The sequence below is a fragment of the Methylobacterium frigidaeris genome (assembly GCF_022179185.1).
Taxonomy (GTDB): Bacteria; Pseudomonadota; Alphaproteobacteria; order Rhizobiales; family Beijerinckiaceae; genus Methylobacterium; species Methylobacterium frigidaeris.
Window position 1 is genome coordinate 257,573 of record NZ_BPQJ01000003.1, and the last position, 55,205, is coordinate 312,777.

A 55,205-nucleotide genomic window follows, 5' to 3' on the forward strand; every position below is an offset into this window, starting at 1 on the left:
ATGGCCCGCCTCGGTGCCTTCGTCTTCACCCGTACCCTTGACGCAATGATCGAGCCCAGCGCCGACAAGCTGACTGCCCTGATCCGCATCAACCGCGAGCTGGCGAGCGGCCTGCGCGGCAATCCTTGATCGCTGGATCGAGAGTTCGCGGGTGCAGGAGCAGAATCCCATCCCTCCGAAGCAATTCGGGGCCGCGCGGTGGAGCGCGGAATCCAGGACCGCCGATGATGCAGGACAAAGCGGACGCGGTGCCGCCTTGTTCCCATCAGCCTGAGGTTCTGGATTCCGGGCTCTGCTGCGCGGCCCCGAAATGACGCGAAGGGTGTTGATCCGGTCGCTGCACGCCGATGCGGACCGCACGGATCCACCGACGAGAGCCCTCATCCTGATGCAGTGAAGGCTCTCGCCGACTGGAGCCCGGGGTTACTTGTGCTGCCGACGAGCGAGCGCGCTGTCGTCGCCCGAGGTCGTGGTCATCGGCGCTTCCAGGCCGCTGGTGTTCTGCTCGGCTCGGTCGGGCAGGGTCTGGTCGAAGTTGCGCCGGTTGGCGGCGTGGTCATGGTACTGCTCGGTCTGCACGAACTTGCTGTCGAGGCCCCGCGCCGCCCCGTGCTGGGCCTTGTCGCGGTTGCTGAGCACCATGTTCTCCTCGAGGATGCCCTCCGGCAGCTCGGTCATCGCGCCCGTTCCGGAGCCCTTGCCCTGCGCCCCGGGACCCATGTTGTGCCTGTCGGCCTTGGCCATGTTCATCCTCCGATCGAGCGGGTCATGGGAGAGGATCCTGCTGGTTGCAGCGCCTCGTCCCGCCTACTCACTAAGAGTATGGAGCGCATCGGCCGGAGCAAGCGGGGCCGCAGAAAATATTGCCGGGAACCTTCTAGCATCGAAAGTAATACCGCCGGACCGATCCTATCCGTCTGATCATTCCCGACGAGCGACCTGATCCTGCGCCGCAACCCGGAACCTTCGCCGGAACGAGAGCGTCGCCGCCCCCTAATCTTTCCGGCACGGAAACGCGTCGCGCAGGGCCAGCAGGGCCAGGACGCCGGCCTTCTCGCGCAGGGCTGGCGGGTGGGCAGCGCCGTAAGCCACCACCGCCCGGACGAGCTGGAGCCGGTTGCCGTCGAGCGGCAGGCAGGCTCCGAGGATCGGCGGCTGGTTGGCGGTGTCGGCAACCCCGGCGAGGTCCTGCACCGCGCCCATGAAGGCCCAGCAGCCGACGGTCTCCGGATCCTGGCGGAATTCGACGTCGTTGCCCCGCACCTTGGCACCGCGCAGCAGGCTCTTGCACTGCGCCACCAGCACGGCGCCTTCGGCGGCGCGCGCCGGCGCGGCCCATGCTCCGGCAGTCAGGATCGCCACCAAGACGAGGGCAGGGAGGATAACCGGGTGGAGGAGACCTGGACACCGCAGGTTCTCGCCGGAAGACGGCGCGCGGTTCGGGAACCTGCTCGGAATCGACATTCGGACACAGCTCGACGCGGGAGGCCGCCTGCCTGCGGCCCGGCGCATCCTAGCAAGCGCAGCTGCACCTTGCGCCGCGCCGCTCGCAGTGAGTCACACCCTCGTTGCCGCAGGGCCGGACCGGAAAGCCCGGGGCGATCAGCGCACCGGGTAGACCACCCGGGCCAGGGCCGCCTCGACGCGAGGCGTCGGCACCGTCGTCGCGGACGCCTTCTGGTATTGCGCCATCATCCGGCGAGCCGCATCGGCCGGCAGCGCGCCGATCGGCGCCGTCATCGCCAGCAGCTCCTTGCGGGTCTTGGCCGCCACTACTCCGGGACGGTTCACGTCCTGGAAGTCGCTCATCTTGTGCTTGTCCGAGTCGGGATCGCCGTGAAACACCCGCGGGCCCTCGGGCATGATGACGATGTCGCCCGGCCGCAGGGTCGGGTCGCGCAGGAGCGCGGTGCGGGCGTCGAGTGACTTGAGCGGCGATACCGCGATCGCGAGGGGCTTGACCTCCTTCTGCGGCTTTGCCTCGGCCTTCGGCAGGGCGACGTAGCGGGTGCGACCGCGCAAAGCCTTGGCCTGTGCCGCGAGGCGGTTGCGCCGGCTCGCCCGCTGGCGGATCGGCGCGTCGTAGGGCTGGACCGCGTAGGGCTGTGCCACAGGCGCCGGGGCGGCGGCAGGGCCGGAAAAGATCTGGCGGAGGAAATCGAGGCCGTCATTCTCGGCCCGTGCGCCTGCGCTCGAGGCGATCAGCAGGCATCCCGACGACATCGCCAGGAGCAGGGCGCGCATCCGGGCAGCAGGCATGATCTGGTGCAGCGGCATCGAGCCTCTCCAGTTGGCGTGACGGCGAATCTTAGGAAATCTGTACTGGTACCCGGCCGATTAACCTCGACGGCAGCCTGCCAGTTCCGAGCTTTCGGCCAAAGATGAACAATTTATGATCGTCCCGTCCGGTCCCCTCCCCGATCGGATGAGGCGGCGCCGCGCGGACGCGGCGCGGGGACGGGCTATGGCCCGGATCTCGCCATCTCCGGCCCTTGTCTTGGGTGTCGACGCCTGAACACTGGTCTCGATCCAGGGCCGGGCATGAGGAATCGATGACGTTACGGGAACCGATGCCGCAGTTGGGGCGCCATTCGCGTCGATCTGCCTACGCCCTCGCCCTGGCGCTCGGATGCGCCGCCCCTGCCAGAGCGCAGGCTCCGGACAAGCGCGTGCCGCTGGAGCCGACGGCCTGGCCGTTCACGGCGATCGGGCGGGTGAACGTGGTGCAGGGGCCGGCGCATCGCAGCCACTGCACTGGCACCCTCGTCGGGCCGCGTCACGTGCTGACCGCCGCCCATTGCCTGTTCGACGTCCGCCTCGATGACTGGGTCAAGCCGCATCAGGTCCACTTCGTCGCCGGCCAGGCCCGCGACCTGAATACCGGCACCGCCGAGGTCGAGGCGTTCCGCCTCGCCCCCGGCATCGACCTGCGTGCGGCGGCGCGGCCGGCCCAGGGCGCGATCGCCCCGGAGATGATCGGGCGGGACTGGGTGATCCTCACCCTGCGCCAGACCCTCAGCCTCAAACCGGTGCCGTGGCGCGTGCTGCCCAATGCCGATCTGCCCGGGAGCCGGCCCGGCGCGGTCGTGGCGCTCGCTGGCTACGCCGCCGACCGTCCCTACCTGCCGGTGATCCATCGCGGCTGCTCGGCCCGGATCGACGCGCCCGCCGCAGGCATGCTGAGCGACCTGTGCGAATCGATGTCGGGCGAGTCCGGCGCGCCGGTGCTGGTGCTCGACGCGGATGGTGGCGCGGCCCTGGTCGGGATCCACACCGCGGTGACGCGAGGCACGCGGGTGGGGAGCGCTTACCGCTCGGCGAGCGGCGTCGGGGTCGCCGCCGGCAGCTTCGCCGACGTGCTCGCCGAGATGATCAGGAAGTGAGGCGCCAGAATGCCACCTGAGTATCACCGTAGGTCCGACGCTCCAGCTCTGAAAAACCCTCCGGCGCGGCGAGGGTGGCGGAGGCCGCCTCCTCCACCACCGCGAGGGCGTCGTTGGTGAGCCAGCCGCCCTCCCGGGCCGCACTCAGCGCCTTCGGGGCGAGATCGCGGCCGTAGGGAGGATCGCAGAAGACGAGACCGAACGGTTCGCCAGGCGGTGCCGCGCCGAGGCGGGTGGCATCGCGGCGAAACAGCCGCGTCACCCCGCCGAGCCCGAGAGTATCGAGGTTGGTGCGGATCACGCCGCGGGCCTCCGCCCCCTCATCGACGAGGAGCGCGAAGGCCGCACCGCGGGAGATCGCCTCGCAGGCAAGCGCCCCGGTGCCGGCGAACAGGTCGAGAACGCGGGCGCCCGGGACCGGATCGTCATAGACGTGGGCCAGCACGTTGAACAACGCCTCACGCAGCCGGTCCGAGGTTGGCCGGATCGCGTCGCTGCGCGGCCCGGCGAGGCCGCGGCCGCGCAAGTCCCCTCCGACGATCCGCATCGATCAGGCTCAGCCGCGCGGCGGCCGGCCGCCGCCGGGCCGCGCGCCGCGCCCGCCGGGCTTCGGCCCGCCCGCACCGCCTCCGGAGCGGAAGCCACCTCCGGGCTTGCCGAACGGCTTGCCCCCCGGCCGGCTCCCGCCACCGGGACGGCCCTCGCCCTTGCCGGCGAAGGACTTGCCGGCAAAGGGCTTGCCGCTAAAGGACTTTCCGCCCCCGGGCTTGCCGCCGAACGGTTTGCCGCCGGGCTTGCCGCCGAACGAGCGGCCTTCGCTTCCGGAGCGACCCTCGAACGAGCGACCAGCGCCGGGACCGCGGCCCTCACCGCCGAAGGAACGACCTTCGCCGCCCGGACGGCCCTCGCCCTTACCGCCGAAGCCGCGGTTTCCGCCGCCGAACGAACGGCCTTCGCCGCCGGAACGACCCTCGAACGAGCGACCAGCGCCGGGACCGCGGCCCTCACCACCGAAGGAACGACCCTCGCCGCCGGAGCGGCCCTCGAACGAACGGCCTTCGGCGCCTCGGCCCCCAAAGCTTCTGCCCCCCGAGGTCTTGCCTCCCGAGCTCTTGCCGCCAAAGCCTTTGCTGCCGCCGAATCCACGGCCCTCGCCGCCTTCCGGGCGTCCGCCCGACCGGCCGAAGCCGCGGCCGCGGCCGCCGTCATCGGCGAGGCCGGCCTTGGCGCCGCCCCGCGGGGCAGCACCGTCGCGGTCCCGGCGCATCGGGCGGTCGTCGCCGCCCGGACCCCGGTTCGCTGCGCCGTCCCGGTCGTCGGTTCGGAACTTGGTACGACGGTGCGGGACCGCCTCCTCCTGCGGCTGGGCCACCAGGCGCTCGACCAGCACCCTGCGATCGCCCGAGGCGATGGCGCCGACGCGCTTGCGCGGGGCATCGGCCGTGGCGGCACGGATCTCCTGCGGGCTGTCGCCGCGCCGGTGCATCCGGCCGCGATTGGGCAGGTCGCCGGCGGCCTCGGCCTCGGGGTCGCGCCAGACCGTGCGCGCCGGGGCCCGGCGGGTCGCCGGTGCGGCGGGCGGCTTGCCGAATTGCGGCCGGGCCGGGTCGCGCCCGCGGGGCCCCCCCTCCTGCGACGCCTTGCGGGCGGCGGCCTTCGGCGAGCCGAACGGCGCGATCGGCTCGCGCACCGGGCTGGTGAAATCGACGCCGGCCTGCTCGGCGAGCGTGGTGCCGAGCTGGTCCTTCAGGACCCGGGTGCGGATCTCCTCGACCAGCCCGACCTCGAGGTCGCCGAGCTGGAACGGTCCGAAGGAGAGCCGGATCAGCCGGTTCACCGACAGGCCGAGATGCTCGAGGATCCGCTTGACCTCGCGGTTCTTGCCCTCGCGCAGGCCGAGCGTCAGCCAGACGTTGTCGCCCTGGGCTCGGTCGATCGTCGCCTCGACGGGGCCGTACTCCATCCCGTCGATGGTCACGCCCTTGCGCAGGGCATCGAGCTGGGCCTGGTCGACGTCGCCGAAGGCGCGCACGCGATAGCGGCGAAGCCAGCCGGTCTCCGGATGGGCGATGACCTTGGCGAGGCCACCGTCGTTGGTGAGGAGCAGGAGCCCCTCGGTGTTGATGTCGAGCCGGCCGACCGCCACCACCCGGGGCAGGTCCTCGGGCAGCACGTCGAACACCGTCTGGCGCCCCTCCGGGTCGCGGGCGGTCGTGACGACGCCGCGGGGTTTGTGGAACAGCCACAGCCGGGTGCGCTCGCGGGTCGGCAGCGGCTCGCCGTCGATCGTGATGCGGTCGCTCGGGGTCACGTTCACCGCCGGCGAGTCGAGGCGCGCGCCGTTCAGCGTCACGCGGCCGTCGAGGATCATCGCCTCGGCGTCGCGCCGCGAGGCCACGCCCGCCCGGGCGATCGCCTTGGCAATGCGCTCCGGCTCCGGCTCGGCCGGTGCCTCTGCCTTGGCTGCCCCACGCTTGGCCGAAGCCTGCCCCTCCGGGGAACCCGCGGATGCCTCGTCCCGTCCGCGACGCCGCTGCGGCGCCCCGGTCTCGTCGTCGTTGATGTCGTTCATGCGCGCCTGATACCAGACGGGGTGTGGCGACGCGAGTGGAACCGATGCGCGATTTTGCAAGGGGTGGGGCGCGTCCGGATCCCCTCGGCCTGGCCTTCGACGCGGCTCGCGGGGCCGCGGTGCGGGGCGAGGTGCCGGTCGGCGCCGTCGTGATGCGGGACGGCGTCGTGCTGGCGGTCGCCGGCAACCGCCCCCGGACCGACCGCGATCCGACCGCCCACGCGGAGATCCTTGCGATCCGCGCTGCCTGCGCCGCCCTCGACGACGAGCGCCTGACCGGCTGCGACCTCTACGTGACCCTGGAGCCCTGCGCGATGTGCGCCGGCGCGATCAGCTTCGCGCGCATCCGCCGGCTCTACTTCGCCGCGTCCGACCCGAAGGGCGGCGCCGTCGAGAACGGGCCGCGGTTCTTCAACCAGCCGACCTGCCACCACGCTCCTGAGGTCTATGGCGGCTTGCGCGAGAGCGAGGCCGCCGCGCTTCTGCGCGACTTCTTCCGCGACCGGCGGCCCTGACGCGTCGGCCGGAGCCGCTCGCCCCTGGAATTCAGCCTTCTCAAATCAATATAGCAGTGGCTATATAAGCCGGCCCGAAGCCGGGCAGGAGCGACGGAGCACGGGGTGATGCGGGACGGATGGGCGTGGCGCGCCGGCGACGGGGCGGCGGAGCCGAGCCTCGGGGCGATGAATGCGAGCGTGCCGGTGCGGGCCACCGGCTCGTGGCCGCGGCGCCTGCTCGCCTTCCTGGGCCCCGGCTACATGGTCTCGGTCGGCTACATGGACCCGGGCAACTGGGCCACCGACATCGCCGGCGGGGCGCAGTTCGGCTACACGCTGCTCGCCGTCATCCTGCTCTCGAACCTGATGGCGGTGGTGCTCCAGGCGCTCGCCGCGCGGCTCGGCATCGCCACCGGCCGCGACCTCGCCCAGGCCTGCCGCGACGCCTATTCGCGCCCGGTCGGGATCGCGCTCTGGCTCGCCTGCGAGGCGGCGATCATCGCCTGCGACCTCGCCGAGGTGATCGGCACCGCCATCGCGCTCAAGCTTCTGTTCGGCCTGCCGCTCCTGGCCGGCGCGGTGCTGACCGGCCTCGACGTGCTGCTGATCCTGCTGCTGATGCGGCGGGGCTTCCGGGCGCTTGAGGCCTTCGTGATCGCGCTCTTGACGATCATCTTCGCCTGTTTCGCGATTCAGATCGCCATGGCCGCGCCGCCGGTCCGCGACGTGCTCGGCGGCTTCGTGCCGTCCACGACAATCGTCACCGATCCGGCGGCGCTCTACCTCGCCATCGGCATCCTCGGTGCCACGGTGATGCCGCACAACCTCTACCTGCATTCCTCGATCGTGCAGACCCGCGCCTATCCGCGCGACGAGGCGGGCAAGGCGAGCGCCCTGCGCTTCGCGATCGCCGATTCGACCATCGCCCTGACGCTCGCGCTCTTCGTCAACGCCGCGATCCTCATCATGGCGGCCAAGGTCTTCCACGGTTCGGGTCATACCGGCGTGCAGGAGATCGAGGAGGCCCACGCCCTGCTCTCGCCGCTGCTCGGCGTCGGCCTCGCCTCGACCCTGTTCGCCCTCGCGCTCCTCGCCTCCGGCCTCAATTCCACAGTCACCGCGACGCTCGCCGGCCAGATCGTGATGGAGGGCTTCCTCCGCCTGCGCCTGCCCGATTGGGCGCGCCGGCTCGTCACCCGCGGCATCGCCATCGTGCCGGTGGTGATCGTCACCGGCCTCTACGGCGACGAGGGCACCGCCCGACTCCTGGTGCTGAGCCAGGTCGTGCTGTCGATGCAGTTGCCCTTCGCGGTGATCCCGCTGGTGCGCTTCGTCTCCGACAAGGGCAAGATGGGCGTCTTCGTCATCCCGGCCTGGCTGAAGATCCTGTCCTGGGCCATCGCCGCGGTGATCGTGGCCCTGAACCTGAAGCTTCTCGTCGATACTCTCACCGGCGGCTGACGCCGGTGTCGGCGAGTGTCGGGAAGCAGACGCAAGCGCACAGGCCGGGCGCCTGCACAACATTTGGGCGAAACCGGAGGGACTAACTGCGCGAGAACTCGGAACAACGGCGGTCCTCGCGGCATTATGCACCACGTTTTTGACTGACGTGGACGCCACGATGAAGATCCGCACCGGCTATTCGATCGCCTTCGAAACGCCCGGCCCAACCTCCATGGTCCTGATGCTCAACGTGCATCCGGACAGGGCCGGCGACCTGATCACACCCGACACCATGACCATCGACCCGCCAGTGCCCGCGCACCAATTCGTCGATTCCTTCGGCAACATCTGCACCCGCGTGACCGCCCCGGGGGGCCGCATCACCTTCTCGGCCGATGTCCTGGTCCAGGACAGCGGGCAGGTCGACGATTACGCGCCGGACGCGGTGCAGCACCCGGTGCAGGACCTGCCCGACGACGTGCTGCCTTTCCTGCTCGCGAGCCGCTACTGCGACACCGACAAGCTGTCGAACACCGCCTGGCAGCTCTTCGGCAACACACCGGCAGGCTGGGCCCGGGTGCAGGCCATCGTCGACTACGTCCACAACCACATCCGCTTCGACTACCAGCGCGCCGATTCGACCCGCAGCGCCCTCGACGGCTTCAACCAGCGCGAGGGCGTCTGCCGCGACTTCGCGCACCTGGCCGTCACCTTTTGCCGCTGCATGAACATCCCGGCGCGCTACTGCACCGGCTATCTCGGCGACATCGGCGTGCCGGCAGTGCCCGATCCGATGGACTTCTCGGCCTGGTTCGAGGTGTATCTGGGCGGACGCTGGTACACGTTCGACGCGCGCCACAACAAGCCGCGGATCGGCCGCATCGTCATGGCCCGCGGCCGTGACGCCACCGACGTGGCGATCTCGACGAGCTTCGGCCCGTCCTGGCTCACCAAGTTCGAGGTCCATACTGACGAGGTGGTGGAGCCGGAGCCGCAGGCGGTGCAGCACACGGAATGGCTCCAGGCTGCCGAGTAAGATCCGGGGCGCGAGACCTCCCTCTCCCATGCCGCAGAGGGGAAGGCTGCCACGGTTAATGATCGACGCTCCAACCGTCTCGCTGCCAGCGCGACGGTTGGAGCTCTTGCCTGACACCTACTCCCCTCGCCCGTACGACTCTCCCACACGGGAGAGGCGGCCCGGCCCTACGCTCGTCATGGTCGGTTCTCTGATTCGCTCACGACGCAGAGAAATGGCCCTCCCACTGCACGCCGCTGTCAAGCCTGGATGAGGGATCGTTCTCCGGCTATGGCGGCCCGATGCTGCTTCGTCCCTACCAGCGCGCGAGCCTCGACGCGCTCCAGGCCGATTGGGCGCGCGGTGGCCGCAACGGCCTGATCGTGCTGCCGACCGGGGCCGGCAAGAGCCTCGTCATCGCCACCCTGGTGCGGGAGACCATGGCCCGCGACCCAGGCGCCCGGATCGCCGTCGTCACTCATACCCGCGAGCTGATCGCGCAGAACCACGCCGAGCTCCTGAACCTCTGGCCAGAGGCGCCGGCCGGCATCGTCTCGGCCGGGCTCGGGCGAAGAGAGGAGACCCGGCCGATCCTGTTCTGCGGCATCCAGTCGGTGTGGAACCGGGTCGAGGCGACAGGCGGCTTCGACCTGGTGATCGTCGACGAGGCCCACCTGATCCCCCGCGACGCGGAGACCCGCTACGGCCGCTTCCTCGACGCGGTGCGGGCACTCTCGGCCGGCATGCGCCTCGTCGGCCTGACTGCCACGCCCTACCGCCTCGACAGCGGCCGCCTCGATGAGGGCGCGGGCCGCGTCTTCGACCGCATCGTCTACGAGGCGCAGGTCGGCGATCTGATCCGGGAAGGCTACCTCGCGCTCCTGGTCTCGAAGGCGACCGCCACCATCCTCGACGTCAGCGGCGTGCCCCTGCGCGCCGGCGACTACGTGCCGGGTGCCCTCGAGGCGGCGGTGAACCGCGACGTCATCACCAAGGCCGCGGTGGCCGAGATGGTCGCTTACGGCGCCGAGCGCCGGGCCTGGCTCGCCTTCTGCGCCGGGGTGAAGCACGCCGATGCGGTGCGCGACGCGATCCGGGCCGAAGGATTCTCCTGCGAGGCGATCTCGGGCGAGACCCCGAAGCGCGAGCGCGACCGCATCGTGCGCGACTTCCGGGCCGGGCGCCTGCGCTGCCTCACCTCGGTCGGGGTGCTGGCGACCGGCTTCAACGTGCCGGAAGTCGACCTGATCGCGCTGCTGCGCCCGACCCAGAGCACCGGTCTCTACGTGCAGCAGGTCGGCCGTGGCCTGCGCCGGGCCAAGGGCAAGACCGATGCCCTGGTGCTCGACTATGCCGGCCTGGTGCGCCGCCACGGGCCGATCGACGTGCTGTCGGCCAATGCCGTCGCGCGGGCGCGCCTGCTCGGCGAGAGCGGCGGTCCCCGGGCCAAGCCCTGCCCAGGCTGCGGGGCGCTGATCGCGCTCAATGCCAGCACCTGCGAGGCGTGCTGGATCGAGCCGGAGGACGAGGACGCCGAGATGCCGCACGAGGCGGTGGCCGACGACGAGAGCGCGGTCCTCTCCGCCGGCACCGTCGCGGTGGTGCGCGAGGCGCATGCGCGCTGGTGGCCGGTGGCCGGCTGGCGCTTCCGGCGCGAGGCGCGGCCGCGCGGTCCCGACGTGCTGGCGGTGGCGTTGGAGGGCGACGAGGAGGCGATGACCGTGCGCCTCGACCTCGAAGCCTCCGGATTCGCCCGCGAGAAGGCGGTGCAGTGGTGGCGCCGCCTCGGCGGCGAGATGCCTCCTCCCCTCGACATCGACGAGGCGCTCGCGCGCTGCGACGAGCTGTCCCGGCCGGAGGCGGTGCGGGTGGTGCCGACCGGCCGGCTGTCGGAGAGCGTCGATTATCGCCTCGCCGACGGCGCGACCTGGACCGATACGCGGCGGGTGGCCTGACGAGATCAGCCCGCCGCGAGCAGGCGGGTGACCTCGGACTCGGCGAAAGCCTTCTCGGCGGCGACGTCGGCGGCGAGCGCGCGGATCGCCTCGAGGTCGCCATCCTGGCACGCGGTCTCGAGGGCGGCGCAGAGGCGCGACAGCCGGGTGAAGCCGATCAGCCCCGACGAGGCGATCACCCCGTGCGCCGCGGCGGCGAGCGCCGCCGGCTCGCCCCTCACCGACCAGTCGCGCAGCTGGGCCTGGAAGCGCCCGAGCAGCACCGGCAGCGCCTCGTCGCCGACCGCCTGGCGCAGGTCGGCATACGTTGCGGCGTCGAGGGAGGGGGGCGTCGTCGTCGCCATGGCGTCCGGCTCCAGATGCGCCTCATCGAGCGCGTTGGCTCTCGGAACGCGACCCTACAGGATATGAAGCGGCCGCGATGCTCGGCCATCAGGCCGATCCATTCTGAATCGGGGCCCGTCCAGAATGGATCGGGGCTCATGGGATAACCCTAAGCCGACCGCGCCACCGATGTACCGATCTCCACCGACCGGGCGGCTTCCGCCTCGCGGGCATAGGTCCGTGCGCGCAGGACGGCCTCCGAGGGCAATTGCTCGACGACCGCACCGTCTGGGCCGACGACCTGGAACACGATCTGCTTGCTTTCGACGTCGCGCCGGTAAAGCGCCCGGTCGACCTTGGTGTCGGGGGCGTCAGACGACGAGGCGGTGTCGCGCGCGATCGTCCGCCGGGCATCCGGACTCAGGTCGAGGGTGACGGCCGGGTCCAGGGGCGGGTCGAGGCCGGCCTGCGGCGCCTGAGAGAAGCTGTTCCGCATTATCGGCTCGACCGCGGCCGGCGGAAGCGCCGCGGCAAGGCTGCTGGTCTCGATCACGGCGAAATCCTTTCGGGCGATCCGTTCCCGCTCAGCTAGCCGTGATGAGCCCTACCTGGATGTTAACGCCGCCCGTGCGCTTAAAGATTGTCTTAAGAGAGGGTTTTGATGGTTCGAACAATTGTCTGGAGTTTCGTCGGCCGGGCCGGCGGAAGCGGGACTGACGTCGGCGAAGGTTGCGAAGACACCCCTTCGCACGAATGCCGGCAAGGCGCCGCGAGGGCGCGACTGTCACTGACATCACCCAGATGGCACAAATAACGGGATCTCGCGCGCATGCTTCCTAGACACCACCTCGATCGCCCGGCACGGATGGTATCGGCATCTCTCGCAGTCTGTCTGACCCAGCCGACGGTCCTGACGTCCTCCCGGTCAGTCCGGGCTCCGCGGCGCGGCCCCGGAGCGACGATGGAGCGTGCGAGATCCTGGAGATCATCTCGAACAGGGCCTCACAAAACCGATGACGTCCTCACGGCTCCCCGGCCGGCGCCGTCGGCGCCTCGCTGTCCGCGCGGGGCTCGGCGGTGGCGACGGCCTTGGTGGTCAGCAGCGGCTCGAGGCGCCGGGCCAGTTCCTGGCCGAGATGGCGAGTATACGGACCGGTGAAGTAGCGGCCACCGGCGCCGCGGCCGTCGAGGTGGTCGCGGGCCCTGGTCATCGCGTCGACCTCGGGTCGGCACAGGAAACCGATCACCCCCGCCGCCTCGTACCAGCGCCCGGCCCGGGCATGCGTCAGCGCGGCCGGGTTGTTGCCGATAGTCTCGGCGAAGCAATCCGTCGCGGCCTGCTCGAGGGGGGCGAGCACCGCGCGCCGGTGCTCGGCGCGGGACGCGGGGGCGGCCGCGGCCGGGTGGGTCGCAGCCACCAGCTTCATCGCCGCCAGGGTGCAGATCGCGCCGTACAGCAGAACTCTCATATCCGGGCCTCGGCCGAATCAACCGCCTCACTCCCGGCAAGCGTCGTGCCGATCATGGGCGGATCTTGGGCGGAACCCGGAGAAAAAGCAGGTTTTCGGATCAAGACAGGCCGCCGCCAGCAAGCTTAGCGGCAGCTTTTACCCAGTCGGCCTCGGCGCTTGCCTGTTAGCCGCAGCACTCGCCCGATCAGCCGCGGCGCATCCCCGATCAGCCGCGGCGCTCGGCGTTCCAGCGGCCCTTGCAGGAGGTGGAGCCGGAGGTGGTCCAGTTGCCGTTGCCGGTGCCCTCGCCGAGGCGGCCGACCACTTGGGCGGCGGCGTCGCCCCGGCTGATCGTCGCCCGCACGGCGCCGCTCGGCTGCACGCGGCCCGAAACGGTGAAGTCGCCACCCCCGGCGTAGCGGGCCTGGCCGTTCTCGATGATGACGCCGTAGCGGTAGGCGCGGTCGCAGGATCCGCTCTCGGTGATGACCTCGACGCTCCAGGTGCCGTCGAAGCGGTTCGGTGCCTTGGCGCTGGTTCTGGCGATGGCCGGCGCCACGGCACCGGCCAGACAAGCTCCCGCCGCGAGGGCGGACACGATCAGCCTCATGGTCCTCGTTTCCCGATTCGGTCTGGCGACAAACTCGGCAGCAGGCGGTTGGTTGCCGCGGTGCAACGTTTCCCGGGCGTTAACCCGCCATGCCGACGCGGGACGCCGGATCCGCCGCCAAGGTGGCCGCCCGCCGCAGGTCCTCGACGAAACCCGCATAGGCCTCGCCCCGCGCCTCGTCGGGCAGGCGCAGGAGGTAGGAGGGGTGAACGGTGACGAAGCCGGGATAGGGCTTCCCCTCGAACGCTGCCGGCCCGCGGGCGCGGGTGATCGGCACCTGCCGGCCGGTGAGCGCCAGGACGGCGGTGGCGCCGAGCGCCACCACCAGGCGTGGCGCCACGAAGGCCAGCTCGCGGTCGAGCCACCAGCGGTAATGCGCCACCTCGCCGGCGGTCGGCTTCTGGTGGATGCGCCGCTTGCCCCGCACCTCGAACTTGAAGTGCTTGACCGCATTGGTGAGGTAAGCTTGGCTGCGGTCGATCCCCGCCTCGCGCAGCGCCCGCGCCAGGAGCTGACCCGCCGGGCCGACGAAAGGCCGGCCCTGAAGGTCCTCCTGATCGCCCGGCTGCTCACCCACGAGGGCGATCGCCGCCCCGAGCGGGCCCTCGCCGAGCACGGCCTGCGTCGCGCCCGGCACCAGCGGTTCGGAGGCGCGGATCACCGCGTTCAATGCCTCGAGGGAGGCAGGCTCCTGCGCCGCCATCGCGGCGAGCGCCCGGGCGGGCACGCGCTTGACCGGCGCCTCCGGCGCGCGCGCGATCATCTCTCCGACCCGCCGGCCGGCCTCCCGCACCAGGCCGGGGATGGCTGCCGTCTCGGGCATGTTGTGCCAGTACTTCTTCGGCATCTCGGCCCGCATCGCCGCCAGGTTGGTGCGGGCGGGGTTGAAGGTGCTGGAGTAGTAGTCGGTCCAGCCGGCCTCGAACGCGTCGTGCTCCGGCACGTCCTCGCGCCGGCCGGGCGGCCCGACATGCAGGGCTCGGCCGTCCCAATGGGCGGAGCCGTCCGGCGTGAGGATCGACCAGTCGAAGGAGGGGAAGCGCGCCGCAAAGAACGGCGCGGCCTCCGCCAGGATGTGGTGCTCGGGCTCGAACCAGGCCGCGAACCGCTCCCGTCCGCCCTCCCCCGCCCCGGATCGGCGGAAGCGCAGGAAGGCGTGCATCTTGTGCAGGTCGCGCGCCACCGCCTTGCGCATCAGGGTCAGGCGATGGACCAGCGGGTCGCTTGCGACCTCGGCCAGATGCCGCTCGCCGCGCGCCACACGCCAGATCAGACGGTGGAGCAGGCCGTAGCGCTCCGGATCCCGGTGCATGACGACCGGAGGCACGAGCTCCGCCACCGCCCGCGGCAGGACCAGGGCCGAACCGGGCTCGGCCGGCGCATCCTCGGCAAACAGCGAGGCGGCGTCGCCCTCGACCCAGGTCACCGCCTCCGGCGGCACGCCTGCCGGGACGAGGTGGCGGATCGCGGCGCGGAATCCATCGAGGTCGGCGCCGGACGTCAGACGGATCGTGCGGGTCTGCATCTAGAACAGGCTCAGCTGGCGCGGGGGCTCGGCAAGGCGCGCGCGCAGGTCGAGCCGGTCGGTCAGGCGCGTCGGCGCGTAATCGGCCGCGACCAGGAACGGCCGGGCGCGCTTGAGGCCGGAGGTCAGGCGGGCCACGTCGTCGAGCCGCAGGGTGGCGTGGCGGCGCGCCGCCACGATCTTGTCCACCGCCCGGACGCCGAGGCCCGGCACCCGCAGGAGCATCTCCCGGTCGGCCCGGTTGACGTCGACGGGAAAGCGGTCGCGGTTGCGCAGGGCCCAGGCGAGTTTGGGATCGACGTCGAGGGCGAGCATCCCGGACTCGGTCGCCCCCGCGACATCGTCGGGCGAGAACGCGTAGTACCGCATCAGCCAGTCGGCCTGGTAGAGCCGGTGCTCGCGCTGGAGCGGCGGCGATTTGCTCGGCAGGATCGAGGCGGCGTCGGGGATCGGGCTGAAGGCCGAGTAGTAGATCCGCTTCAATCCGTAATGGTCGTAAAGGCGGGCGCTGGTGCGGATCAGCGATTCGTCGGTGCTGGCATCGGCCCCGACGATCACCTGCGTCGACTGCCCGGCGGGGGCGAAGCGGCGCTTTTCTTCCCGAGCCTGCAGGATGCGCTCGCCCATCTGTCCCATCGCAGTCTGGATCGCGGCGCCGTCCTTCTCCGGCGCCAGTCGCTCCAGGCTCGCCTCGGTCGGCAGCTCCAGGTTGATCGAGAGCCGGTCGGCGTAGAGGCCGGCCTGCTCGATCAGCCACGGGCTCGCCTCGGGGATGGTTTTCAGGTGGATGTAGCCGCGAAAGCCGTGCCGCTGGCGCAAGGTCTTCGCTACCCGGATCAGCTGCTCCATCGTGTGGTCGGGCGAGCGGATGATGCCGGAAGAGAGAAAGAGCCCCTCGATGTAGTTGCGCTTGTAGAACTCGACCGTCAGCGTCACCACCTCGTCGACCGAGAACTTGGCCCGGCGGACATTCGAGGAGCGCCGGTTGACGCAGTAGGCGCAGTCGAACAGGCAGTAATTGGTGAGCAGGATCTTCAGCAGCGAGACGCAGCGCCCGTCCGGCGTGTAGGCGTGGCAGATGCCCGCTCCCGTCGTGGAGCCGAGCCCGCCGGCCTCCGCCTTGCGCCGCGGCGCCCCGGACGAGGCGCAGGAGGCATCGTATTTCGCTGCGTCGGCGAGGATGGTGAGCTTCTTCTTCAGGGCGTCGTCCATGCTCGCAACCTGGCGGTCGTTCCCGATTTGTTCAAGGCAGAAGGTGCGGCTGTCCCGTGGTCGAAAGCCGCATCGGGGCTCCTTGGAACTCGCCGCCCGGCCCCTCGTTGTCTGCCCGATTGGAGTTCTTCTAATTCGCAAGGAGACGCCCGATGGCCACGAACCCGTCCGCGAACTGCCGCAGCTGCCGCTACTACGACGACCACAAGCTGAACGGCGCCGCCGCCCAGGGTGAGGAAGGCCTGTGCCGCTTCAACCCGCCGGTGAGCCAGCCCGAGCCGCAGGGTCACGGCCTGTGGCCGGTGGTCTCGGCCCAGGATTGGTGCGGGCATTTCTCGCCGGAGATGATGGCAGGCGAGTAAGCTTTCCTCTTCGTTGGAGCGTTGGAAGAGCCGGTCCTGCGGGGCCGGCTTTTTTATCGCGCGACTGTCGCGCGAGGCGAAAGCTGGAATCTTGCGGCGTGGCGGCGCCCCTCCTGGGCGGAACCCCACCATTCCCGGCACGTTGCGCAGGCTCTTAGCCCCAACGGATGGTTGCTCGATGCCGGACGATGTCACCGCCCTCTCGCGCCGGAGCCTGATGATGGCCGGCGGCGCCACCCTGGTCGGCCTCGGCAGCGCGGCGGCGCAAGGAGCGGCGGCGCAAGGCGTGCCCGGACCCGAGCGGCCGGTGGATACCGGCAAGGTCGAGAACGGCAAGGTGACGTTTCCGAACTGGCGCGGCCCCTCGGACCGGCCCTCCGCACCGCCGCCGGCGCCGCTGCCGCCCGGCGAGCGGGTCGGCTTCGCGATCGTGGGTCTCGGCCGGCTGTCGCTGGAGGAGATCCTTCCGGCCTTCGGCGAGTGCCGCAGGGCGAAGCCTGTCGCCCTGATGTCGGGCTCGCCCGACAAGGCCAAGGCAGTGGCGGCGCAGCACGGCATCAAGCCCGAGGCGGTCTACGGCTACGATGGCTGGGACGCGCTCGCCCGCAACCCGGAGGTGAAGGCGGTCTACATCGTCACCCCGAACGCGCTCCACCGCGATCAGGTGATCGCCGCGGCCGGCGCCGGCAAGCACGTGCTGTGCGAGAAGCCGATGGCGGCGTCGGCCGCGGAAGCGCGGGCGATGATCGATGCCTGCGCCAAGGCCAACGTGAAGCTGATGATCGCCTATCGCTGCCAGTACGAGCCTTATAACCGCGAGGTCGTGCGCCTGGTGCGTGGCGCCAAGTACGGCAAGGTCAAGCTGATCGAGGCGACCAACACCCAGACCATGAGCCTGCCCGAGCAGTGGCGGATGCGGAAGGCGCTGGCCGGCGGCGGCGCGCTCCCGGATATCGGGCTCTACTGCCTCAACGGGGTGCGGGCGCTCATAGGCGAGGAGCCGGTCTCGGTCCAGGCGCAGATCCATTCCTCGGACGACCCCCTGTATCGCGAGGTCGAGGAGACGGTGGCCTTCACCCTGCGCTTCCCCTCCGGCGCGCTGGCGCTCTGCTCCACCAGCTACGGCGCGCATGAGACCCGCTCCCTCACCGTCCAGGCCGAGGGCGGCGCGATCCAGCTCCAGAACGCCTTCGCCTACGAGGGCCAGCGCCTCTTCCTGAACCATCGCGAGGGCAAGGCCGAGGCGAAGGAGGAGCGGGTGCTGGGCGCCAAGAACCAGTTCGCCCTCGAGATCGACCACATGGCGACCTGCATCCTGGAGAACCGCACGCCCCGCACCCCGGGCGAGGAGGGGCTGCAGGACCAGATCCTGATGGAGGCGATCTACGAGGCCGCCCGCACCGGCAATGCGGTGGCGCTCAAGGGCCCTGAGCGAACGGTGGGCAAGGGCGAGGAAAAGGCCCAGGACCAGGCGGGCAAGGCCCTCGACCTGACCCGCGGGCCGGAGCCGGAAGAGGCTGGCTAACGCGTCCCCGATCGCGTTGCCTGCGGGGCAACCGCCCTCACCCGCCCCGCACGGCGACCGCCTCGACCTCCACCAGGTAGCCGTGATGCAGCTCCGGCACCGGCACCACCGTGCGGGCCGGCTTCGCCTCTCCCAGCATCTCGGCGTAGACCCGGTTGAAGTCCGGCCAGTTCTCGACGCCGACGATGTAGGCCGTCACCCGCAGGATGCGCTCCGGCCCGCTCCCCGCCTCCGCCAGGATGGCGAGGAGGCTCGCGAGCGCCTGGCGCGCCTGCACCTCGAACGGCTGGTCCGCCGTGTGGCTGCCGTCGGGCCGGGCGGCGAGCTGGCCGGAGACGAAGACGAGGTCGCGCCAGGCGGTGGCCTGCGCGTAATGCCCGGCCGGCTTCGGCGCAGCGGCGGTGGCGATGCGGGAAACCTGATCGGGAGTAGCCGGGTCGGACATGGGGGCGGCGCTCCTACCAGCCGTTGATGCGGGGCCAGACGGCCGCGACGCGGCCCTCCTCATCGAGGATGTGATAGCGGTCGTGCTGGGCGCCCGTTGCGCAGGCGTGGTTGGGCAGGATGCGGACCTGCGCGCCGACGGCGAGGTCCGGCAGGGCCGCGCCCGAGCCCGACCGCAGGGCCAGGATGCCGTGCTCCTGGTTGGCGTCGCGGACGATGAGGTCGGGATAGGGCCGGCCCGCCATGTCGCAGACTAAGCCGTAGCCCTGGTCGACCGCCTGGCGCGCCGTGCCGCGGTCGCGCGAGAGCGCCATCCAGCCGGCATCGACGACGATCCAGCCCTTCGTCCGCTGGTGGCCGATCACGGTGGCGAGCACCGACAGGGCGATGTCCTCGACCGCGACCGATCCGACGCCGGCCTGGAACAGGTCGCCGAGCATGAACACCCCGGCCCGGACCTCGGTGATGCCGGTGAGGTCGCGGGCGAAGCGCGCGGTCGGGGTCGAGCCGACGCTGACCACCGGGCAGGGCAGGCCCGCCGCGCGCAAGGCATCGGCCGCCGTCACCGCAGCGACCCGCTCGGCCTCCGCCGCAGCCGTGAGCGCCGCGGGGTCGCTCAAGGCGTAGCTGTCGCCGGCATGGAGCAGCACGCCGCGCAACGCCGCGCCTCCTGCGGCGAGACGTCGGCCGATCGCCGCGAGGGTGTCGCGATCGCCCGGCGCGACGCCGGAGCGGTGGCCGTCGGCATCGACCTCGATCAGCACCGGCACGGCATCGCCGCTCGCCCGGGCGTGCTCGGCCACGGCGTCGGCCTGCTCGAGGCTGTCGAGGATGACCGCGAGGTCCGCGCCGCCGGCCCGGATCGCCGCGACCCGGGGCAGCTTCGCCGGCGCGATGCCGACGGCGTAGATCATGTCGCGCACCCCGCCCGCGGCGAAGTACTCGGCCTCCAGCAGGGTCGAGACCGTCGCGGGGCCTGACGGCGAGGCCATGGCGATGCGCGCGACGTCGAGGGATTTCGCGGTCTTGAGATGCGGCCGGAGCGTGACGCCGAGGCCTTCGAGATGCGCGCGCATCCCCGCGACGTTGGCGTGCAGGCGGGCCTCGTCGAGGAGCAGGCAGGGGGTTGGCAGGCGGTCCAGTGGAATCCGGCTCGGCTCGGCCATGGTCGTAGCGCTCGTCGTGATCGCGTCGTCTCGCGCCACGAAGACCACGGGCGGGTCCGGAACGCCATTAACACTGGCTGCCTCCTGCATTAATTTGAGACTTAATGCTCGGCACCGACGATCTCCGCTTCTTCCTCGCCATCGCCGAGGCGCCTTCCCTCGCCGCCGCGTCGCGAGCCCTCGACGTGTCGCCGCCGGCGGTCACGCAGCGCCTGCGCGCCCTTGAGGAGCGGCTGGGGATGCTCCTCGTCGACCGGGCCGGGCGCCACCTCGCGCTGACCGACGAGGGCGAGCTGATCGCCGAGCGCGGTCGGCAGATCCTCGATTCCCTCGGCGAACTCGACGAGGCGCTGGGCGCCAGGCGCGGGCAGGTGGTCGGGCACCTGCGGATCGTGGCGCCGTTCGGCTTCGGCCGCCGCCACGTCGCCCCCGTCGCGGCGGCGTTCCAGGCGGCGCACCCGCAGGTCGCGATCGACCTCCGGCTCTCCGACCGCCTCGGCAGCGTGCCGGCCGGGACCTTCGACCTCGCGATCCATGTCGGCGAGATCGCGCAGGCGGCGCCCGGCCTGATCGTCCGGCGCCTCGCCCCGAACGACCGGGTGGCCTGCGCCGCGCCGGCCTATCTCGCCGCCCACGGCACGCCCGCAATCCCGGCGGACCTCCGCCTGCACGCCTGCATCGCGCTCCGCGAGAACGACGAGGACGTGACCCTGTGGCGCTTCCGGCGTGACGGGCAGGATGAACGGGTCCGGATCGAGCCGCGGCTGGCCAGTAACGACGGCGAGGTGGTGCGCGGCTGGGCGCTCACCGGGTGCGGCATCATCCTGCGCTCGGAATGGGACGTCGCCGCCGACCTGCGGGCGGGACGGCTGGTCCGGCTGCTGCCGGGCTATGCCCTGCCCGACGCTCCGGTGGTGGCGCTGCTCGGCGCACCCCGCCGCGCCCGGGCCGCCCGCACCGGCCGGTTCCTCGACGTGCTCGCCGCCGCCCTCGACCCGGCCCCGTGGCGCGATCCGACGGCCTGACGGTCACGCCTCGCGCCGTGCCTTCACGCGAACGCGATCCGCCCGGTCTCGCCAGCGCCGCAGAGTCCGGGTAACCCGGGCCCATGCCGCCCCGCCGCCTCGCCCTCCTCCTCGCCCTTCTGGCCTCCTGGCTGACCCTCGGCGCCGCCGAGGCGCAGGTGCCGCGGCCGTCGAAATACGCCGACCTCGTCCGGGCCGAGCTGGTGACCGAGGAGAGCGCCGTCGCGCCGGGCGCCACGCTCACCGCAGGCGTGCGACTCACGATGAAGCCGGGCTGGCACGTCTACTGGCGCAATCCCGGCGATTCCGGCCTGCCGCCGGAGATCGCCTGGACGCTGCCGGCGGGCTTCTCCGCGGGCGGCGTCGCTTGGCCGGCGCCGGAGCGGATCCCGGTCGGCGACCTGATGAATTTCGGCTACGAGGGCGAGGTGCTGCTGACGGTGCCGATCACGGCACCCGAAACCCTCGGGTCCGGGCCCGTCCCGCTCAAGGCCAAGGTCTCCTATCTCGTCTGCGAGCGCGAATGCGTGCCGGGCGAGGCGACCCTGTCGACGAGCCTGCCCGTCGCGCCCGCCGGCACCAGCCCGCGGCCCGATCCGCGCACCGCCGCCCTGTTCGCGCAAGGGCGCGAGCGGCTGCCGGTACCGGCCCCCTGGCCCGTCCGGCTGGTCCAGGACGGCGGCACGCCAGTACTGACGATCGATGCGCCCGGCCTCAAGGCGCGTGACGTCGCGTTCTTCCCCTATGCCGAAACGGCCCTGGAGCACGCCGCCGAGCAGGTCGCGACGAGCGACGCCACCGGCCTGCACCTGCGGCTCCAGCGCAGCAGCCAGACCGCCGCCGATGCGCCGGCGCCCCGGGCGGACGGGGTGCTGACCCTCACGGAAGAGACCGGATCCGGCCCGGTCCGCCGCGCCTACGCGCTCGGCACGGCGATGCCCGCGCCGGCCGCCCTCGCGGCGCCCGTGCCGGCTCCCGCTCCGGCTGCACCGGCGATCGGTCCGGCCGAGGCCGAGGGCCTGTGGCAAGCGGCGTTCCTCGCCTTCCTGGGCGGGCTCCTCCTCAACCTGATGCCCTGCGTCTTCCCGGTCCTGTCGATCAAGGTCCTGAGCCTGGTGCGCCATTCGGGCGAGAGCCCGGGTCGGGTGCGGCTGCACGGCCTCGCCTACGCGGCCGGCGTGCTGGCGGCTTTCGTGAGCCTCGCGGGCCTGCTGATCGCGCTCCGGGCCGGCGGGGCGCAGATCGGCTGGGGCTTCCAGCTGCAATCGCCCCTGGTGGTGGCCGGCCTCGCCTACGGGCTCTTCGCCATGGGCCTCAGCCTGTCGGGGGTCTGGCATCTCGGCGGCCGGGCGGCGTCGCTCGGCGATGGCCTGACGCGGCGGGCCGGGTTGGAGGGCTCTTTCTTCACCGGGGTGCTGGCGACGGTGGTCGCCACCCCCTGCACCGCACCGTTCATGGGCGCGGCGGTCGGCTACGGCCTGACGCAGGGAGCCGTCGTGGCCCTCACGGTCTTCACGGCGCTCGGCCTCGGTCTCGCGCTTCCCTTCGCCCTGCTGGCGGCTTGGCCGGCGCTCCTGCGGCGCCTGCCGCGGCCCGGCGCCTGGATGGAGACCCTGAAGGGTCTCCTCGCCTTCCCGCTCTACCTCACGGTGGCGTGGCTCGTCTGGGTCCTGAGCCAGCAGGTCGGCTCCGCCGGGCTCATGGCCGGCCTCGCCGGCCTGGTGCTGGTGGCGTTCTGCGCCTGGGTGACCGAGCGCGGCCGGATGGCCGGCGCCGGCGCCGTCGCCCGGCGCGGGGCGCAAGGGGCCGCACTCCTCGGCCTCCTCGCCCTGGCCGGGATCCTCGCCGTGCTCGACCGGGACCGCGCCGGGCCGGTGGCGGTCGCGGCCGCGGACGGGATCGAGCCGTTCAGCCAGGCCCGGCTCGACGCGCTGCTCGCCGAGCGCCGGCCGGTCTTCGTCAACATGACGGCGGCCTGGTGCATCACCTGCCAGGTCAACGACCGCGCCACCCTGCGGGCAGCCTCGGTGCGCGCCGCCTTCAAGGCCCACGACGTCGCCCAGCTCAAGGGCGACTGGACCAACCAGAACCCGGAGATCACCCGGGTGCTGGAGGCCAACGGCCGCTCGGGCGTGCCACTCTACCTGCTCTACGACGGGCGCGGCGGCGTGACGGCACTGCCGCAGATCCTCACCGAGGCGACGGTCCGCGACGCCCTCGCGGCGCTGCCGGCCGGGACGGGACCCCGGGCCGGCCTGCCCTGATCCTGCCGCGCTGCAGGTCTGCCATGCGGCCGCAGCCCTGAACCGTCAGCGCCGTCCCGACCTATGCTGCAATGCAGCAGTGAGGACGGCGATGCAGCACACCCTTCACGAAACCGCCGGCGGCGTCGCGACAGGACGGCCTGCCGCCCTGGCGCTGCTGGCGCTGGCAGCGGCCTCCTTCGGCATCGGCACCACCGAGTTCGTCATCATGGGACTTCTCCCCGAGATGGCGTCGGATCTCGGCGTCGGCATCCCGACAGCGGGCCTGCTGGTGTCCGGCTACGCGCTCAGCGTCACCTTCGGCTCGCCTCTGGTGGCGGTGGCACTGGCTCGCCTCGACCGGCGCCGGGCGCTCCTGGTGCTGATCGGCCTGTTCATCCTCGGCAACGCGCTCTGCGCGCTCGCTCCCAATTACCGCCTCCTGATGCTCGCCCGCATCGTCACGGCACTCTGCCACGGCGCCTTCTTCGGCCTCGGCTCGGTGGTAGCGGCCGATCTCGTGCCACCCCACCGCAAGGCCAGCGCCATCGCGATCATGTTCACCGGGCTCACGCTGGCCAACGTGCTGGGCGTGCCCTTCGGTACCGCGCTCGGCCACGCCCTCGGCTGGCGGGCGACGTTCTGGGCCGTGGTCGGCATCGGCCTCGTGGCGGCGGCGGCCCTCCTCGCCTGGCTGCCGCGTCACCTGGCCCAGGAATCCGGCAGCCTGCTCTCCGAGATGCGGGTCCTGCGCCGGACGCAGGTGGTGCTCGCCATGCTGCTCAGCGTCCTCGCCTCGGCGAGCCTGTTCAGCGTCTTCACCTACGTGGCGCCGCTCCTCGCCGCCACCGCCGGCGCGACCCCGTCGGCGATCACCGGCGTTCTGCTGCTGTTCGGCGTCGGGTTGACGGTCGGGAACGTCCTCGGCGGCCGGCTCGGCGATTGGCGGCAGATGCCCTCCGTGATCGGCCTCGCCCTCGCTCTCGTCGTCGTGCTCGTGGCCCTGGTACCGGCGAGTGCCGCGCTGATGCCTGCCACGGCCCTGATCGGCCTGTGGGGCATCCTCGCCTTCGCCCTGGTGGCGCCGCTGCAACTGCGGGTTCTCACCGCGGCCGACGGCGCCCGCAACCTCGCCTCGACGGTGAACCAGGGCGCGTTCAACCTCGGCAACGCGCTCGGCGCCTGGCTCGGCGGCGTGGCGATCACGGCCGGCATTCCTTACGGTCACCTGCCGGTGATCGGGGCGGTGCTGGCGCTCGCGGTGGCCGGGGTGGGAGTGGTGGCGCACCGGCTGGATCGCTGAGGAGAGGACCCGAGCCAGTCGCGGACCGTTGGCCGCGGGCCTTCCTCACGCAAGGAGAGATCCCGTGGCCCACACCTCCCCGGAGATGCAGGACTGCATCGACGCCTGCCTGCGCTGCTACCAGACCTGCCTCGGCATGGCCTCGAACCATTGCCTGCCGGCCGGCGGCAAGCACGTCGAGCCGGAGCACGTCCGCCTGATGCTGGCCTGCGCCGAGATCTGCCGCACCTCGGCGCATCTCATGCTGCTCGGGCTGCCGGAGCACCGGCACACCTGCCGGGCCTGCGCCGAGGTCTGCGAGGCCTGCGCGACGAGCTGCGCGGCGGTCGGCGACATGCAGGACTGCGTCACGGAATGTCGCGCCTGCGCCGCCCATTGCCGCAGCATGGCGGCTTGATCGGGAAGCGCCCGGACGGAGCCGGGCGCCCTTTCCTCACCGTCCGCTCCGCCTCGCCGCCGCCAGCGCGGAGCCCCCGATCAGCCCCGCCGCCGCGAGTATCCCGAGATGCAGCCACATCGGGTCGGCGGCGACGACGCGGTCCTTCGCCCGCGCGTCGAACCGGCCGTGGGCGCCGTGGTCGCGCCGGGCATCGACCGGCTCGAACAGGTTGTCGGGCCGGCCGCTCTCCGCCGCCTGCGCGGTCATCTCGCCCCGGTAGCCGTGGCGGGCGAGGTAGTGATCGCTGAAGGCGGGTGCGGCCTGCGCGCCGAAGATCGCGAGCCAGGACGGGGTACCGATCCAGAGCTCGCGGGGCGCATCGTGGGCGGCGCGCACGATCTCCTCGGCGATCGTCTCGGGCTGGAAGATCGGCGGCACCGGCTCGAGCTTGCGTGGCAGGCGCGAGCGGGCCCAGTCGAATTGCGGCGTGTTCACCGCCGGCAGCTGCACCATGGTGAGCCGGATGCCGCTGCGATGATGCAGCAATTCCGTGCGCAGGCTGTCGACGAAGCCGCGCACCGCCGACTTCGCCGCGCAATAGGCCGCCTGGAGCGGGATCGACCGGTAGGCGAGCGCCGAGCCGACATGCACGATGGTGCCGCGATCCGACGCCTTCATGTGGCGCAGGGCCGCGAGCGTGCCGTGGACCTGGCCGAGATAGGTGACGTCGGTGACGCGCCGGAACTCGTCCGGGGTCGTGTGCGCGACCTCGGCGTAGACCGTCACCATCGCGTTGTTGACCCAGACGTCGATCCCGCCGAACTCCTGCGCGAAGGCGTCGGCGGCGCGATCGACCGCCTTCGGGTCGGCGACGTCGGCGCGGTAGCCGAGCGCCTGCCCGCCGGCCGCACGCACCTCCTCGACCGCCGCCTCGATCCCGGCCCGGCCCCGCGCCACGATCCCGACATTCCAGCCCCGGCGCCCGAAAGCGACCGCGACCGCCCGCCCGACTCCGGCGCTGCCACCGGTCACCACGACGGTGGGGCGTGTTGTTCCGCTCATCCGATTGCTCCCGGTGACATTGCGTCAGCCCCGACAACGCGCCCGGGGCGTTTCGGGTGCAGCGCCGCGCGTCTGAGCGCGGAAGTGCCGGATCCGCGGGCAGGCTGCCCGCTATTATGTCTATACACAAAGGCCCCGTGCCGGTACGACAGGCGAGGCTTGGCAGGGAGGGAACGATGAAGGCGGTTGCCGCAGGGTTGGTCGGGGCGCTCGCGCTGGCGCTGCCGGCGCACGCGCAGGAGACGAAGGTCACGGTCGCCCTGTCGGGCTGGACCGGCTTCGCCCCCCTGACGCTGGCTAAGGAGGCCGGCATCTTCAAGAAGAACGGCCTCGACGTCTCGCTCAAGAAGATCCCGCAGGCGAGCCGCCACCTCGCCATCCGCTCCGGCGACGTGCAATGCGCCGCCACCACGGTCGAGACCTGGGTGGTGTGGAACGCCAACGGCGTGCCGACGAAGCAGATCTTCCAGCTCGACAAGTCCTACGGCGCCGACGGCCTCGCCGTGCGCAACGACGTCGCGTCGATCAAGGACCTGAAGGGCAAGACGGTCGCCGCCTCGGTTCCCGGCACCGCGCCCTATTTCGGCCTCGCCTGGATCCTCAAGGCCAACGGCCTGTCGCTCAAGGACGTGAAGGTCGTCAACCTCGAGCCTGGCCCGGCCGCGCAGGCCTTCATCGCCGGCCAGAACGACGCTGCGATGACCTACGAGCCCTATCTCTCCTCGGTGCGCGCCGCGCCGCAGGCCGGCAAGATCATCGCCACCACCCTCGACTACCCGATGGTGATGGATACCTTCGGCTGCACGCCAGAATTCCTCGACCAGAACCCGAAGGCCGCGAAGGCGCTCGCCGACAGCTACTTCGAGGCGCTGGAGATGATCGCCAAGGACCCGCAGAAGTCCTACGAGATCATGGGTGCCGACGTGAAGCAGACCGGCGAGGCCTTTGGCAACTCCGCGAAGTTCCTGCGCTGGCAGGACCGCGCCGCCAACAAGGCGTTCTTCAACGGCGAGATCCAGAAGTTCTCGGAGCAGGCGGCGGACCTGCTGCTCGAGATCGGGGTGATCCGGCAGAAGCCCGACATCGCCGGGCTCGTCGACGGCCGCTTCGTGCAGTGAGGCACCTTCGTCCGCTGCAGCCGGTCGGCGGCCCGGCGAAGGCCGTCCTGGGGATCGGCTTCTTCGTGCTGTTCGTGGCGGCCTGGGCCGCCGCGACCCTCGGAGGGTTGGTCCCGAAGACCTTCCTGGCCGATCCGATCACGATGGTGCAGGACGGCTGGCTGCTCCTCACCCGGTTCGATTTCCTGTCGGATATCGGCGTCACGGTGTGGCGGGTGGTCGGCGGCTTCCTGCTCGCCTGCCTGGTGGCGGTGCCGCTCGGCGTGATGATGGGCGCCTACAAACCGGTCGAGGCGTTCTTCGAGCCGTTCGTGTCCTTCGCCCGCTACCTGCCGGCCTCGGCCTTCGTGCCGCTTCTGATCCTGTGGGCCGGCATCGGCGAGACGCAGAAGCTCCTCGTCATCTTCATCGGCTCGGTGTTCCAGCTCATCCTGATGATCGCCGTCGCGGTCGGCAACGTCCGGCGCGACCTCGTCGAGGCGGCCTACACCTTGGGCGCCAGCGATACAGGCATCATCCGCCGGGTACTGATCCCGGCGACGGCGCCCGAGATCGCCGAGATCCTGCGCCTCGTGCTCGGCTGGGCCTGGACCTACGTCATCGTCGCCGAGCTGATCGGCTCCTCGTCCGGCATCGGCCACATGATCATCGAGAGCCAGGCCCTGCTCGCCACCGGGCAGATCATCTTCGGCATCATCGTCATCGGGCTGATCGGCCTCGTCTCGGACTTCCTGTTCAAGGCGGCCAACCGGCTCCTGTTTCCCTGGAAGCTCGCCTGATGCGGGACACCATCGAGGTCGCGGTCGAGGGCGTGGCGCGGGTCTTCCCCGGCCATCGCGGCGCCAAGCCCGTGCAGGCCCTCAGCCCCACCGACCTCACCGTCGCCAAGAACGATTTCATCACGATTCTCGGCCCCTCCGGCTGCGGGAAGTCGACGCTGCTGCGCATCGTCGCCGGGCTCGACCGGCCGAGCGCCGGCCGCGTGCTGATCGAGGGGCGCGAGGTTCGCGGGCCCGGCCCCGACCGGGGCATGGTGTTCCAGTCCTACACCCTGTTCCCGTGGCTCACCGTGGCCGAGAATATCGGCTTCGGCCTGCGCGAGCGCGGCGTGCCGGCGGCGCAGCGCCGCGAGATCGTCGCGGCCTATCTCGACAAGGTGGGCCTGCGCGGCTTCGAGGGGCATTACCCCAAGCAGCTCTCCGGCGGCATGCAGCAGCGCACCGCCATCGCCCGGGCGCTCGCCAACGATCCAGCCATCCTGCTCCTCGACGAGCCGTTCGGGGCGCTCGACAACCAGACCCGCGGGCTGATGCAGGAACTCCTGCTCGGCATCTGGGAGCGGGAGCGCAAGACCGTGATCTTCGTCACACACGACATCGAGGAGGCGATCTTCATGGCCTCGCGGGTGATCGTGATGACGGCCCGGCCCGGACGGATCAAGGCCGACGTGCCGGTCGATCTCGGCCATCCGCGCCACTACACGGTGAAGACCAGCCCCGAATTCTCGCGGCTGAAGGCGCAGCTCACCGAGGAGATCCGGGCGGAGGCGGTGCTGGCGGCGCAGGAGCATTGAGGACCAAAACGCCGTCCGCCTCATCGTGGCCCTCAGGCGTCCAGCCGAGACTGCGCGAAATTGCTCCCCGCGTCGCGCAGGCTGTCCCGGCCTTCTATGATGAACGGATCGCTGCCGCGGCGCACAGAGTTTCCCGTGCAGCCTAGCTCCGAGGCTGTTCACCGCGACTGTGCGATCGATCCGCGCTTCGATCTGCGGCGCTGCCGCTGGTATCGAACAGACAGGAAGATGGGCAGCATCATCGCGAGCACGTAGATCATGAGCGCGTAGTCAGCGGGGACATAGCAGACCATGCAAACTGCGATGAGAGCGATCCCAATAAATATTATTTTCAAAGACCGTACTATTGCGATCTGAAGTGTCGGAATGTCAAGAAATAACTCTTCCAAAAAATAATATAAACTTATCATCGCAAATGCCGCGCCAGCGATCCCAGGATCATATTTGAGATATATGAATAATCATGTAAACATCCGATGGATTTTTATCGTCAACTGGCCTTCCTTGAGGTTGGTGAGAAAGTCGGTTCGTCGTGCTCCAGGACGATCCATCGCGCCGTGACGATCATTGCGCTGCCGGTCAGGCGGATGCTGCGCGACAGCCCCAAAATCCACGTCCCCCCGCTCGAATCCCCGGGTCCATGTTCTAACTGCGTCCCCCTCACCCGAACCCCGTCGCCCGCCCCGCGGCGGCGACCGGTCAGGAGGACACATGAAGGCCTTCGTCGTACGTAAGCCCGGCGGCCTCGACCGACTGGAGATCGCCGAGCGGCCCGATCCCGGCGCGCCGGGTCGTGGCGAGATCCGGGTGGCGATCCACGCGACCTCGCTCAATTTCCACGACCTCCTGGTGGCGAGCGGCCGCTCGCCCGCCGAGGACGGCCGCGTGCTGATGTCGGACGGCGCCGGCCTCGTCGAGGCGGTCGGCGAGGGCGTGACCGAGTTCGCCCCCGGCGATGCGGTCGTCTCCTGCTTCTTTCCGCATTGGGCGGACGGGCTGCCGCAGGCGCCGGTCGGCAACTTCGCGCAGGTGCCCGGCGACGGCGTCGACGGCTTCGCCCTCACGTGCGCCGTCCGATCTGCGGGTGCCTTCACCCACGCGCCACGCGGCTGGAGCCATGCCGAGGCCGCCACCATCACCACGGCGGGCCTCACGGCATGGCGGGCGCTCGTCGGCGATGGCGGTCTCAAGGCCGGCGACATGGTGCTGGCGCTCGGCACCGGCGGAGTCTCCATCGCGGCCTTGCAGATCGCGAAGGCGATGGGCGCGGCGGTGATCGTTACCTCCTCCTCCGAGGAGAAGCTCGAGCGGGTGCGGGCGCTCGGCGCCGACCACACCGTCAATTACCGCACTCATTCCGATTGGGGCCGGCAGGTGCGCGACTGGACCGGGGGCATCGGCGTCGACCACGTCGTCGAGGTCGGCGGGCCCGGCACCCTGGCGCAATCGATCGAGGCGGTCCGCGTCGGCGGCCACATCGCGCTGATCGGCGTGCTCACCGGTCGGGCCGGCGAGGTGCCGACCTCGGCGCTGATGGCCAAGCAGGCCCGCCTCCAGGGTTTGATCGTCGGCAGCCGGCGCCAGCAGCAGGATTACGTCGCGGCCCTGGACCGGACCGGGATCCGCCCGGTGATCGATCGGACTTACGCCTTCGCCGAGCTGCCCGAGGCGTTCCGCCACCAGGAGAGCGGGGGCCATTTCGGCAAGCTCTGCGTCGCCTGGTAGGCGCCCGCTCGACGGCGTCGCTTCTTCCGGGCTATGTCCTGCCGATGAACGGAATCGTGGTGGTCGGTACCGGCCAGGCCGGCTTTCAGCTCGGGGCTTCCCTACGGGAGAGCGGCTATGCCGGACCGGTGACCCTCGTCGGCGAGGAGCCCGGCCTGCCCTATGGCCGGCCGCCGCTGTCGAAGGCCTACATGCTCGGCAAGACCGATGCGGCGGGTCTCGCCCTGCGGCCGGAGGCGTACTTCGCCGAGCATCGGCTGACCGTGCGCGGGGGCGAGCGGGCGGTCGCGATCGACCGGGCGGCCCACCGCCTCCACCTCGCCTCGGGGGAGGCGCTGGCCTACGACCACCTCGTCCTGGCGACCGGCTCGCGCAACCGCCCGCTGCCGGTGCCCGGCGCCGACTTGGCCGGAATTCACCAGCTGCGGACATTGGCCGAGGCCGACGGCCTGAAGGCGGCGCTCGCCGAGGCGCGCTCGGTCGCGGTGGTGGGGGCGGGGTTCATCGGGCTCGAATTCGCGGCGATCTGCGCCCAGAAGGGCCTGCCCGTCACGGTGATCGAGGGGCTGGAGCGGCCCCTCGCCCGCTCGGTCTCCGCCGGTATGGCCGCCCGGATCGAGGCCTCCCACGCGAGGGCCGGGACGCGGTTCCTGTTCGGCAGCGCCGTCTCCGGCATCGTCGGGACGGACCGCGCCCGGGCCGTGGCCCTCGCGGACGGGCGCGAGGTCGCGGCCGACCTCGTCCTCGTCGGCATCGGCGTGCTGCCGAACGACGATCTCGCCCTGTCAGCGGGGTTGCGGGTCGAGAACGGGATCGCGGTCGACGCGATGCTCGCCACCGAGGATCCGGCGATCTCGGCGATCGGCGATTGCACCAGCGTCCCCTCGCCCCACGCCGCGGGCGCGCGAGTGCGGATCGAATCGGTGCAGAACGCCGTCGATGGCGCCCGCTGCGTCGCGGCCCGCCTCACCGGCCGGCCTTCGGCGTTCACGGCGGTGCCGTGGTTCTGGAGCGACCAGGGCCCGCTCAAGCTGCAGATCGCCGGCCTATGCCAGCCGCACGACCGCGCCGTGTCCCGGGGCGATCCGGAATCCGGCGCCGTCTCGGTGTTCTGCTACCGCGGGGAACGCCTCGCCGGGGTCGAATCCCTCAACCGCCCGGCCGACCATATGATCGCCCGGCGGCTGCTCCAGTCGGGCCGGAGCCCGACGCCCGATGAGGCCCAGGATCCTGGCTTCGACCTCAAGGCACTGGCTCTGGGTTGACGACGGCGGCGCCGGGCGATCCTTCGGTCGGAGGTCCCGGGCCGGCCTGTCAGCGATCGTTCTCGGTGGTGAGCTCGCTCGGATGGATGCCCTTGTCCGGCGCGTCGTCCGGGCGCAAGCGGGCATCCGGATAGGCGCCGTCAGTCAGCTCCACTCCCGCCGCGACGAGGGCGCCGCGGATCGCGCCGCGTTGCTCGGGGGATGGTGGATAGCGGCCCGCCTCGAACTGGCGGATGCTCTCCGCGTCGACGTTGGCGCGCAGGGCCAGCTCGTCCTCCGACCAGCCCAGCAGGTCCCGCGCCCGGCGCAGCTGCGCCGCCGTGATGTCGTCTGCGCCGTTCACTGAAACCCGTCCCCTGTACGTCTCGTGCCTCGTCCGCGCCGCCCGCTGACGCGGCGACGCCCTGGCTAACGGCGGGGCTCCGCTTTCGTTGCCACACCGACAAGCTTTCGCGAGTCCTGCCACATTACGGCCAAGCTTGCCGCATAATTGCAACAGTCGTCGGCAAGATGCCGCCACGGGGCATCCGCGCCGGCAGCCAGGGTTGCGGGCGCGGGGTGCCCTCTCTACGGTTCGCCACCAACACGACAAGTCAAATGGGGAATGCGATGAAGGCGATGCAGGTTGCGCTGGCCGCCGGTGCCGTCGCGCTGTTGGCGTCGGCCACGCAGGCTTCGGCGCAGAACATGATGGGCTACGGCCAGAAGAACCGGGACAAGGCCAACGCGCCGCAATACATCCCGCCGATGAAGGCGCAGGAGAAGATCTTCCCGCTCGATTCGACCTGGACGGCGGTGAGCCTCAACGGCAAGCCTTTCGCCGGGGCCGAGCGGCCGAGCTTCATCATCGACAAGCAGTACCGCGCCCGCGGCTTCGGCGGCTGCAACACCTTCGCGGCGACCGCCTTCCCGCTCAAGGAGCAGCACCTCGCGGTCGGTCCGCTGGCGCTGACCAAGCGCAGCTGCGACAAGGCGGTCGGCGCCTCCGAGATGCAGTTCCTCACCGCGCTCCGCACCTCGGGCCAGTGGGACCTCGTCGGCTCGCAGCTCGTGATCAAGAGCCAGGCCGGCGAGCTGCGCTTCGACCGCGCACTCTGAAAATCATCCTTTCGCAGCATGTCAGGACGGCTCCGCCCACCGGCGGGGCCGTTCGCGCATGAACTCGCTGCCGGAATCGATTTACCTCCCCGCTCCAGTGCTTTAAGGCGCTGTCTCGTCCAGCGCGACGGTCCGGGTTTCGTCCTCGCGCCGGCACGCGGCCCAACGAGAACGGCGGATGCGAGGAGGAACCGGGATGCGGTCGATGTCGAGGAGAGTGCTGCTCGCGGCGGCACTGCTGGGGAGCAGCCTGGCCGGCGCGCAGGCGCAGGACAAGGCGCCGGTGAAACTCGGCGCGATCGAGATCCTGACCGGGCCGAACAGCCGCTACGGAATCGCGATCCAGCGCGGCTTCGACCTCGCGCTCGCCGACATCAACAAGGCCGGCGGCGTGCTCGGCGGCCGTCCGCTGGCCATCGCCTACGAGGATTCGGCCGGCGCCAAGGAGCAGGCGCTCAACGCCGCCCGCAAGCTCATCGGCCGCGACAAGGTCCCGCTGATCCTCGGCCCCACCCTGTCGAACGAGATGTTCGCCGCCGGCCCCGTCGCCAACGAGCGCAAGGTGCCGATCGTCGGCACCTCGACGACGGCGAACGGCATCACGGCGATCGGCCCCTACGTCTTCCGAACCTCGCTGCCGGAGGCCGACGTCATCCCGGTCACACTCAAGACGGCCAAGGACAAGTTCGGCATCAAGCGCGTCGCCGTGATGTACGGCAACGACGACGCCTTCACCAAGTCGGCCTACGACGTGATGAAGACCTCGCTGGAGAAGCTCGGCATCGAGACCCTGACGACCGAGACCTTCGGCTCGAAGGATTCGGACTTCTCGGCCCAGCTCACCAAGATCAAGGCGCTGAACCCCGACGCGATCGTGCTGTCGGCGCTGGTCGAGGCGGCCTCCGGCATCGAGCTGCAGGCGCGCCAGCTCGGCATCCCCGAGAAGGTGTTCTTCATCGGCGGCAACGGCCTGAACTCGCCCAAGCTCGGCGACATCGCCGGCAAGGCGGCGGACGGCACCCTCGTCGGCAGCCCGTGGTTCATCGGCAAGCCGGACGCCGCCAACCAGGCCTTCGTCAACGCCTTCAAGGACAAGTACGGCGGCGACCTGCCCGACCAGTTCGCGGCCCAGGCCTACGACACCCTGTTCATCGTCGCCAAGGCGATCGACGCGGCCGGCGCCCCGGATTCCGAGAAGATCAAGGACGCGCTCATCAAGGTGAAGCACACCGGCGTGATGGGCCCGTTCTCCTTCTCGGACAGCCGCGACCCGGCGGACACGTCCGGCGTGGTGGTGCTGGTGATGAAGGGCGGCAAGTTCCAGCTGCTGCAGTAAGCGGGCGCCGTTCGAAGACGCCCCGAGTCAAAGCGCGGTTCCCCTCTGCCATGTGGGAGAGGGGAACCGCGCTTCACCTTTCGGTGCTGTGCTGCGTCTCCGATCACCACCGATTGACCCGCCGCGCGATATCGGCCACGTCGCGCCATCGTCATCCTGTTCGGCCCTGAGGCCGGGCCGCAGCGGGCGCCGGGCGCCCACCGAAATTCCAACCTCATGCTTGAGCAGCAGCTCGTCAACGGCGTCGTGCTCGGCGCGACCTACGCCCTCTTCGCCATCGGCTTCACGCTGATGTTCGGCGTGATGGGCGTCATCAATCTCACCTACGGGGTTTACTTCGCCCTCGGGGCCTTCGCGGCGCTCTGGAGCACGCAAGGCTTGGGCCTGCCGATCTGGGCCGCGCTGCCGGTCGGCGCGCTGATCGCCGGGCTGATCGCGGTCCTCCTCGACACGCTGCTCCTCACCCGCCTGCGCAAGGCGAAGGCGCCCGAGCTCGCCTCGCTGATGGTGACGCTCGGCGCGACGCTCTTCCTCTATGCCGGCATGGCGGCGGCGCTCGGCACCGAGATCCGGCGCTTCCCGGCCGAGGTGTTCTCGGGCGGCGCCTACAGCCTCGGCGACGTGCGGGTCGGCACGACCCAGATCCTGATCCTCGCCGCCGCGATCGTCCTGATGCTGGCGCTGCTGGCGCTGGTGCGCGGCTCGCGGATCGGGCTCGCCATCCGGGCGGTGGCCGAGAACCCCGACGCCGCGGCCCTGATGGGCATCAACGGCGCCCTGATGCTGCGGGTGGTGTCGTTCCTGTCCGGCGCCATCGGGGGCGCGGCGGGCGTGCTCGTCGGGCTCAACTTCAACGCCATCCAGCCCTTCATGGGCGAGCACATGATGCTGCGCGGCTTCGCGGTCATCATCGTGGGCGGGCTCGGCGACCTGCGCGGCGCCCTTCTCGCCGGCCTGCTCCTCGGTCTCGCTGAGGTGCTCACCGCCGCCTACCTCTCCTCGACCCTCAAGGACATGATCGCCTTCGCGCTCCTCGTCGCCACCCTGTGGTTCCGTCCGCTCGGCCTGTTCGGCCGCGCCGCCGCCAAGCGGGCCTGACTGCCATGTGGGAAGCCCTCGACGACTTCTACTGGACCTACCAGAGCCTGATCCATGGGATCGGGGTGAACGGCATCCTGGCCCTGTCGGTCTACGTGGTGCTGGCGGTGGGCCAGCTCTCGCTCGGCCAAGCCGCCTTCATGGGCGTCGGCGCCTATACGGGCGCCCTGCTCTCGGTGAAGTTCGGCGCGCCCTTCGCCGTGTCGATGGTCGCCGCCGCCCTGGTGCCGGCCGTGCTGGCGCTCATCGTCGGCGGGCCGACGCTGCGGCTCACCGGCGTCTACCTCGCCATCGCGACGATCGGGCTCGGCGAGATCACCCGCATCGTCTTCCTCAACTGGGACTATGCCGGCGGCGCGCTCGGCCTCTCCAACATCCCGGAGCGCGGCGGCGTGCCGGCGATCTACGGCACGCTGGCGGTGCTGCTCGTCGGCCTCACCCTCGTGGCGCGCTCCCGCGTCGGCCGCGCCATGGAGGCGATGCGCGAGGACGAGGCCGCGGCCGGCGTGATGGGCGTGAACCTGCCGCGCTACCGGCTCGTCGCCCTGGTCGTCTCCTCGGCCATGGCCGGGGTCGCCGGCTGCCTCTCGGCCCACGTCTCCTCGTTCATCGGCCCCAACGAGTACGGCTTCGAGGCGGCGGTCACGATCCTGAGCTACGCGCTCCTCGGCGGCATCGGCTCGCCGCTGGCGCCGGTTCTCGGCTCGACCATCCTGACCCTGCTGCCGGAGGTGCTGCGCCCGCTCGCCGACTTCCGCCTGATGGTGAACGGCCTGATCATCGTGCTCGCCGTCCTCTTCATGCCGCGGGGCATCCTGCCCTGGCGCATCGCCCGCACGGGCTGACGGCCATGGCACTGCTGACTGTCCAGGGCCTCACCCGCCGCTTCCAGGGTCTCGTCGCGGTCGACTCGGTCGACTTCACGGTCCAGCCCGGCACCGTCCACGGGCTGATCGGCCCGAACGGCGCCGGCAAGACCACTCTGTTCAACCTCGTCTCCGGGGTGCTGGCCCCCAGCGCCGGCAGCGTGCGCCTCGGCGACCAGCCCCTCGACGGGCTGCCGCCGTACCGCCGCACGGCGCTGGGACTGGCCCGCACGTTCCAGAACATCCGCATCTTCTCCGAGATGACGGTGCTCGAGAACGTGATGACCGGCCTGCACACGCGCCTGTCCTCGACCTGGGGCATCCTCCTGCGCGGTCCGGGCTTCCGGGCCGAGGAGCGCCAGGCCAAGGCCAAGGCGCGCGATCTCCTGGCCTTCGTGGGCCTGCTGGACGCCGCCGATACCCGCGCCGGCGACCTGCCCTACGGGGACCAGCGCCGGCTCGAGATCGCCCGGGCGCTCGCCTGCGAGCCGCGGCTCGTGCTGCTCGACGAGCCCGCCGCCGGCATGAACCCGGCCGAGACCCACGCCCTCCTCGGCCTCCTGCGCCGCCTGCGCGACGAGCGCGGCCTGACCCTGCTGCTCGTCGAGCACGACATGCCCCTGGTGATGAGCCTGTGCGACCGGCTGACGGTCCTGAATTTCGGTCGCCGCATCGCCGACGGCACGCCCGCGGAGGTGCGCGCCCACCCGGCGGTGATCGAGGCCTATCTTGGCACCGGCAGCCATGAGGTCAGCGTGAGCCGGGGAGCCGTGTCGTGAGCGAGCGAGGTTCCGCCGAGCTTTTGACCGTCGAGGGACTTCGTCTCGGCTACGGCCGGGCCGACGTGGTCCACGGCATCGGCCTCTCGGTGCGGCGCGGCACCATCGTGTCGCTGATCGGCTCGAACGGCGCCGGCAAGACCACGATCCTGCGCAGCCTCTCGGGCCTGATGAAGCCCCGGGCGGGCAAGGTGCTGTTCGGCGACGACGCCCCGGTCGACATCGCCGGCGAGGCGGCGCACCGCATCGCGCGGCGGGGCATCGTACAGGTGCCGGAGGGCCGCCAGGTCTTCGCCAACATGACGGTGGCCGAGAACCTCCGGCTCGGCGCCTACCACGTGCCGGGGACGGAGGCCGCGCGGCGGCAAGCGGCGGTCGAAGCACGGTTTCCGCGGCTGGCCGAGCGTCTGCGCCAGCAGGCGGGCTACCTCTCGGGCGGCGAGCAGCAGATGCTGGCGATGGGCCGTGCGCTCATGGCGGAGCCGGTGCTGCTCCTCCTCGACGAACCCTCGATGGGCCTCGCGCCCCTCATCGTCGAGGAGATCTTCTCGATCATCGCGTCGCTTCGGGCGGAGGGCCGGACCATCCTGCTCGTCGAGCAGAATGCCAGCGCGGCGCTTGCCATCGCCGATTACGCCTACGTGCTGGAGACCGGCCGGATCCGCCTCCAGGGCCAAGCGGCGGAGATCGCCCGCAACCCGGAGGTGACGGCGGCGTATCTCGGGGTGTGAGGGCCGCAGGCCCTCACTGCCACAGACCGGCCTTCCGCCCCTTCGCGCTCGCCTCCGCCGCTTGCAGCTCCGGCGGAGCCCCCGGCGCGGCCCGCCCGGCACCGTTGAACAGCACCACCTCGGACAAATCCTGGTCGCCGGCACGGCAGCGGTAGAGATCCGCGCTTCCGGCCGGCTGACACGTCACCTCGCGCCGGCGCAGGTACTGGCGGAACTCGCGGGCGAGCGCGCCGCCCTGACCCTCGACGCCAGCGAGGCGCACGCTCTGCCCGTCGAGGCGCAGGCGGCCGGTATCGATCACCCGCGGCACGCCGCGCAAGGTCGGGGTCGCGGTCGGGCGCTCGCCGGGATTCTGCCAGGCCGGACGGGAGGCGCCGCGGGCCGTGCTGCCGGTCTCGCGGGCGGCCTCGCGCGCCTCGGCGACCTGCGGCGCCGGGCGGACCTTCGCTACCTGCGCCGCCAGGTCCTGGAACAGCGCCTCAGGCCCGTCGCCAGCCCCGTTGTCGGCCGCCGTGCCGGAGAGGTAGGTGCCGACCAGGAGGTCGCCGACCGGGCCGACGAACAGCCCGTCCCGGCTCGCTGGATCGTCGGCAGCCTCCGGCGGGCGGGCGAGGTCGGCGAGCAGCGTGAGGAGCGCCGTGCGCCGCTCCGCCGTCGGCATCGGTGCGGCGACGAGCCGGTCGTAGACCGGGCGCCCGTCGCGCCCGAGATGGCGGAGGCTGGCAGCGGCGGCGCGGCGGGCCTCCGGCGTGTGGCTGAGCGGTGCGCCGCCGGCGACGACGGCATGCACGCTGCCATCGGGGCCGAGGACCAGGAGGCCGGACCGGGTGCCCCCGCGGCCGGCGGCGTCGAGGCGGCGCTCGACCGCCGTCTCGGCCATGGCCTGAAGGTCGCGGTCGAGGGTGGTGCGCAAAACCGCCTCGCGCGGCGGCTCAGGACCGAGACGGGCGCCCGCCTCGGCCAGGGCGAGGTCGGGAAAGCCGCTGCGGGTCACCGGCGTGGTGCCGACGGGACCGAGACCATCGAGAGCCCGCCCAGCCTCCCCGGCCTCGCCGGCGGTGAGCTTGCCGCGCATCATCATGCCGTCGAGCACCGCGTGGCCGAGCGCCCGGATCTCCGTCACATCCCGGTCGGGCTGCATGTCGGGGGAGAGGGTCAGGCCGGCGAGATAGGCCGCCTCGGCTGGGCCGAGGGACGCGGCGTTCTTGTCGAACAGGGTTCTGGCCGCCGCGTCGATCCCGGTGAGGCCGGGGCCGAAGCGGGCGAGGTCGAGGCCCCGGGCGAGAATTTGCGCGTCGCTCTCCCGCGCGGAGAGCCACAGGACCAGCATCGCCTCGCGCACCCGGTCGGCGAGGCTGCGCGGCTGGCCAGGCACGGCTCCGATGAGGTCGCGGCGGACCAGGCGCTGGGTCAGGCGAGGGCCGCCGGACCGGGGTCCGTCGCTGATCGTATCGCGGAAGGCACGGCCGATCACGGCGGCGATCCCCGTCGCATCGAGCCGATACCCGTCCTCGAACCACGGATCCTGCGCGGCCAGGAAGGCTTGAACCATGGCTGGGGACACCGATTGCAGAGGAAGCGTCCGCCCCCGAGCGACGCCGCGGCGGGCAATCGGCGTGCCGTCCTCCGCCTGTACCGTGAGGGTGCGGGGCGAAGGGAGATTCCCGTTCAGGGGCGGCAGCGTCGCGGCGCACCAGACGAGGAAGAGAGCCGCGAGGCCGAAGCCGCTCAAAGCCGCGAGCAGCAGGCCGCGGCCCCAGGGCAGCGCCCCGGCCCGCCGGGCCGCGCCGACGGCGCGGGATGCGAGGGGATGCGCGCCGACGCGCTCGGCCGCTCCCTGCCAGGCCGGCGCGACCCTGCGCAGGGGCCCGGCGGCAGCCGCGAGCACCGGCTGGAGATGGCCCGCGGCGGCGCTCCCGGTCCGGGCGGCGCCGGTGCGGAGCTGCGCCAATCCCCCGGCGAGCAAGCCCCCGGAGAGCAAGCCAGCGGAGAGCCCGCCACGGGCGACGGAGACGCGGGAGGCAGCGGGGGCCTCCGGATTCTCCGGCGGCGGCTGCGGCGGGCTGGAGAGATCGAGCCAATCCCGCCCGGGCTGCGTCGTCATCGGCTCCGCCACCATCCTGCGCGCTCAACCTCCGTCTCGACGCCGACGCTCCCCACACCCTGAAGCGGGACGCGAAACGGCTACGGTCCCCAGCAACGTTGGCTCTGCGGAAACAGTTCCGCACCGGGCTACCCGCGAAGGGCCTCGAGCCAGGGTGCGACGCAGTCCGCCCGGCGTGGCGCTACATGGCGGCAAGTCTTCACCCGAAAGCTCGGCTATTGGATAACACGATACGTCAGACGACATACGACTAACCCGGAACGATATTTTGAAGTCGGCGTTTTGAAGCATCTTCGCAGCGCCGTCGCACCCAATCCCGGCGCGCAGGGAGGCGATTGACCATGAACAGATTGACAGTTGGACTGGCCGCGCTGCTGCTCAGCACTTCGGCCTACGCGCAGAATGCCGGAAGCCCGGCGGCCGGCGGCGCGCCGGGTCGCGGTGGCGAGATGAGCCAGTCCGGTCCTAAGACCGGGCAAGGCGGTGGCCAGATGGGCGGCCAGCAGGCCCGTGGCGAGATGGGCAAGGGTGAGACCGGCAAGGCGGAGATGGGCCAGGCCCGTGCCGAGCCGGGCCGTCAAGGTGCTGGCCGCGAGGGCGCGAACCAGAACGGCATGGCGGACCGCCAGGACGGGACCCGCGACCGCGCCGAGACCGGCCGCGCCGGCGAGCGCGGGGCCGACCGCGACGCGCGCCGGGCGATGGACGAGCGCCGGGACGGTGACCGCCAGATGAATCACCGCGACGACCGGGCCGACCGCTTCGACCGTCGCGAGGGTCGAACCAGCGTCCGCAGCGAGGCGCGCGAGGATCGCATCACCACGGTTGGCGGCCGCCGTTACGTCACGATCGCGGGCCAGCGGGTGATCTACGGCTCGCCCGAGTACCGCCGCCTCGTCGTGGTCGAGCAGCGCGAGCAGCGCGGCGTCCGTGCGGGCCGGGTCGAGTACGTGACGATCCAGGGCCGCCGGGTGCGGGTCGGCTCGCCCGAGTATCGTCGTCTCGTCATCCGCGAGAAGAGCGGGCCGCGCCGCTACGTCGTGGTGCGTGGCCAGCGTGTCCTTTACGGTTCGCCGGAATACCGGCGCCTGGTTGTGACCGAGCGCGGCGGTGCCGACCGCTACGTCACGATCTCGGGCCGGCGCGTTCTCGTCGGCTCGCCCGAGTACCGCCGCCTGTCGGTCAGCGAGCGCGGCAGCGTCACCGGCAGCGTCCGCGGCCGCGAGGACGTGCGCAGCGAGCGCCGCGAGGATCGCCTGAGCCGGAGCGAGCAGCGCCGCGACGGCACCATGGACCGCGAGCGCAACCGCGACCTGTCGCGGGGCGAAACGAAGACCGACGGCAAGGACCGGCGCGAGATGGGCGAGCGCGGCAGCGTCCGGCCCGATCAGGCGGCGGGCAACCAGCCCGGCCGCAACGGCGGCGAGCGCGGCATGAACGACCGGCAGGCGGGTGACCGTCAGATGGGCGGCCGCGGCAACGGCCCGGAGACCACCGGGAGCACCCAGCGCGGTGGCGGCGCCGGCGGCCAGCCGAACAACGCCCGGCCGATGCCGGAGGGGGGCGCCAAGTCCGGCCAGCCCGGCGGCGGCGCGGGCGCGGGCGCGGGCGGCCGGATGTAATCGGGCGCCGAATCGTCGGACAGTGAGAGAGGCCGGTCCCGGGGGCGCCCGGGGCCGGCCTTCGCACGTGCAGCCGGAGTCGCGCGTACGGCAAGAGCAAGAGTTGCGGCAATGAAGCGCCGGCCCCCCGATGCGATTGTGCTGACCCGGGTCATGCGCTACCGCCGAAAGGGCCCGCGCCCGCCGCCCCAGTCCCGCCCGGTTGACACCGCATGGAGGCGGTCGAGCGCGCCGCGTAGGAGCGGGACGTGTTCGGGAGGATCAGGATGCCGATGCGCGCGCCCACCCCCATCGTCGGCCCGGGCGGCCCTTCCGCCCGCGTCGCCTCGCCTGGCCGGCCTGCCCCGGCCGGCGCCCCCATCCATGCCAGCCGAGCAGATTCGACGCGCAGATGCTGAAAACCGCCATCGTCGCGGCGCGGGACCGCCAGCGCCTCCAGGAAATCGCCGGCATCCTGATCGGCTTCGGGGTCAACAAGGTCGTCGACCGGCTCGGCCTGCGGGCGATCCCGCGCCTCGCCTGGCGCAGCGCGCCTGCCGTCGATCTCACCCGCCTGTCGCAGCCCGAGCGCCTGCGCCGGGCGATCGAGGCCCTGGGTCCGACCTTCGTCAAGCTCGGCCAGGTGCTGGCGAGCCGCGCCGATCTGCTGGCGCCGCAATGGACGGAAGAGCTCGGCAAGCTGCACGACAAGGTCGCGCCGCTGCCCTGGGACGTGATCCGGCCCCAGCTCGAAGCCGATCTCGGCGCCCCGCCGACCGAGATCTTCTCGGAGTTCGACACCGATCCGATCGCCTCGGCCTCGATCGCCCAGGTCTATCGTGCCCGGCTCGAGACCGGCGAGGAGGTGATCGTCAAGGTCCGGCGCCCGGGGCTCCAGAAGATCATCGAGGCGGACTTGCGGCTCCTGTCGCACGCCTCGCGCATCGTCGAGACCGAGTGGCCAGAGATGGCCCGCTACCGGCCGACCGAGCAGATGCGCCACATCGCCAACGGCCTGCGCGAGGAACTGGACCTCGCCAACGAGGGCCGCAACTGCGAGATGCTGGCGGCCCTGTTCGCCGACCGCGACGACGTGGTCTTCCCGAAGGTCTTCTGGGAATACACCTCCGAGCGGGTGCTGGTGCAGGAATTCGTCCACGGCATCCCGCCGACGGACACCAAGCGCCTGGAGGAAGCAGGGCTCGACCGCAAGGTCCTGGCGCAGCGCGGGGTGGATGCCTTCCTGCAGATGGCGCTGATTGAGGGGCTGTTCCACGCCGATCCGCATCCCGGCAACCTCCTGGCGATGTCCGGCAACCGGATCGCCTTCATCGATTTCGGCATCGTCGGCAGGCTGTCGCAGCGGCGGCGCTCGCAGCTTCTCGTTCTCATCGGCGCGATGCTGCAGGAGGATGCCGACGGGCTGATGGCGGTGCTGCTCGACTGGACCGGCGCCAGCAACCCGGACCTGACCCGGCTCGAGGCGGCCTCGCAGGCCTTCGTCACCCGCCACAACGGCGCGACGCTCAATCTCGGCCTCGTGCTGACCGACTTCATGACCATGGCGCGCGAGAACGACCTCGCGATGCCGACCGACCTCGCGATCCTGTTCAAGGGCCTGGTCACGGCCGACGGCGTGATGCGCCAGCTCGACCCCGCCTTCGACCTGTTCGCCGCGGCGGGACCGACGGTGACCCGCCACATGCGGGCACAATTCTCGGTCAAGGACCTGAAGGGCCGGTTCCAGGGCCTGGCGACCGGCCTCTACGGCGCGGCCTCCGAGCTGCCGACGCTGATCCACCTGATGCTGGTGCGGCTCAAGCAGGGCCGCGTCACGGTGGAGATCGAGCTGAAGGGCATGGACAAGCTCACCCGCGGCATCGAGCGCGCCGCCGCCCGGGTCGCGGTCGGCCTCGTGGTGGCGGCCTTCGCCACCCAACTCGCGCCGCGGCTGATGGAGCACGGCACCCCGGCCTTCGCGACCATCGGCATCCTGGTGCTGACGATCGGAATCGGCTGGATCCTGCTCCTCGCCCGCAACCGCTAGACACGGGAAGGGGCCGCCCCGGAAGGACGGCCCCTGCCCTGCTGGATCGTTTCGCCTCGCTCAGGCGTCGAGACGCCGGCTGCGCCGGCGGGCGTGCAGGTCCTGCGCCGCCCGGGTGGCGTGCCGCGGGCTGCGGAAGACCCGTCCCTCCAGGGTGTGGAAGTCCGGATGGGCGGAGAAGAAGCGGAAGCCGTCGGTCTCGGGAACGACGATCCCGGCGGAGGTCTCGCCGACCTCGACGATGCGGGCGGGCTGCATGGGCGTATGTCTCCGGTCGCGGCCGCCGCTCGGGGCGCCACGAAAATCCTGTCTTGGGGAACTGTGCAAGAGTCGGGCCGGCCTCAGCGGCCCGGGCGGACGGCGCGCATCGGGTCGCGGCGGCCGCCGCGGCGACACGAGTCGCGGGAAGCCGGAACGGGGCGACCGGCGAAGGGCATGCGGCAGAGCAGCATCGCTGTGTATCTCCGGGTTGTCCCACCGGCGCATCGCGGGCGCCGGGGTGCTTTAGCGTTTGGTCTCGCGGCGCAATCGCCTCAAATCACCGCGGCGGCGGGGCCTGTGATCGACCCCGCATGCCTGGACACGATCGGCCGGACGGGTGCCGAAGTCAACGAGAATGTTCTTTTTATGGAACAGTTTGAAAGACAAGAAGCTTCCCTCGCAGGCCATTGCCGCAGGAAGATCGGTACGCCACCACTCGTTTCGGCGCCTTCGCCTCGCACGCAACGGATGTTCGTTCTTTAAAACAAACGACAGGGAGGGTGGCCGGCCTGGTGTGCCGTCGCTGCGTGGCGCAGGATACGGGCCTGAACCACTCGGAGAGCGTCGATGTCGGACGAGCCTCAAGACCATGCCCATCCCCACGATCATGCCCATGACGTCCCGCCCCATGACGTCCCGCGCTGGAAGCACGACGGCGTGCGGGTGATCACGGGCGACAAGCTCGACCCGAATACCGCCCAGACGCCCGGGATGTTCCGCCAGGCGGCGATCAACCACGCCCGGGTCGGGGCGCAGAAGATCTGGGCCGGCACCGTGGCGATCGAGCCCGACGCCAAGACCGGGGTGCACCATCACGGGGCGCTCGAGAGCGTGATCTACGTGGTGCGCGGCCGCGCCCGGATGCGCTGGGGCGAGCGACTCGAATTCGTCGCCGAGGCGGGCCCGGGCGACTTCATCTACGTGCCACCTTACGTGCCGCACCAGGAGATCAATGCCTCGCCGGACGAGGCACTGGAATGCGTGCTGGTGCGCTCCGACAACGAGGCGGTGGTGGTCAACCTCACCGAGATCGAGCCGGTGGAGCGGCCGGAAGCGGTGTACTGGGTCGACCCGATCCACAAGCACCCGTGACCGCCGCACCCGCGCAAGGGCGGGACAACGCGGGAGAGTAATGACGGTTCCATCCCGGCGATTTCGAACACCCCACAGTCTCCTGCGGACGGATGTCGCAGGTTTCGGTTCCGTCGCGCACCCGCTTCATTGCGCCGAGAGCGGATCGGTGGGGCCAGCAGCCGGATCCGGCTGCCGGCGGGACAGTGGCGCCGGCGCATCAGGTCTCAGGACGACTTGGAGGCCTGTGATTTCCCGGTGGTGCTTAACCTCCTGTTAAGCACGCCGCGCCACCCTCAGGGTAATTCCAGATCATCCCGAGGATCCCATGCCCGCGCCGCAGGCCCGCCTGCCCTTTTCCGACGACTGCCCGGTCTCCCTCGATGTGCTCGGCACGCTCTATCGCGGCGATTCCGAAATGGTGGAAACGGTCCTCTCCGACATCCCGCCGGCGACTCGTGCCCGCCTCGCGACCTACCTGTATGGCAAGAGCCACCTTCACGCTCTCGGCCTGCGCGTCGCCTCTGCCTGCACCGAGACCGACCTGGTGCGGGTGGCCGGGACGGCCGGGGCAGTGCTGTTCGCCCAGTCCCGCGCCGCGCCCCGCGCACCCGAGACCCGCCATCCCGGCCAGCGCCGAATCAGCCTCGCGGGCAGCCGCTCCGTCGCCTGACGGCGAAGTTGCGGTTTCTCGCCGATCCCCGCTTGTGGTCCGGCGAGAACCCGTGCTAATGCCCCGCCTGCGCTGGCGACGGCGCGCCGCGGAGAGGTGGCAGAGCGGTTGAATGCACCGCACTCGAAATGCGGCATGGGCGCAAGTCCATCGGGGGTTCGAATCCCTCCCTCTCCGCCAGTCCATCGGCTGGCAAGTTTTTGAAATCCCTCACAATTTGACGGTTCGCGTTGCTCTGCCTCAGGGTTAGTGTGCATCGTCCTGCGCTACGCTTTGTGTAACGCGGCGCAGCGGGATGGCGGACTACCTGACCAATCGGGATGGCATCTGGTACCTCGTGCGGCGCGTGCCGGACACGGTGGCGGCGCTCGATCGGCGCGTGATCGTGCGCCAGACCACGAAGGTCCGCGTCGCCGACGATCCCCGGGGAGCAAAGGCGCGGCGGGTGGTCGACGCGCTCAATGCCGAGCTGGAGACCTATTGGCGCGGCCTGCTCGCCGGCCAGTCGCAGGATGCGCAGGAGCGCTACGATGCGGCGCGCCGACGGGCCCGCGGCTTCGGCTTCGACTACCGCCTGGCCTCGACCCTCGCCGAACTGCCCGACGACGAACTGCTGGCGCGCATCCGCACGATCATCGCCCAGCCGCGCTCCGCCGAGGCCGCTGCCGTGACGGCCGTGCTCGGGGGCGAGGCGCCGGCCCCCTTGCGGCTCTCGACGCTGTTTGCCGAGTTCGAGCGCCTGTCGGCCGCCGCCAACCGCGACCTCTCCCCGGACCAGCAGCGCAAGTGGCGCAACCCGAAGCTGCGGGCGATCGCCAACCTCGTCGACGTGACCGGCGACCGGCCGCTCGAGGAGGTGACCCGGGCCCACGCCCTCGATTGTCGCGACTGGTGGCAGAAGAGGGTGCTGGCAGAGGGGATCGAGATCGCCACCACCAACAAGGATTTCGGCCACCTCAACCCGATGTTCAAGGCAGTCGAGCGGGCGCACCGGCTCGGCCTCGGGCCGGTCTTCGGCGAGATGCGGATCGGCGGCGAGGTGCAGGGCCAGCGCACCGCCTTCCCGGCCGCCTGGGTGCAGGACAAAGCCGTTACCGACCCCTCTCGGGCATATGAGCTTGCATCCCGCGCCTGCTAGAGCGTCGCCCGATCATGCTGGCACGTAGCGGTCATCTTGGTACCCGGCTGCATTGAGGTAGTTGCGGCGCTCGTGCGGGCTGGAAGCGGCGGAGCGGCAGTCGCAGGCCGCACCGGCTCGCACGCTGGCGTCGCGGCGGTGACCATGGGGGCTGGATCCGATCGGCGCGATCCGTCGCGTCCGTGAGGGTTGCAAGCAATACGTGCCGGGAGTTGCGAACGCCCCACCGCCTCGCGCGTTTAATCCCCAACGGTGAGGCCGGCTCGCCTGGGCAGGCCCGTCCGTTCCGGCAAAATGGGTGTGTTCAGAGCGCGATGCGGGCTTACGACGGAGACGGGCGACCGGGTTCTGGGGCGGGACGGCAGCCCTCCCGACAGGTACCGAATGGCTGATCCCGGGCATGGGGCCCGCGCGCCCGAGTCGCCTGACCGGCCGCGGCAGGTCGTGCGCAGGGCCCGGTGGTTCGCGCGGGCGAGCGGCACCTTCGGGGGCTCCGTCGCCCTGACCGCCATGGCCGGCTGGTGGTTCGACGTTCCGATCCTCAGACAGATCGTTCCCGGTCAGCCGCCCATGGTCGTTCTGACCGCCACCGGTGCGCTCTTGCTCGGGTCATCGCTTCTGCTCACGACGGTGGCCGAAGGCGCGCGGGCCGCCCGCCGGGCCGGCCGCTGGCTCGCCGCAGCGGCGGCCGCCATCAGCCTCGCCGGGCTCCTGCGCTACGTCCCGCCGGGCGGGATCCGCGTGGACGACTGGGCCCAACGCCTGGTGTACGGCCCGCTGGAGCCCGGGAGCGGCATGGCCCTGGCGACGGCCATGAGCCTCCTGGGCTCCGTTGTGGGTCTCCTTCTCCAGGATGCGCCCTACCGGCGCCTGCGCGTCCTCGGGACGCTCGCCGCGCTGAGCGGCCTCGTCACCGCCGCGGTCGGCGGGCTCGGCTACGCCTACAGCCTGGGCGCCTTGCAGGATGGCCCGTACTCCCGCATGGCTCTCGTGACCGCCACCACGTTGGGCGTCCTGTCGCTCGGCGTCCTGTTGAGCCGGCCCAACCAACCCTGGGTCGCCACCATCCTCGGCGCGGGCGAGACCGGGGCCCTGACGCGCCACCTCCTGCTGGCCGTGGTGGTCGCGCCGCTGGTACTCGGATGGCTGCAGCTCCATGCGGCTCGCAAGGGCCTGATCGCGGCGGAGAACGGGACGGCTCTCCTGGTCATCGTCCTCACGCTCTGGCTCGCCGGATTGGCCATCCGGACGGCGCGCAGCATCGACCAGCGCGCCGTCGCGGAACGGAGGCTCCGGGAGACGCTGGAGGGCATGAACGAGGCCCTGGAGCAGCGGGTGGCGGACCGAACCCGGGAACTCGCGCAGGCCCAGGACGCGCTGCTGCAGTCGCAGAAGATGGAGGCGATCGGGCAGCTCACCGGCGGCGTGGCGCACGATTTCAACAATCTGCTGACGATCATCCGGTCCTCGACGGACTTCCTGCGCCGACCGAACCTTCCGGAGGAGCGCCGCCGCCGCTACCTCGACGCGGTCTCAGACACCGTCGACCGTGCCGCGAAGCTGACCGCGCAACTGCTCGCCTTCGCCCGGCGGCAGGCGCTCCAGCCCGAGGTGTTCGACGCCGCCGACCGCATTCGGGGCATCGCCCAGATGCTGGACTCCCTCACCGGAGCCCGCATCAGGATCGTGACGGAGCTGACCGACCAGCGTTGCCTGGTGCACGCGGACCCCAATCAGTTCGAGACGGCTCTGGTGAACCTCGCGGTGAACGCGCGCGACGCCATGGAGAGCGAAGGCACGCTGACCATCGGCCTGACGTGCGGGCGCGCCAAGCCTGTCATCCGCGGTCATGGCGGTTCGTCGCGCCCCTTCGTGGCGGTCGCGGTCACGGATACCGGCTCGGGGATCGCGACGGAGCAGCTCCCCCGGATCTTCGAGCCGTTCTTCACCACCAAGGAGGTGGGCAAGGGCACGGGCCTGGGCCTGTCCCAGGTCATCGGCTTCGCCAAGCAGTCAGGTGGCGACGTGGACGTGGCCAGCGTGGTTCGACGGGGCAGCACCTTCACGCTGTACCTGCCGCAGGCCGAGGCCGAGATGGAGCCGACGATCTCCGATCCGCAGCCTGACGGGCAGGCCTGGGAGCCCGGTGACCGGTGCATCCTGGTGGTCGAGGACAACGTCGAGATCGGCCGGTTCTGTACGCAGATCCTGCACGACCTCGGCTACGGCGCGATGCTGACCCAGACGGCGGAGGCGGCGCTCGCCGAGATCGAGGCCGTGCCGTTCCGGTTCGACGCGGTGTTCTCGGACGTGGTGATGCCGGGCATGGGCGGGATCGCGCTCGCCAGGCGGCTGCAGCAGACCCACCCGGACATGCCGGTGGTGCTGACCTCCGGCTACAGCGACGTGCTGGCCCAGGAGGAGGCGCACGGCTTCGCACTCGTTCGCAAGCCCTATTCCGCTCAGGAGGTCGGCCAGGCGCTGCACACGGCCATTACCCGCAAGCGCAAGGTCCGGGCTCACGCCGGCGCGTAACCGGCTCGGGCGCGCCTCGCCAACCCTGCACGGACTCGAGCTGGCTGAAATGGGGGGCCGGCGCGGGTCGGTTGACCCCGTAATGACGGACAGGGCGTGCGCCGTGTGCGTCGGCACTGTTCTGGTCGGGGCGAGCACGGCCCTGCTGCTCACGGCGGCGGCGGCCGCAGGCCCGTGCGACACGGGCCCCCGCGATCCGCACCGCACGACCTCCACCGCCAACCCGTCGACCGCCAGCAAGGTGACACCGGGCACGAAGGCGGAGACGACAGGCTCCCTGGGCGGCACCCGGGAGGCAGGCGGCAAGACGGCGGTGCCGGGGGATACCTCCAGGATGTCGCCGCAGGATCAGGCCTCGGCGCAGCGACCCGACGATTGCTGATCGCACCCTGGGGAGGGCGGCAGGCTCGCGCTGCTGGACGACGTGCACTGCCGCAGGGAACGCGGCATGATCGCCATGGCGACAAGTTGCGCCCGCAGGCCGACCGCCTGGCGGGCGCTTCGCGTTCCAGGAGGTGGCTTTGCTCGATCCCCCCGTGGAGGCGCAGCAGCTCACCACCTTCGCCGATCGCCTCGCCCCCCTGCCGCCGCGATCCCGAGCGCTTCCACGCCGAGAAGCACGCCCTGGTCGGCAACCTGCGCCGCGCTGCTCGGCCGGGCCCAGGCGACCCCCAACGAGGTCCGCCGCAAGCAGAACGACCGCGACCGCCCCGACGGCCTCGCCGCCTGGAAGGCCCCGACCACCCCGCGGAAGCCGCCCACCCGGGCGGCTTCGTCGTTTCGGAGCCCCACCATCCGGCGAGCTGAAGGCGACGACGATGCCGGTGCGGATGCTCACCGGCATGGTCGGCGACAGCTTCTCCTACCTCGCCGGCGAGACCGTCACGGTGACTGACGGGATCGACGGCACGCTGGTCGTGCGCGAGACCGCCCGTACTCGCGGCCTCACCTTGGCCGACCGGGTGACGATCGCCGGTCATGATTGCGCGATCGAGTCGGTGCCGATCGCGCATCGCTCCGGCTGGCTCTCGCTCACCGTCTCGCGCTTGTAGTAGAAGTACTCCTTTCTGCCACGCTTCTGCTTGACGAAATTGCCGTTCGCTGGAAAAGGCCGATCGAACCGAGCGTCGAAAAGCTTCGAGCACAGATCCGCGAAGGCGATCTGATCGAGGTGTGAGAGCGCGCGCACGAACCGACGACCTTGTTACCAAATCACAGGAATTGGTAACAGGAGACCGAGTGGGGCTGCGTGGCGAGGGCCCCTCGCCTGGACGGCGGCGAGCTGATGGCGCCCGACACCTCCCGCACCGCGGTCGACGTCGACTTCGGCGGCCGGCGGCGCAAGCTGCAGCTCACCCTCGGCTGCATCGGCGAGATCCAGCCGTGGCTGGCCACCCATCTCCAGCTCGCCGCCGACATCCTGTCGGCCGCGGTGGCGGGGGTGGAGCCGGAGGGACACGGGGCAGCGGACAGGAGCGACGCCCCGGCGACCTCTCCGTCTGGTACCGGGTCAAGGGCGGTTTCCGTTTTTGGGCCAGGGCCGACGCAGTCAGCGGGGAGGAAGAGCCCCGCTGCGACGGAGAGAGCAGCCAAGCGTCAATGATGCGCCGATGCCACAAGCGTGCGGACGCCGCGATCGTCCCGCTCGCGGGGATGCGCGACATCTCGTCCAGACAGAGTGATCGGCAAACCTCAGTATGATTCCCGAAGCGTCCTCCGCCCCCTAGGTACTGGGTCAGATGCCGCGTCGGGCGGGTTTTCCCTTACGCCGTGACGCGGCGAGGCGAGTTCCATGACACAAGAACCGATGATCGCGATCGTGGACGACGACGAGGGTGTCCGCATCTCCATGGCGAGCCTGGTGCGGTCGCTGGGCTATCGCGCTCGCACCTACGCATCCGGCGCAGACTTCCTCGGCGACGCGCTCGACCGGGAGCCGGCGGTCATGATCTCCGACATTCGGATGCCGGGCATGAATGGTGACGAGCTGCAAGCGCGGCTGCTCGCGGCCGGCCGGTGTTTTCCGATCATCTTCCTGACGGCCTATTCGACCGAGGCGGTCAAGAAGCGCGTTCTCGATGCCGGTGCGGTCTGCTTGCTGAGCAAGCCCGCCGATGGCGAAACCATCATCCGCTGCATCGAGGAGGCACTCGACGGGGTTCACGCAACGCGTCGCGACGTCGACGCCGTGACCTGAGCCCGCCCGTAGCCGCCGTCACCGGGATCCGCCGCAACGTTCCGGCGGAGCGAGGCCGAGGCGTTCACCCCGGCACGATTCCGAGCGCTTGCGCCATCCGGACGAGATCGGCCAAGGACCGTGCCGCCATCTTCCGCATGACGTGGCCGCGGTGGATCTTGACCGTGATCTCGCTGAGATCGAGGAGCCCGGCGATCTGCTTGTTCATCAGCCCCGCCGTGACGTGGACGAAGACCTCACGCTCACGGGCGGTGAGCGTCTCGTAGGCCGTCCGCACCGCCAGGAGCCCCGCGTCGCGGCTGCGCCGCTCGGCATCGCGGGCGAGCGCGGTCATGACGGCGTCCAGCATGTCCTGGTCGCGGAACGGCTTGGTCAGGAAGTCGACAGCGCCGGCCTTCATCGCCCGGACCGACATCGGGATGTCCCCGTGGCCCGTCATCAGGATGACGGGCAGATGAATCCCTAGGCCGGCGAGCTGCGCCTGGAAGTCGAGGCCGCTCAGGCCCGGCATGCGCACGTCGAGGACGAGGCAGCCGGGGCCATCGGACCGCTTCGTGTTCAGGAACTCGGCCGCCGACGCATAGGCGGTCGTGGCGAGGTCGACGGAGCGGAACAGGCCGGCCAGGGCGGCGCGCAGGTCCGGGTCGTCGTCGACGATGAAGACGGTGGGGCCGGCGGGCCCGTCGCGGCGGCTCATCGTGCAGCTCCGGCGGGCAGGAGAATGTGGAACGCGGCGCCGGCCCCGGTATCCGAGACCCAGAGCCGTCCGCCATGGGCCTCGATCGTCGAGCGGCAGATCGCGAGCCCCATGCCCATCCCGTCTCCCTTCGTGGTGTAGAAGGGCTGGAAGATCTGCTCCTGCATCTCCGGCGCGATGCCCTCGCCGGTATCCGTCACGTCGCAGCGCACCTGCCCCTCCTCCCGCGACGTCCGCACGGTGAGCACCCGCGGCCGGCCCCGGACGGCCGCCATCGCCTGGATCCCGTTGACCATGAGGTTGATGACGACCTGCTGGAGCTGCAACCGGTCGCCGAGGATATGCGGCAGGCCGGGCTCGTGCTCGGTCTGCAGGATCACGGCGTGGCGTGCCAGCTCGCGCTCGATGAGCTGGCACGCCTCGCCGATCATCCCGGGCAGGTCGAGCCATTCCTGGCGCGGCGACGCCTTCTTCAGGAACCCGCGGATGCGCGCCACGATCTCGGACGCCCGCCGGCCGTTCGCCACCACGCGACCGAGCGCGTCGGTCGCTTCCCCGAGGTCCGGCGACGGGCGCCTCAGCCAGCGGAGCGCGGCCTCGCCGTTGGTGACGATGGCGGCCAGCGGCTGGTTGATCTCGTGCGCCATGGTCGCGGTGAGCTCGCCCATGGTCGAGACCCGGGCCGCGTGGGCGAGATCCGCCTGGACCGCCAGGAGCGCCGACTCGGCCTCCTTGCGCTCGCTGATGTCGAAGGCGTGGACCAGCACGAAGCCGAGATCGTCCGGATCGGCCGGGAAGCTGACGCCGAACAGCACCGGGATGATGTCGCCGTCATAGGTGCGCACCTGCGACTCGCCCTCGAAGGACCGCTCCCCGCGCGCCAGCGCCGCGAGCGCCTGCGGGAAGGTCTGGTCGGCCTCCAGCAGGCGCTCGTCGAGGGTGCTGAGCAGGGCGTCGCGCGAGGGCGCCCGCAGCATGCGCAGGGCCGCGGTGTTCACGTCCACGATCCTGACCCGATTGCGCATCCGCTCGACGCAGCCCTCGCTCGCCATGCAGTAGCCCGCGACGTCGCGCACGCCTTCGCGGTGCAGCCGGTCGAGGTCGGCCCTCACGCCCGACCAGTCCTGCTGGAAGATCGCCACCCGCGTGTTCTCGAAGATCGCGCGGTAGCGCTGCTCGCTCGCGACCAGTTGCGAGTCGGTGCGCTTGCGGTCGGTGACGTCGGTGTTCGTCTCGAGCACCGCGAGCGGCGCGCCCGCGGCGTCGCGCTGCAGGACCCAGCGGCTCTCGACGGTGACGAGGTCGCCCGCGCGCGTCCGCTGGACGAGCTCGCCCTCCCAGCGGCCGGTCCGGTGGAGCGCGTCGAGGATCGCGGTCCGGTCGGTGGGGAACGTCGAGTGCAGAAGGTCGTGCGCGACGCAACCGACCGCCTCGGCCGAGGACCAGCCGTAGAATTCCTCGGCGGCGCGATTCCAGAAAGTGATCACGTCGCGGGCATCGCGCACGAAGACGGCGTCGTGGGTGAGGTCGAGAAGGCTGGCCTGCTCCGCCAGCACGGCGGCATCGGCCTTGTGGCGCAGGCCGAGCGCCGCCGTGATGCCGATCGCCGCGAGGCTGACGAAGCAGCGCAGCAGCGGCGCCCCGATGTCGTCGGCCCGATGCGAGACGAGGTAGGCCGCGAGCGTGAGGGCGAGGCAGCCGGCGGTGGTCAGCACGACGCCTCGCCGGGAGAAACTGCGCGCGGCGATCAGAACGACGACGACGTACAGGACCGCCACCGCGCCCTCGATGGGTGAGAACGCGTCGAGGAGGAAGACGCCGGCCGCGATCAGGACCGCGCCGATGCGAGGAACCAGACGAGAATGGGCCTCGGTCTCAGGCGTCGGGCGCATCCGGCCCCTCGTGGTCCGCCCGCGGCAGGCTGACGCCGAACCCCGATCCGCGGCCGGGCGCCGGGCGCACCCCGACCGGGACCTCGAGCGCCCGCGCGGTCCGGCAGACGATGGGGAGACCGACACCCAGGCCCGCCCCGTCGCCGCGCCCGGCACCATCGGTCGCCACACCGGCCGCCATGAGGGCGACCTGCAGCGGTTGCTCGAGGTCGTGGCCGGCGACGACCGGAAGGCGGACCAAGGCCGTGCGCGCAGCCTCGGACCGCATCAGGGCGTCGCCCCATGCCGGTCCTCGCGGGACCGCAATCGTCATCCGCATCCACCTCTCCCCCGGCCCTGACCCGGCCGGCTCCCCCCGGTCCGGCGTGCCGGACGATGCCCGACGGCTCGCCTGAACGGAATTATACGGAGGTTTCATCCGGGTTGTACGTCGGACGTCAGTCTACCGGACCGCGGGTCGTGCATTCGGTCGATCGTGATGACGGCGCTGGACGGTCAGTGGGGCACTACCTGTCGGTCTCTGACGGTCCGATCACGCCGTGCCGCGCCGCGGGGCGAGGAGGGCCGCCCGCCCGCACGGATTTGCTCCGTCCGGCGAGACCCGCCATTCCGGACCGCGCGCAGGATCGGTCCGCCGGCGGCTCCGTCGGACGCCTGCCCTGCGAGCTGGATCTCTTCGAGAAGCTCCGACGATCCTCGCGGCGGCACGCGCTCCGTCGCTTCGCGGGCAGGCGCGGCAGGCCCCCGTTCGCGATGATCCCGGCCGAGCGCCGATGGCCCTATACCCGAGTATAAGCGCCTCATATCAACGGGCTCTATTGCGATGCCTTGATATGGATGTCCTTTCGCGCATCGGATCGCAATTCTGACCAGGACGCCGCCGCGGCGGCTCTGGCGATAATGAGGCCGATCATGAACGCTCGATACATCCTGCCCGTCGTGCTTCTCACCCTCACGACGAACCTGGCGGCGGCGCAGGGCGCCGGGAACGCCTACGAATACGCCGGCAGCCATGCCGGTGGCCCGGCCGACGCGCTGATTCCGAACGGCGTCCCCGCACCGATCGTCCCGGTCGTGAGGAGCCCCGCCTATCGCTACTCCGGCAGCCACGCCGGCGGGCCGGCCGACGCGCTGATTCCCGACGGCGTCCCGGCGCCGGTCGTCCCGGTCGTCAGGAGCCCCGCCTATCGCTACTCCGGCAGCCATGCCGGCGGACCGGCGGACGCCCTCATCCGGGATTGACGCCGGATAGCCGGCACGCGGCGGCGGATCGGAGGAGGTCCTCTCGTCCGGTCCCGACCGGGCCGCGCGCCACCTCGTGGAGGCGACCGTCGATGCCCCGCTGGCCGACAATCACCTTAAGCGGCGCAGGCCTCGCCGCGATCGGGCTCGCCGCCCTCGGCACCAGGCCTGTGCCAGGCCCGGGCGAGCCGGCGCCGGCGCCGGTTCCCGTCGTGACGGCCTCCGTCGCGAGAGGAGACGTCCCGCTGATCCTGACCGGCATCGGCACGGTCCAGGCCTTCAACGAGGCCGTGATCCGCAGCCAGGTCACCGGCATCCTGGAAAGCGTCGCCTTCACCGAGGGGCAGCCGGTGCGGCGGGGGGACGTGCTGGCGCGGATCGACCCGCGCCTCTACCAGGCGCGGCTCGACCAGGCTGAGGCCCAGCTCGCCCGCGATCAGGCGCTTCTGGCCAACCAGGAGACGAACCTGCACCGCGACGAGCCGCTGCTCCAGCGCGGCTTCGCCACCGACGAGCGGGTCACCGGCGAGCGGGCCCGGATCGCGCAGACGCAAGGCACCCTCGCGGCCGACCAGGCCGCCGTCGCCGAGGCGCGGACGCAGCTCGACTTCGCGACCCTGCGCGCGCCCTTCGATGGCGTCACCGGCCTGCGCCTAGTCGAT

At 71.2% G+C, this 55,205-nt stretch carries 55 protein-coding genes and 1 tRNA gene (2 of these 56 running past the window's edge); 36 read left to right on the forward strand and 20 right to left on the reverse strand.

Translation table 11 applies throughout. The annotated features are described in order from the left end of the window. Nucleotides 1-129 carry the end of a flagellar biosynthesis regulator FlaF gene (gene flaF, locus MFF64_RS04750; protein WP_099906688.1) on the forward strand. The gene continues 237 nt to the left of window position 1, outside the view, so 129 of the gene's 366 nt are visible here — the last part of the coding sequence; its start codon lies beyond the left edge, outside the window; its stop codon occupies nt 127-129. Between the two features lie 294 nt (nt 130-423). Here flaF and MFF64_RS04755 read toward each other — a convergent pair whose 3' ends face one another. The 3 genes from MFF64_RS04755 to MFF64_RS04765 all read right to left on the reverse strand — a co-directional run bounded on the left by MFF64_RS04755 (nt 424) and on the right by MFF64_RS04765 (nt 2,277). Next, nucleotides 424-744, reverse strand: a complete 321-nt coding sequence (locus MFF64_RS04755; protein ID WP_099906702.1) for a hypothetical protein — start codon at nt 742-744, stop codon at nt 424-426. A 249-nt stretch (nt 745-993) separates the two neighbouring features. After that, nucleotides 994-1,362 (reverse strand): Rap1a/Tai family immunity protein, encoded by a 369-nt coding sequence (locus tag MFF64_RS04760; RefSeq protein ID WP_238189819.1) that lies wholly within the window; start codon nt 1,360-1,362, stop codon nt 994-996. A gap of 240 nt (nt 1,363-1,602) precedes the next feature. Next, nucleotides 1,603-2,277, reverse strand: a complete 675-nt coding sequence (locus MFF64_RS04765) for a hypothetical protein (protein ID WP_099906693.1) — start codon at nt 2,275-2,277, stop codon at nt 1,603-1,605. A gap of 275 nt (nt 2,278-2,552) precedes the next feature. On the opposite strand from MFF64_RS04765, the gene MFF64_RS04770 reads away from it, so the two are divergent. Next, nucleotides 2,553-3,383, forward strand: a complete 831-nt coding sequence (locus MFF64_RS04770; protein ID WP_099906695.1) for a trypsin-like serine peptidase — start codon at nt 2,553-2,555, stop codon at nt 3,381-3,383. Here MFF64_RS04770 and rsmD read toward each other — a convergent pair. Next, nucleotides 3,373-3,930: a 16S rRNA (guanine(966)-N(2))-methyltransferase RsmD gene (gene rsmD, locus MFF64_RS04775; protein WP_099906698.1), complete on the reverse strand. Its 558-nt coding sequence runs from the start codon at nt 3,928-3,930 to the stop codon at nt 3,373-3,375. The genes MFF64_RS04770 and rsmD overlap by 11 nt on opposite strands. Before the next feature lie 9 nt (nt 3,931-3,939). After that, nucleotides 3,940-5,955: a pseudouridine synthase gene (locus MFF64_RS04780; protein ID WP_238189821.1), complete on the reverse strand. Its 2,016-nt coding sequence runs from the start codon at nt 5,953-5,955 to the stop codon at nt 3,940-3,942. A 44-nt stretch (nt 5,956-5,999) separates the two neighbouring features. On the opposite strand from MFF64_RS04780, the gene MFF64_RS04785 reads away from it, so the two are divergent. The 4 genes from MFF64_RS04785 (at nt 6,000) to MFF64_RS04800 (ending at nt 10,865) form a co-directional block, all read left to right on the forward strand. Beyond that, the gene (locus tag MFF64_RS04785) at nt 6,000-6,470 is read left to right on the forward strand and encodes a nucleoside deaminase (protein WP_099901896.1); all 471 of its coding nucleotides are present in this window, start codon (nt 6,000-6,002) and stop codon (nt 6,468-6,470) included. A 108-nt stretch (nt 6,471-6,578) separates the two neighbouring features. Then, nucleotides 6,579-7,913, forward strand: coding sequence for an Nramp family divalent metal transporter (locus MFF64_RS04790; RefSeq protein ID WP_238189823.1), 1,335 nt, complete (start codon nt 6,579-6,581; stop codon nt 7,911-7,913). 160 nt (nt 7,914-8,073) lie between these two features. Beyond that, a complete protein-coding gene (locus MFF64_RS04795; RefSeq protein WP_238189825.1) occupies nt 8,074-8,931 on the forward strand; it encodes a transglutaminase-like domain-containing protein in 858 nt (285 codons plus the stop codon). A 281-nt stretch (nt 8,932-9,212) separates the two neighbouring features. Then, nucleotides 9,213-10,865 carry a DEAD/DEAH box helicase gene (locus tag MFF64_RS04800; RefSeq protein WP_099904617.1) on the forward strand — a complete coding sequence of 551 codons (1,653 nt, stop codon included), beginning with the start codon at nt 9,213-9,215 and terminating at the stop codon, nt 10,863-10,865. A gap of 5 nt (nt 10,866-10,870) precedes the next feature. Here MFF64_RS04800 and MFF64_RS04805 read toward each other — a convergent pair whose 3' ends face one another. The 6 genes from MFF64_RS04805 to MFF64_RS04830 all read right to left on the reverse strand — a co-directional run bounded on the left by MFF64_RS04805 (nt 10,871) and on the right by MFF64_RS04830 (nt 15,987). Next, nucleotides 10,871-11,209, reverse strand: a complete 339-nt coding sequence (locus MFF64_RS04805; protein ID WP_099904615.1) for an Hpt domain-containing protein — start codon at nt 11,207-11,209, stop codon at nt 10,871-10,873. Nucleotides 11,210-11,358: 149 nt separating this feature from the next. After that, a complete protein-coding gene (locus MFF64_RS04810; RefSeq protein WP_207768154.1) occupies nt 11,359-11,742 on the reverse strand; it encodes a hypothetical protein in 384 nt (127 codons plus the stop codon). Nucleotides 11,743-12,211: 469 nt separating this feature from the next. Beyond that, entirely contained in the window at nt 12,212-12,616 is a 405-nt protein-coding gene (locus MFF64_RS04815) for a hypothetical protein (protein WP_099904624.1), read from the reverse strand. Between the two features lie 250 nt (nt 12,617-12,866). Then, the gene (locus tag MFF64_RS04820; RefSeq protein WP_099904612.1) at nt 12,867-13,250 is read right to left on the reverse strand and encodes a hypothetical protein; all 384 of its coding nucleotides are present in this window, start codon (nt 13,248-13,250) and stop codon (nt 12,867-12,869) included. A 79-nt stretch (nt 13,251-13,329) separates the two neighbouring features. Next, nucleotides 13,330-14,775 (reverse strand): UdgX family uracil-DNA binding protein, encoded by a 1,446-nt coding sequence (locus tag MFF64_RS04825; protein ID WP_238189829.1) that lies wholly within the window; start codon nt 14,773-14,775, stop codon nt 13,330-13,332. Beyond that, a complete protein-coding gene (locus MFF64_RS04830; protein ID WP_099901474.1) occupies nt 14,776-15,987 on the reverse strand; it encodes a putative DNA modification/repair radical SAM protein in 1,212 nt (403 codons plus the stop codon). It abuts the gene before it with no gap. 152 nt (nt 15,988-16,139) lie between these two features. Between MFF64_RS04830 and MFF64_RS04835 the strand changes: the two genes are divergently transcribed. Next, nucleotides 16,140-16,349, forward strand: a complete 210-nt coding sequence (locus MFF64_RS04835; RefSeq protein WP_048448345.1) for a hypothetical protein — start codon at nt 16,140-16,142, stop codon at nt 16,347-16,349. Nucleotides 16,350-16,527: 178 nt separating this feature from the next. Beyond that, the gene (locus MFF64_RS04840) at nt 16,528-17,874 is read left to right on the forward strand and encodes a Gfo/Idh/MocA family protein (protein WP_099902928.1); all 1,347 of its coding nucleotides are present in this window, start codon (nt 16,528-16,530) and stop codon (nt 17,872-17,874) included. Between the two features lie 37 nt (nt 17,875-17,911). Here MFF64_RS04840 and MFF64_RS04845 read toward each other — a convergent pair whose 3' ends face one another. Together MFF64_RS04845 and MFF64_RS04850 are read right to left on the reverse strand one after the other, a co-directional pair. After that, nucleotides 17,912-18,319: a RidA family protein gene (locus MFF64_RS04845; RefSeq protein WP_099902926.1), complete on the reverse strand. Its 408-nt coding sequence runs from the start codon at nt 18,317-18,319 to the stop codon at nt 17,912-17,914. 13 nt (nt 18,320-18,332) lie between these two features. Further along, nucleotides 18,333-19,484, reverse strand: coding sequence for a DSD1 family PLP-dependent enzyme (locus MFF64_RS04850; protein ID WP_238189831.1), 1,152 nt, complete (start codon nt 19,482-19,484; stop codon nt 18,333-18,335). 104 nt (nt 19,485-19,588) lie between these two features. On the opposite strand from MFF64_RS04850, the gene MFF64_RS04855 reads away from it, so the two are divergent. From MFF64_RS04855 to MFF64_RS04870, 4 genes are all read left to right on the forward strand, one after another. After that, the gene (locus tag MFF64_RS04855) at nt 19,589-20,509 is read left to right on the forward strand and encodes a LysR family transcriptional regulator (protein WP_099901683.1); all 921 of its coding nucleotides are present in this window, start codon (nt 19,589-19,591) and stop codon (nt 20,507-20,509) included. Nucleotides 20,510-20,592: 83 nt separating this feature from the next. Further along, nucleotides 20,593-22,773 (forward strand): protein-disulfide reductase DsbD family protein, encoded by a 2,181-nt coding sequence (locus tag MFF64_RS04860; protein ID WP_238189833.1) that lies wholly within the window; start codon nt 20,593-20,595, stop codon nt 22,771-22,773. A gap of 91 nt (nt 22,774-22,864) precedes the next feature. Further along, complete coding sequence (locus tag MFF64_RS04865) at nt 22,865-24,055, forward strand: MFS transporter (protein ID WP_099904109.1); 1,191 nt, start codon at nt 22,865-22,867, stop codon at nt 24,053-24,055. An 85-nt stretch (nt 24,056-24,140) separates the two neighbouring features. After that, nucleotides 24,141-24,452, forward strand: coding sequence for a four-helix bundle copper-binding protein (locus tag MFF64_RS04870; RefSeq protein WP_099904113.1), 312 nt, complete (start codon nt 24,141-24,143; stop codon nt 24,450-24,452). Nucleotides 24,453-24,488: 36 nt separating this feature from the next. On the opposite strand, the gene MFF64_RS04875 is transcribed toward MFF64_RS04870, so the two are convergent. Further along, complete coding sequence (locus tag MFF64_RS04875; protein WP_238189836.1) at nt 24,489-25,496, reverse strand: SDR family oxidoreductase; 1,008 nt, start codon at nt 25,494-25,496, stop codon at nt 24,489-24,491. Nucleotides 25,497-25,672: 176 nt separating this feature from the next. Between MFF64_RS04875 and MFF64_RS04880 the strand changes: the two genes are divergently transcribed. The 5 genes from MFF64_RS04880 (at nt 25,673) to MFF64_RS04900 (ending at nt 31,177) form a co-directional block, all read left to right on the forward strand. Further along, on the forward strand, nt 25,673-26,614 hold the full coding sequence (locus MFF64_RS04880) for an ABC transporter substrate-binding protein (protein WP_238189838.1): 942 nt from the start codon (nt 25,673-25,675) through the stop codon (nt 26,612-26,614). After that, nucleotides 26,611-27,393, forward strand: coding sequence for an ABC transporter permease (locus tag MFF64_RS04885; RefSeq protein ID WP_238189840.1), 783 nt, complete (start codon nt 26,611-26,613; stop codon nt 27,391-27,393). The genes MFF64_RS04880 and MFF64_RS04885 overlap by 4 nt, the downstream gene beginning before the upstream one ends. Next, a complete protein-coding gene (locus tag MFF64_RS04890) occupies nt 27,393-28,187 on the forward strand; it encodes an ABC transporter ATP-binding protein (protein WP_099902515.1) in 795 nt (264 codons plus the stop codon). The genes MFF64_RS04885 and MFF64_RS04890 overlap by 1 nt, the downstream gene beginning before the upstream one ends. Before the next feature lie 711 nt (nt 28,188-28,898). After that, complete coding sequence (locus MFF64_RS04895) at nt 28,899-29,912, forward strand: zinc-dependent alcohol dehydrogenase family protein (protein WP_238189842.1); 1,014 nt, start codon at nt 28,899-28,901, stop codon at nt 29,910-29,912. Between the two features lie 44 nt (nt 29,913-29,956). Further along, nucleotides 29,957-31,177 (forward strand): NAD(P)/FAD-dependent oxidoreductase, encoded by a 1,221-nt coding sequence (locus tag MFF64_RS04900; protein WP_238189845.1) that lies wholly within the window; start codon nt 29,957-29,959, stop codon nt 31,175-31,177. A 49-nt stretch (nt 31,178-31,226) separates the two neighbouring features. Here MFF64_RS04900 and MFF64_RS04905 read toward each other — a convergent pair whose 3' ends face one another. Next, nucleotides 31,227-31,520 (reverse strand): helix-turn-helix domain-containing protein, encoded by a 294-nt coding sequence (locus tag MFF64_RS04905; protein WP_099905288.1) that lies wholly within the window; start codon nt 31,518-31,520, stop codon nt 31,227-31,229. Between the two features lie 266 nt (nt 31,521-31,786). On the opposite strand from MFF64_RS04905, the gene MFF64_RS04910 reads away from it, so the two are divergent. The 6 genes from MFF64_RS04910 to MFF64_RS04935 all read left to right on the forward strand — a co-directional run bounded on the left by MFF64_RS04910 (nt 31,787) and on the right by MFF64_RS04935 (nt 37,085). Next, nucleotides 31,787-32,275 (forward strand): META domain-containing protein, encoded by a 489-nt coding sequence (locus MFF64_RS04910; protein WP_099905296.1) that lies wholly within the window; start codon nt 31,787-31,789, stop codon nt 32,273-32,275. Between the two features lie 205 nt (nt 32,276-32,480). Continuing rightward, nucleotides 32,481-33,611 carry an ABC transporter substrate-binding protein gene (locus MFF64_RS04915; RefSeq protein WP_238189847.1) on the forward strand — a complete coding sequence of 377 codons (1,131 nt, stop codon included), beginning with the start codon at nt 32,481-32,483 and terminating at the stop codon, nt 33,609-33,611. Nucleotides 33,612-33,827: 216 nt separating this feature from the next. Further along, complete coding sequence (locus MFF64_RS04920) at nt 33,828-34,709, forward strand: branched-chain amino acid ABC transporter permease (protein ID WP_099905292.1); 882 nt, start codon at nt 33,828-33,830, stop codon at nt 34,707-34,709. A gap of 5 nt (nt 34,710-34,714) precedes the next feature. Beyond that, complete coding sequence (locus MFF64_RS04925) at nt 34,715-35,554, forward strand: branched-chain amino acid ABC transporter permease (protein WP_099905294.1); 840 nt, start codon at nt 34,715-34,717, stop codon at nt 35,552-35,554. Nucleotides 35,555-35,559: 5 nt separating this feature from the next. Next, a complete protein-coding gene (locus tag MFF64_RS04930; RefSeq protein WP_238189849.1) occupies nt 35,560-36,354 on the forward strand; it encodes an ABC transporter ATP-binding protein in 795 nt (264 codons plus the stop codon). Next, nucleotides 36,351-37,085, forward strand: a complete 735-nt coding sequence (locus MFF64_RS04935) for an ABC transporter ATP-binding protein (protein ID WP_099901206.1) — start codon at nt 36,351-36,353, stop codon at nt 37,083-37,085. The genes MFF64_RS04930 and MFF64_RS04935 overlap by 4 nt, the downstream gene beginning before the upstream one ends. A gap of 13 nt (nt 37,086-37,098) precedes the next feature. Here the strand turns inward: MFF64_RS04935 and MFF64_RS04940 are convergent, their stop codons facing one another. Then, entirely contained in the window at nt 37,099-39,189 is a 2,091-nt protein-coding gene (locus MFF64_RS04940; protein ID WP_238189851.1) for a transglycosylase domain-containing protein, read from the reverse strand. Between the two features lie 341 nt (nt 39,190-39,530). Between MFF64_RS04940 and MFF64_RS04945 the strand changes: the two genes are divergently transcribed. Beyond that, entirely contained in the window at nt 39,531-40,811 is a 1,281-nt protein-coding gene (locus MFF64_RS04945) for a hypothetical protein (protein ID WP_099906524.1), read from the forward strand. 391 nt (nt 40,812-41,202) lie between these two features. After that, on the forward strand, nt 41,203-42,837 hold the full coding sequence (locus tag MFF64_RS04950; RefSeq protein WP_099906522.1) for an ABC1 kinase family protein: 1,635 nt from the start codon (nt 41,203-41,205) through the stop codon (nt 42,835-42,837). A 60-nt stretch (nt 42,838-42,897) separates the two neighbouring features. Here the strand turns inward: MFF64_RS04950 and MFF64_RS04955 are convergent, their stop codons facing one another. Further along, nucleotides 42,898-43,095, reverse strand: coding sequence for a hypothetical protein (locus MFF64_RS04955; RefSeq protein ID WP_093567644.1), 198 nt, complete (start codon nt 43,093-43,095; stop codon nt 42,898-42,900). A 570-nt stretch (nt 43,096-43,665) separates the two neighbouring features. Here MFF64_RS04955 and MFF64_RS04960 point away from each other — a divergent pair. The 9 genes from MFF64_RS04960 (at nt 43,666) to MFF64_RS05000 (ending at nt 50,712) form a co-directional block, all read left to right on the forward strand. Next, nucleotides 43,666-44,190 (forward strand): cupin domain-containing protein, encoded by a 525-nt coding sequence (locus MFF64_RS04960; RefSeq protein WP_099906520.1) that lies wholly within the window; start codon nt 43,666-43,668, stop codon nt 44,188-44,190. A 307-nt stretch (nt 44,191-44,497) separates the two neighbouring features. After that, on the forward strand, nt 44,498-44,842 hold the full coding sequence (locus MFF64_RS04965) for a hypothetical protein (RefSeq protein ID WP_099906518.1): 345 nt from the start codon (nt 44,498-44,500) through the stop codon (nt 44,840-44,842). 90 nt (nt 44,843-44,932) lie between these two features. Further along, a tRNA-Ser gene (locus MFF64_RS04970) sits at nt 44,933-45,022 on the forward strand. Nucleotides 45,023-45,137: 115 nt separating this feature from the next. Next, nucleotides 45,138-45,980: a hypothetical protein gene (locus tag MFF64_RS04975; protein WP_238189853.1), complete on the forward strand. Its 843-nt coding sequence runs from the start codon at nt 45,138-45,140 to the stop codon at nt 45,978-45,980. Nucleotides 45,981-46,364: 384 nt separating this feature from the next. Next, nucleotides 46,365-48,515 (forward strand): ATP-binding protein, encoded by a 2,151-nt coding sequence (locus MFF64_RS04980; RefSeq protein WP_238189855.1) that lies wholly within the window; start codon nt 46,365-46,367, stop codon nt 48,513-48,515. An 82-nt stretch (nt 48,516-48,597) separates the two neighbouring features. Then, the gene (locus tag MFF64_RS04985; RefSeq protein WP_238189857.1) at nt 48,598-48,897 is read left to right on the forward strand and encodes a hypothetical protein; all 300 of its coding nucleotides are present in this window, start codon (nt 48,598-48,600) and stop codon (nt 48,895-48,897) included. Nucleotides 48,898-49,333: 436 nt separating this feature from the next. Further along, the gene (locus MFF64_RS04990; protein ID WP_238189859.1) at nt 49,334-49,567 is read left to right on the forward strand and encodes a hypothetical protein; all 234 of its coding nucleotides are present in this window, start codon (nt 49,334-49,336) and stop codon (nt 49,565-49,567) included. A 197-nt stretch (nt 49,568-49,764) separates the two neighbouring features. Beyond that, nucleotides 49,765-50,118: a hypothetical protein gene (locus MFF64_RS04995; protein WP_238189861.1), complete on the forward strand. Its 354-nt coding sequence runs from the start codon at nt 49,765-49,767 to the stop codon at nt 50,116-50,118. A gap of 204 nt (nt 50,119-50,322) precedes the next feature. Beyond that, on the forward strand, nt 50,323-50,712 hold the full coding sequence (locus MFF64_RS05000; RefSeq protein WP_238189863.1) for a response regulator transcription factor: 390 nt from the start codon (nt 50,323-50,325) through the stop codon (nt 50,710-50,712). Nucleotides 50,713-50,776: 64 nt separating this feature from the next. Here the strand turns inward: MFF64_RS05000 and MFF64_RS05005 are convergent, their stop codons facing one another. Genes MFF64_RS05005 through MFF64_RS05015 form a run of 3 tightly spaced genes read right to left on the reverse strand, consistent with a single transcriptional unit; the run spans nt 50,777 to nt 53,620 of the window. Next, nucleotides 50,777-51,409 carry a response regulator transcription factor gene (locus MFF64_RS05005; protein ID WP_238189865.1) on the reverse strand — a complete coding sequence of 211 codons (633 nt, stop codon included), beginning with the start codon at nt 51,407-51,409 and terminating at the stop codon, nt 50,777-50,779. Continuing rightward, nucleotides 51,406-53,301: a PAS domain-containing sensor histidine kinase gene (locus tag MFF64_RS05010; RefSeq protein WP_238189867.1), complete on the reverse strand. Its 1,896-nt coding sequence runs from the start codon at nt 53,299-53,301 to the stop codon at nt 51,406-51,408. The genes MFF64_RS05005 and MFF64_RS05010 overlap by 4 nt, the downstream gene beginning before the upstream one ends. After that, complete coding sequence (locus MFF64_RS05015; protein WP_133123349.1) at nt 53,285-53,620, reverse strand: hypothetical protein; 336 nt, start codon at nt 53,618-53,620, stop codon at nt 53,285-53,287. The genes MFF64_RS05010 and MFF64_RS05015 overlap by 17 nt, the downstream gene beginning before the upstream one ends. 593 nt (nt 53,621-54,213) lie before the next feature. Here MFF64_RS05015 and MFF64_RS05020 point away from each other — a divergent pair. Together MFF64_RS05020 and MFF64_RS05025 are read left to right on the forward strand one after the other, a co-directional pair. Continuing rightward, nucleotides 54,214-54,543, forward strand: coding sequence for a hypothetical protein (locus MFF64_RS05020; protein ID WP_238189877.1), 330 nt, complete (start codon nt 54,214-54,216; stop codon nt 54,541-54,543). 92 nt (nt 54,544-54,635) lie between these two features. Then, nucleotides 54,636-55,205: the 5' end (the start) of an efflux RND transporter periplasmic adaptor subunit gene (locus tag MFF64_RS05025; protein WP_238189879.1), read on the forward strand. 588 nt of this gene lie beyond the right edge of the window; only the first 570 of its 1,158 coding nucleotides appear in the window; the start codon lies at nt 54,636-54,638; its stop codon lies off the right edge, out of view.

Coding starts and splice junctions, on each gene's coding strand:
- MFF64_RS05000 (WP_238189863.1), top strand. CDS start 50,323: ATGATCGCGATCGTGGACGACGACGAGGGTGTCCGCATCTCCATGGCG.
- MFF64_RS04980 (WP_238189855.1), top strand. CDS start 46,365: ATGGCTGATCCCGGGCATGGGGCCCGCGCGCCCGAGTCGCCTGACCGG.
- MFF64_RS04790 (WP_238189823.1), top strand. CDS start 6,579: ATGCGGGACGGATGGGCGTGGCGCGCCGGCGACGGGGCGGCGGAGCCG.
- MFF64_RS04910 (WP_099905296.1), top strand. CDS start 31,787: ATGAAGGCGATGCAGGTTGCGCTGGCCGCCGGTGCCGTCGCGCTGTTG.
- MFF64_RS04930 (WP_238189849.1), top strand. CDS start 35,560: ATGGCACTGCTGACTGTCCAGGGCCTCACCCGCCGCTTCCAGGGTCTC.
- MFF64_RS04870 (WP_099904113.1), top strand. CDS start 24,141: ATGCAGGACTGCATCGACGCCTGCCTGCGCTGCTACCAGACCTGCCTC.
- MFF64_RS04895 (WP_238189842.1), top strand. CDS start 28,899: ATGAAGGCCTTCGTCGTACGTAAGCCCGGCGGCCTCGACCGACTGGAG.
- MFF64_RS04795 (WP_238189825.1), top strand. CDS start 8,074: ATGAAGATCCGCACCGGCTATTCGATCGCCTTCGAAACGCCCGGCCCA.
- MFF64_RS04915 (WP_238189847.1), top strand. CDS start 32,481: ATGTCGAGGAGAGTGCTGCTCGCGGCGGCACTGCTGGGGAGCAGCCTG.
- MFF64_RS04800 (WP_099904617.1), top strand. CDS start 9,213: ATGCTGCTTCGTCCCTACCAGCGCGCGAGCCTCGACGCGCTCCAGGCC.
- MFF64_RS04825 (WP_238189829.1), bottom strand. CDS start 14,775: ATGCAGACCCGCACGATCCGTCTGACGTCCGGCGCCGACCTCGATGGA.
- MFF64_RS04900 (WP_238189845.1), top strand. CDS start 29,957: ATGAACGGAATCGTGGTGGTCGGTACCGGCCAGGCCGGCTTTCAGCTC.
- MFF64_RS04855 (WP_099901683.1), top strand. CDS start 19,589: ATGCTCGGCACCGACGATCTCCGCTTCTTCCTCGCCATCGCCGAGGCG.
- MFF64_RS04850 (WP_238189831.1), bottom strand. CDS start 19,484: ATGGCCGAGCCGAGCCGGATTCCACTGGACCGCCTGCCAACCCCCTGC.
- MFF64_RS04960 (WP_099906520.1), top strand. CDS start 43,666: ATGTCGGACGAGCCTCAAGACCATGCCCATCCCCACGATCATGCCCAT.
- MFF64_RS05010 (WP_238189867.1), bottom strand. CDS start 53,301: ATGCGCCCGACGCCTGAGACCGAGGCCCATTCTCGTCTGGTTCCTCGC.
- MFF64_RS04975 (WP_238189853.1), top strand. CDS start 45,138: ATGGCGGACTACCTGACCAATCGGGATGGCATCTGGTACCTCGTGCGG.
- MFF64_RS04985 (WP_238189857.1), top strand. CDS start 48,598: ATGACGGACAGGGCGTGCGCCGTGTGCGTCGGCACTGTTCTGGTCGGG.
- MFF64_RS04835 (WP_048448345.1), top strand. CDS start 16,140: ATGGCCACGAACCCGTCCGCGAACTGCCGCAGCTGCCGCTACTACGAC.
- MFF64_RS04875 (WP_238189836.1), bottom strand. CDS start 25,496: ATGAGCGGAACAACACGCCCCACCGTCGTGGTGACCGGTGGCAGCGCC.
- MFF64_RS04840 (WP_099902928.1), top strand. CDS start 16,528: ATGCCGGACGATGTCACCGCCCTCTCGCGCCGGAGCCTGATGATGGCC.
- MFF64_RS04830 (WP_099901474.1), bottom strand. CDS start 15,987: ATGGACGACGCCCTGAAGAAGAAGCTCACCATCCTCGCCGACGCAGCG.
- MFF64_RS04780 (WP_238189821.1), bottom strand. CDS start 5,955: ATGAACGACATCAACGACGACGAGACCGGGGCGCCGCAGCGGCGTCGC.
- MFF64_RS04805 (WP_099904615.1), bottom strand. CDS start 11,209: ATGGCGACGACGACGCCCCCCTCCCTCGACGCCGCAACGTATGCCGAC.
- MFF64_RS04785 (WP_099901896.1), top strand. CDS start 6,000: ATGCGCGATTTTGCAAGGGGTGGGGCGCGTCCGGATCCCCTCGGCCTG.
- MFF64_RS04950 (WP_099906522.1), top strand. CDS start 41,203: ATGCTGAAAACCGCCATCGTCGCGGCGCGGGACCGCCAGCGCCTCCAG.
- rsmD (WP_099906698.1), bottom strand. CDS start 3,930: ATGCGGATCGTCGGAGGGGACTTGCGCGGCCGCGGCCTCGCCGGGCCG.
- MFF64_RS04925 (WP_099905294.1), top strand. CDS start 34,715: ATGTGGGAAGCCCTCGACGACTTCTACTGGACCTACCAGAGCCTGATC.
- MFF64_RS04860 (WP_238189833.1), top strand. CDS start 20,593: ATGCCGCCCCGCCGCCTCGCCCTCCTCCTCGCCCTTCTGGCCTCCTGG.
- MFF64_RS04820 (WP_099904612.1), bottom strand. CDS start 13,250: ATGAGGCTGATCGTGTCCGCCCTCGCGGCGGGAGCTTGTCTGGCCGGT.
- MFF64_RS04755 (WP_099906702.1), bottom strand. CDS start 744: ATGGCCAAGGCCGACAGGCACAACATGGGTCCCGGGGCGCAGGGCAAG.
- MFF64_RS05005 (WP_238189865.1), bottom strand. CDS start 51,409: ATGAGCCGCCGCGACGGGCCCGCCGGCCCCACCGTCTTCATCGTCGAC.
- MFF64_RS04880 (WP_238189838.1), top strand. CDS start 25,673: ATGAAGGCGGTTGCCGCAGGGTTGGTCGGGGCGCTCGCGCTGGCGCTG.
- MFF64_RS04765 (WP_099906693.1), bottom strand. CDS start 2,277: ATGCCGCTGCACCAGATCATGCCTGCTGCCCGGATGCGCGCCCTGCTC.
- MFF64_RS05020 (WP_238189877.1), top strand. CDS start 54,214: ATGAACGCTCGATACATCCTGCCCGTCGTGCTTCTCACCCTCACGACG.
- MFF64_RS04815 (WP_099904624.1), bottom strand. CDS start 12,616: ATGAAGCTGGTGGCTGCGACCCACCCGGCCGCGGCCGCCCCCGCGTCC.
- MFF64_RS04865 (WP_099904109.1), top strand. CDS start 22,865: ATGCAGCACACCCTTCACGAAACCGCCGGCGGCGTCGCGACAGGACGG.
- MFF64_RS04955 (WP_093567644.1), bottom strand. CDS start 43,095: ATGCAGCCCGCCCGCATCGTCGAGGTCGGCGAGACCTCCGCCGGGATC.
- MFF64_RS04890 (WP_099902515.1), top strand. CDS start 27,393: ATGCGGGACACCATCGAGGTCGCGGTCGAGGGCGTGGCGCGGGTCTTC.
- MFF64_RS04945 (WP_099906524.1), top strand. CDS start 39,531: ATGAACAGATTGACAGTTGGACTGGCCGCGCTGCTGCTCAGCACTTCG.
- MFF64_RS04845 (WP_099902926.1), bottom strand. CDS start 18,319: ATGTCCGACCCGGCTACTCCCGATCAGGTTTCCCGCATCGCCACCGCC.
- MFF64_RS05015 (WP_133123349.1), bottom strand. CDS start 53,620: ATGCGGATGACGATTGCGGTCCCGCGAGGACCGGCATGGGGCGACGCC.
- MFF64_RS04965 (WP_099906518.1), top strand. CDS start 44,498: ATGCCCGCGCCGCAGGCCCGCCTGCCCTTTTCCGACGACTGCCCGGTC.
- MFF64_RS04920 (WP_099905292.1), top strand. CDS start 33,828: ATGCTTGAGCAGCAGCTCGTCAACGGCGTCGTGCTCGGCGCGACCTAC.
- MFF64_RS04770 (WP_099906695.1), top strand. CDS start 2,553: ATGACGTTACGGGAACCGATGCCGCAGTTGGGGCGCCATTCGCGTCGA.
- MFF64_RS04940 (WP_238189851.1), bottom strand. CDS start 39,189: ATGACGACGCAGCCCGGGCGGGATTGGCTCGATCTCTCCAGCCCGCCG.
- MFF64_RS04990 (WP_238189859.1), top strand. CDS start 49,334: ATGCCGGTGCGGATGCTCACCGGCATGGTCGGCGACAGCTTCTCCTAC.